The sequence below is a fragment of the Salinisphaera hydrothermalis C41B8 genome, from assembly GCF_000732535.1.
Lineage (GTDB): Bacteria > Pseudomonadota > Gammaproteobacteria > Nevskiales > Salinisphaeraceae > Salinisphaera > Salinisphaera hydrothermalis.
The window spans coordinates 1-57671 of record NZ_APNK01000004.1; the positions used below are offsets into that span (position 1 = coordinate 1).

Annotated in this window: 47 protein-coding genes, 1 tRNA gene and 1 pseudogene (1 of these 49 running past the window's edge); 11 read left to right on the forward strand and 38 right to left on the reverse strand. The window is 65.6% G+C overall.

Going from position 1 to position 57671, the window contains the following annotated elements; all coding sequences use genetic code 11:
- Positions 1 to 89: 89 nt before the first annotated feature.
- The 4 genes from C41B8_RS04215 to C41B8_RS04230 all read right to left on the reverse strand — a co-directional run bounded on the left by C41B8_RS04215 (position 90) and on the right by C41B8_RS04230 (position 4634).
- Positions 90 to 1052, reverse strand: a complete 963-nt coding sequence (locus C41B8_RS04215; protein WP_037334604.1) for a glycine betaine ABC transporter substrate-binding protein — start codon at positions 1050 to 1052, stop codon at positions 90 to 92.
- Positions 1053 to 1345: 293 nt separating this feature from the next.
- Entirely contained in the window at positions 1346 to 2347 is a 1002-nt protein-coding gene (locus C41B8_RS04220; protein WP_051883098.1) for an isopenicillin N synthase family dioxygenase, read from the reverse strand.
- Between the two features lie 71 nt (positions 2348 to 2418).
- The gene (locus tag C41B8_RS04225; RefSeq protein WP_051883038.1) at positions 2419 to 3678 is read right to left on the reverse strand and encodes a M24 family metallopeptidase; all 1260 of its coding nucleotides are present in this window, start codon (positions 3676 to 3678) and stop codon (positions 2419 to 2421) included.
- Positions 3679 to 3740: 62 nt separating this feature from the next.
- Positions 3741 to 4634 (reverse strand): HalD/BesD family halogenase, encoded by an 894-nt coding sequence (locus C41B8_RS04230; RefSeq protein WP_037334606.1) that lies wholly within the window; start codon positions 4632 to 4634, stop codon positions 3741 to 3743.
- A 115-nt stretch (positions 4635 to 4749) separates the two neighbouring features.
- Between C41B8_RS04230 and C41B8_RS04235 the strand changes: the two genes are divergently transcribed.
- On the forward strand, positions 4750 to 5661 hold the full coding sequence (locus C41B8_RS04235) for a LysR family transcriptional regulator (RefSeq protein WP_037334608.1): 912 nt from the start codon (positions 4750 to 4752) through the stop codon (positions 5659 to 5661).
- A 32-nt stretch (positions 5662 to 5693) separates the two neighbouring features.
- On the opposite strand, the gene C41B8_RS04240 is transcribed toward C41B8_RS04235, so the two are convergent.
- From C41B8_RS04240 to C41B8_RS04275, 8 genes and pseudogenes are all read right to left on the reverse strand, one after another.
- Positions 5694 to 7262: a sulfite reductase subunit alpha gene (locus C41B8_RS04240; RefSeq protein WP_037334610.1), complete on the reverse strand. Its 1569-nt coding sequence runs from the start codon at positions 7260 to 7262 to the stop codon at positions 5694 to 5696.
- A 132-nt stretch (positions 7263 to 7394) separates the two neighbouring features.
- Positions 7395 to 9335 carry a NirA family protein gene (locus C41B8_RS04245; RefSeq protein ID WP_037334612.1) on the reverse strand — a complete coding sequence of 647 codons (1941 nt, stop codon included), beginning with the start codon at positions 9333 to 9335 and terminating at the stop codon, positions 7395 to 7397.
- A 231-nt stretch (positions 9336 to 9566) separates the two neighbouring features.
- Entirely contained in the window at positions 9567 to 12245 is a 2679-nt protein-coding gene (locus C41B8_RS04250; RefSeq protein WP_037334614.1) for a nitrate reductase, read from the reverse strand.
- 2 nt (positions 12246 to 12247) lie between these two features.
- A pseudogene (locus C41B8_RS04255) lies at positions 12248 to 13552 on the reverse strand (NAD(P)/FAD-dependent oxidoreductase); the annotation flags it as partial.
- A gap of 2 nt (positions 13553 to 13554) precedes the next feature.
- A complete protein-coding gene (locus C41B8_RS20620; RefSeq protein ID WP_198025045.1) occupies positions 13555 to 13707 on the reverse strand; it encodes a hypothetical protein in 153 nt (50 codons plus the stop codon).
- Positions 13708 to 13957: 250 nt separating this feature from the next.
- Positions 13958 to 15262 carry an MFS transporter gene (locus tag C41B8_RS04265; protein WP_051883041.1) on the reverse strand — a complete coding sequence of 435 codons (1305 nt, stop codon included), beginning with the start codon at positions 15260 to 15262 and terminating at the stop codon, positions 13958 to 13960.
- Positions 15259 to 16542 carry a CmpA/NrtA family ABC transporter substrate-binding protein gene (locus C41B8_RS04270; protein WP_084188482.1) on the reverse strand — a complete coding sequence of 428 codons (1284 nt, stop codon included), beginning with the start codon at positions 16540 to 16542 and terminating at the stop codon, positions 15259 to 15261. The genes C41B8_RS04265 and C41B8_RS04270 overlap by 4 nt, the downstream gene beginning before the upstream one ends.
- A gap of 332 nt (positions 16543 to 16874) precedes the next feature.
- Positions 16875 to 17441 (reverse strand): ANTAR domain-containing response regulator, encoded by a 567-nt coding sequence (locus tag C41B8_RS04275; RefSeq protein WP_037334618.1) that lies wholly within the window; start codon positions 17439 to 17441, stop codon positions 16875 to 16877.
- Between the two features lie 160 nt (positions 17442 to 17601).
- Between C41B8_RS04275 and C41B8_RS04280 the strand changes: the two genes are divergently transcribed.
- Both C41B8_RS04280 and C41B8_RS04285 read left to right on the forward strand, forming a co-directional pair.
- The gene (locus C41B8_RS04280; protein ID WP_037334621.1) at positions 17602 to 19578 is read left to right on the forward strand and encodes a hydantoinase/oxoprolinase family protein; all 1977 of its coding nucleotides are present in this window, start codon (positions 17602 to 17604) and stop codon (positions 19576 to 19578) included.
- Entirely contained in the window at positions 19575 to 21128 is a 1554-nt protein-coding gene (locus tag C41B8_RS04285; protein ID WP_037334623.1) for a hydantoinase B/oxoprolinase family protein, read from the forward strand. Before C41B8_RS04280 ends, C41B8_RS04285 begins: the two co-directional genes overlap by 4 nt.
- Positions 21129 to 21171: 43 nt before the next feature.
- Here the strand turns inward: C41B8_RS04285 and C41B8_RS04290 are convergent, their stop codons facing one another.
- From C41B8_RS04290 to C41B8_RS04315, 6 genes are all read right to left on the reverse strand, one after another.
- Complete coding sequence (locus C41B8_RS04290; RefSeq protein WP_037334626.1) at positions 21172 to 22056, reverse strand: ABC transporter substrate-binding protein; 885 nt, start codon at positions 22054 to 22056, stop codon at positions 21172 to 21174.
- Between the two features lie 77 nt (positions 22057 to 22133).
- Entirely contained in the window at positions 22134 to 22754 is a 621-nt protein-coding gene (locus tag C41B8_RS04295; RefSeq protein WP_051883099.1) for an ABC transporter permease, read from the reverse strand.
- Positions 22755 to 22882: 128 nt separating this feature from the next.
- Entirely contained in the window at positions 22883 to 23524 is a 642-nt protein-coding gene (locus C41B8_RS04300) for an ABC transporter permease (protein ID WP_037334628.1), read from the reverse strand.
- Positions 23521 to 24603, reverse strand: coding sequence for an ABC transporter ATP-binding protein (locus tag C41B8_RS04305; RefSeq protein WP_037334629.1), 1083 nt, complete (start codon positions 24601 to 24603; stop codon positions 23521 to 23523). The genes C41B8_RS04300 and C41B8_RS04305 overlap by 4 nt, the downstream gene beginning before the upstream one ends.
- 97 nt (positions 24604 to 24700) lie before the next feature.
- A complete protein-coding gene (locus tag C41B8_RS04310; protein ID WP_037334631.1) occupies positions 24701 to 25420 on the reverse strand; it encodes a response regulator in 720 nt (239 codons plus the stop codon).
- Positions 25417 to 27039, reverse strand: coding sequence for an ATP-binding protein (locus C41B8_RS04315; RefSeq protein WP_084188484.1), 1623 nt, complete (start codon positions 27037 to 27039; stop codon positions 25417 to 25419). The genes C41B8_RS04310 and C41B8_RS04315 overlap by 4 nt, the downstream gene beginning before the upstream one ends.
- A 176-nt stretch (positions 27040 to 27215) precedes the next feature.
- Between C41B8_RS04315 and C41B8_RS04320 the strand changes: the two genes are divergently transcribed.
- Positions 27216 to 28538, forward strand: coding sequence for a 2-hydroxycarboxylate transporter family protein (locus tag C41B8_RS04320; RefSeq protein WP_037334633.1), 1323 nt, complete (start codon positions 27216 to 27218; stop codon positions 28536 to 28538).
- 102 nt (positions 28539 to 28640) lie between these two features.
- Here C41B8_RS04320 and C41B8_RS04325 read toward each other — a convergent pair whose 3' ends face one another.
- Positions 28641 to 29870, reverse strand: coding sequence for a benzoate/H(+) symporter BenE family transporter (locus tag C41B8_RS04325; RefSeq protein WP_037334636.1), 1230 nt, complete (start codon positions 29868 to 29870; stop codon positions 28641 to 28643).
- Between the two features lie 109 nt (positions 29871 to 29979).
- On the opposite strand from C41B8_RS04325, the gene C41B8_RS04330 reads away from it, so the two are divergent.
- Positions 29980 to 30546: a helix-turn-helix domain-containing protein gene (locus C41B8_RS04330; protein WP_037334639.1), complete on the forward strand. Its 567-nt coding sequence runs from the start codon at positions 29980 to 29982 to the stop codon at positions 30544 to 30546.
- Between the two features lie 1241 nt (positions 30547 to 31787).
- Here the strand turns inward: C41B8_RS04330 and C41B8_RS04335 are convergent.
- From C41B8_RS04335 to C41B8_RS04390, 12 genes are all read right to left on the reverse strand, one after another.
- Positions 31788 to 31861: transfer RNA gene (locus C41B8_RS04335), tRNA-Gln, on the reverse strand.
- 53 nt (positions 31862 to 31914) lie between these two features.
- Positions 31915 to 32307, reverse strand: coding sequence for a 30S ribosomal protein S9 (rpsI, locus tag C41B8_RS04340; RefSeq protein ID WP_037334642.1), 393 nt, complete (start codon positions 32305 to 32307; stop codon positions 31915 to 31917).
- A 3-nt stretch (positions 32308 to 32310) separates the two neighbouring features.
- A complete protein-coding gene (rplM, locus tag C41B8_RS04345) occupies positions 32311 to 32739 on the reverse strand; it encodes a 50S ribosomal protein L13 (protein WP_037334644.1) in 429 nt (142 codons plus the stop codon).
- A gap of 124 nt (positions 32740 to 32863) precedes the next feature.
- Positions 32864 to 33451, reverse strand: a complete 588-nt coding sequence (locus tag C41B8_RS04350; RefSeq protein WP_037334645.1) for a nitroreductase family protein — start codon at positions 33449 to 33451, stop codon at positions 32864 to 32866.
- A 4-nt stretch (positions 33452 to 33455) separates the two neighbouring features.
- On the reverse strand, positions 33456 to 34019 hold the full coding sequence (locus C41B8_RS04355) for an LPS-assembly lipoprotein LptE (RefSeq protein ID WP_037334648.1): 564 nt from the start codon (positions 34017 to 34019) through the stop codon (positions 33456 to 33458).
- A gap of 21 nt (positions 34020 to 34040) precedes the next feature.
- Complete coding sequence (gene leuS / locus C41B8_RS04360) at positions 34041 to 36482, reverse strand: leucine--tRNA ligase (RefSeq protein WP_037334650.1); 2442 nt, start codon at positions 36480 to 36482, stop codon at positions 34041 to 34043.
- Positions 36483 to 36569: 87 nt separating this feature from the next.
- The gene (gene lnt / locus C41B8_RS04365) at positions 36570 to 38126 is read right to left on the reverse strand and encodes an apolipoprotein N-acyltransferase (RefSeq protein WP_051883045.1); all 1557 of its coding nucleotides are present in this window, start codon (positions 38124 to 38126) and stop codon (positions 36570 to 36572) included.
- 63 nt (positions 38127 to 38189) lie between these two features.
- Positions 38190 to 39044 (reverse strand): HlyC/CorC family transporter, encoded by an 855-nt coding sequence (locus tag C41B8_RS04370; RefSeq protein ID WP_037334653.1) that lies wholly within the window; start codon positions 39042 to 39044, stop codon positions 38190 to 38192.
- Between the two features lie 68 nt (positions 39045 to 39112).
- The gene (gene ybeY, locus C41B8_RS04375) at positions 39113 to 39574 is read right to left on the reverse strand and encodes an rRNA maturation RNase YbeY (RefSeq protein ID WP_232225989.1); all 462 of its coding nucleotides are present in this window, start codon (positions 39572 to 39574) and stop codon (positions 39113 to 39115) included.
- Positions 39575 to 39576: 2 nt separating this feature from the next.
- Complete coding sequence (locus tag C41B8_RS04380; protein WP_037334656.1) at positions 39577 to 40578, reverse strand: PhoH family protein; 1002 nt, start codon at positions 40576 to 40578, stop codon at positions 39577 to 39579.
- A 43-nt stretch (positions 40579 to 40621) separates the two neighbouring features.
- Positions 40622 to 42016: a tRNA (N6-isopentenyl adenosine(37)-C2)-methylthiotransferase MiaB gene (miaB, locus tag C41B8_RS04385; protein WP_037334658.1), complete on the reverse strand. Its 1395-nt coding sequence runs from the start codon at positions 42014 to 42016 to the stop codon at positions 40622 to 40624.
- 45 nt (positions 42017 to 42061) lie between these two features.
- Positions 42062 to 43285: an acyltransferase family protein gene (locus tag C41B8_RS04390; RefSeq protein ID WP_037334660.1), complete on the reverse strand. Its 1224-nt coding sequence runs from the start codon at positions 43283 to 43285 to the stop codon at positions 42062 to 42064.
- 164 nt (positions 43286 to 43449) lie between these two features.
- Here C41B8_RS04390 and C41B8_RS04395 point away from each other — a divergent pair, with 164 nt between their 5' ends.
- From C41B8_RS04395 to C41B8_RS04405, 3 genes are all read left to right on the forward strand, one after another.
- Positions 43450 to 43953: an RNA polymerase sigma factor gene (locus tag C41B8_RS04395; RefSeq protein ID WP_037334662.1), complete on the forward strand. Its 504-nt coding sequence runs from the start codon at positions 43450 to 43452 to the stop codon at positions 43951 to 43953.
- Positions 43950 to 44804 (forward strand): anti-sigma factor family protein, encoded by an 855-nt coding sequence (locus tag C41B8_RS04400; protein ID WP_037334664.1) that lies wholly within the window; start codon positions 43950 to 43952, stop codon positions 44802 to 44804. Before C41B8_RS04395 ends, C41B8_RS04400 begins: the two co-directional genes overlap by 4 nt.
- A 100-nt stretch (positions 44805 to 44904) precedes the next feature.
- Positions 44905 to 45789, forward strand: a complete 885-nt coding sequence (locus tag C41B8_RS04405; RefSeq protein ID WP_037334666.1) for an MBL fold metallo-hydrolase — start codon at positions 44905 to 44907, stop codon at positions 45787 to 45789.
- Positions 45790 to 45803: 14 nt separating this feature from the next.
- On the opposite strand, the gene C41B8_RS04410 is transcribed toward C41B8_RS04405, so the two are convergent.
- Both C41B8_RS04410 and C41B8_RS04415 read right to left on the reverse strand, forming a co-directional pair.
- Positions 45804 to 47141 (reverse strand): ATP-binding protein, encoded by a 1338-nt coding sequence (locus C41B8_RS04410; protein ID WP_051883046.1) that lies wholly within the window; start codon positions 47139 to 47141, stop codon positions 45804 to 45806.
- Positions 47138 to 47806, reverse strand: coding sequence for a response regulator (locus C41B8_RS04415; protein ID WP_037334668.1), 669 nt, complete (start codon positions 47804 to 47806; stop codon positions 47138 to 47140). The genes C41B8_RS04410 and C41B8_RS04415 overlap by 4 nt, the downstream gene beginning before the upstream one ends.
- Before the next feature lie 136 nt (positions 47807 to 47942).
- Between C41B8_RS04415 and dsbD the strand changes: the two genes are divergently transcribed.
- Genes dsbD through dsbG form a run of 3 tightly spaced genes read left to right on the forward strand, consistent with a single transcriptional unit; the run spans position 47943 to position 51402 of the window.
- Positions 47943 to 49787 carry a protein-disulfide reductase DsbD gene (gene dsbD / locus C41B8_RS04420; protein WP_051883049.1) on the forward strand — a complete coding sequence of 615 codons (1845 nt, stop codon included), beginning with the start codon at positions 47943 to 47945 and terminating at the stop codon, positions 49785 to 49787.
- A complete protein-coding gene (locus C41B8_RS04425; protein WP_037334670.1) occupies positions 49784 to 50629 on the forward strand; it encodes a TlpA disulfide reductase family protein in 846 nt (281 codons plus the stop codon). Before dsbD ends, C41B8_RS04425 begins: the two co-directional genes overlap by 4 nt.
- Entirely contained in the window at positions 50626 to 51402 is a 777-nt protein-coding gene (dsbG, locus tag C41B8_RS04430; RefSeq protein WP_037334672.1) for a thiol:disulfide interchange protein DsbG, read from the forward strand. The genes C41B8_RS04425 and dsbG overlap by 4 nt, the downstream gene beginning before the upstream one ends.
- A gap of 72 nt (positions 51403 to 51474) precedes the next feature.
- Here the strand turns inward: dsbG and cydC are convergent, their stop codons facing one another.
- The 5 genes in view from cydC to C41B8_RS04455 are tightly spaced (at most 27 nt apart) and all read right to left on the reverse strand, a layout consistent with a single transcriptional unit that may run on beyond the window.
- Positions 51475 to 53199: a thiol reductant ABC exporter subunit CydC gene (gene cydC, locus C41B8_RS04435; protein WP_037334674.1), complete on the reverse strand. Its 1725-nt coding sequence runs from the start codon at positions 53197 to 53199 to the stop codon at positions 51475 to 51477.
- Positions 53196 to 55001, reverse strand: coding sequence for a thiol reductant ABC exporter subunit CydD (cydD, locus tag C41B8_RS04440; RefSeq protein WP_084188490.1), 1806 nt, complete (start codon positions 54999 to 55001; stop codon positions 53196 to 53198). The genes cydC and cydD overlap by 4 nt, the downstream gene beginning before the upstream one ends.
- 27 nt (positions 55002 to 55028) lie before the next feature.
- Positions 55029 to 55262 (reverse strand): hypothetical protein, encoded by a 234-nt coding sequence (locus tag C41B8_RS04445; protein WP_037334676.1) that lies wholly within the window; start codon positions 55260 to 55262, stop codon positions 55029 to 55031.
- Positions 55262 to 56305 carry a cytochrome d ubiquinol oxidase subunit II gene (locus C41B8_RS04450; RefSeq protein WP_037334958.1) on the reverse strand — a complete coding sequence of 348 codons (1044 nt, stop codon included), beginning with the start codon at positions 56303 to 56305 and terminating at the stop codon, positions 55262 to 55264. The genes C41B8_RS04445 and C41B8_RS04450 overlap by 1 nt, the downstream gene beginning before the upstream one ends.
- 10 nt (positions 56306 to 56315) lie before the next feature.
- Positions 56316 to 57671 carry the 3' portion of a cytochrome ubiquinol oxidase subunit I gene (locus C41B8_RS04455; protein WP_037334678.1) on the reverse strand. Its footprint extends 81 nt past the window's final position, so the window shows 1356 of its 1437 coding nt (coding positions 82–1437); its start codon lies off the right edge, out of view — the gene reads right to left on this strand; its stop codon occupies positions 56316 to 56318.

Below are 57671 nucleotides of genomic sequence, written 5' to 3' on the forward strand. Positions count from 1 at the left end.
CTTAAGCCATGCGGTCACCGCCGCCTTTCACGCTTATCTGCGAAGAACCTTTTTTTATGCGCGATTGCCCCACCCGCGGCGGTCGACGATCAGCTGCCGAAATGCTGGCGCAGAAGCTCGGCCGCAGGCTGCCCGTCCGCGGCCTTGACGCCCTTCAGCCAGCCGGCCACTTCGTCGAGATGGGCCGCGATCCACTGGTCGGCGACCTGTTGATGATCCTGTTTCTTGTAGCTCGATTGATACACCCACTGACTCTGGGTGGCTGAATCGACCTGAAACTGGCGGAAAAAGCGCGCCAGATTCGGATCACGCTTGACGAAACCGGCGCTCGCCAGCGTCAGCACCTGACTGTGGCCGCCGTTCGGCCCCCACAGGCTCTTCGGATCCTTGAGGATTGTCATATCCAGCGCGACGTTCATCCAGTGCGGCTGCCAGCCACAGAACACGATCGGCTTGTGCTGATCGATCGCGCGCTTGGCCTCGGCCAGCATGGCCGCCGTGCTGCTGTGCTTCATGTGCCAGTCGCCGAGACCGTACGTGTTGTTCTTGATCGCCTTTTCGACGATGTTGTTCGCGCCGCTGCCCGGCTCAATGCAGTGCACGGTGGCATCCACATCCTTGGCGTGTGCCGCGAGCTGGGTGTCGCTGGTCAGACCCTGCTTGACCATGTAATTCGGCACGGCGAAACCGGATGTCGCGCCGGTGAGATTCTCGCCCAGCTTCACGATCTTGTGCTGCTTCACATAGGGCATGAAGCTCGAAGCCTGCCCCGGAGACCAGGCGGACAGGTTCACGTCGACCTTGTCCTGCGACAGGCTGAGATAGATGATCGGAGCGCTCGCCTTGGTGTACTCGACCGGGTAGCCGAGCGGCTTCAGGATCGCCGCCACGACCTGGCTCTTGATCGTGGCACCCGGCCACGGCGGCATGCCGATATTGACCGTGTCGGCCGACGACGAGTCGGCGGCCAGCGCCAGCGACGAACACCCCAGAGCCGTGGTTGCGGCCAGCAACAGCGCCGCGAACCCACGACAGATCACTTGTTTTCTCATACTCGATTCCCCTTTTGTTATGTCATCAATACGCGCCGCCCTCGACCGATCGACCAGCGGAGTCGCGGCGCAAACCTATCTGCGGGACACGCTAACCATAGCCCAATGATGTGACGCGGATTGGCGCCACTCTGATCGGACCGAGTCCGAGCCAACCGTGTATGACGGCCTTCCCGGTGGCGACCCATTGCGTCGCGCCGGTGATCGGACAGGTCTGTCTCAACCGCTGGGCTCGATATCGTCGGGCCGAGCCCGCCCGCTCCTGGCCCAATCGAGGGCGTCCAGGAACAGGCTCATGCGTCCGCGACTGGCGTCCGCTCCAGCCCCTGGAATTCGACGAACGCCTGCATGCGCTCCCATAACCGATCGCCGTAGATATAGCCGCCGTCGCCAGCCGCATCAGGGGCCGCGATATGCGCATCGACTGCCGGTTCGAAGAAGAACGGGATCGAGTGCCGCGATCGGGTGCCGCCAACAATGCGGTGCTCCGTGGCCTGAATACGATCGCTCGACCAGTCGGCCAGCAGGCGCCCGAAATTCACCACCAGCGCATTATCGCGCGGCGGCACGTCCTCCCAGCCGCCGGCGGGCGTGCGGACCTGCAGCCCGCCGACCTGGTCCTGCCACAGCAGCGTGATGAAGCCGTTGTCACAATGAGGCACGCCGACCAGCCAGCGTCGGGCGTCGCCTTCACCGTCCACCGCGGGCATGGCCTCGAGTGTCTCGACCCGCCGCTCGGGATAATGAATCAGGCGCAGCGTGGAATTACCGTGGTCGAAGGGCCGCAGCAACGTCTCACGATCGACGCCGAGCCCTTCAGCCAGTGCGCCCGCGATGACTCGGCCCAGCGCTTCCATCGCGCGGTAATAAGCCGCGATATCGTCAGCCCAGCCCGGCAGCGCGGCTTCCGGCGGCCGCGGCGTCGGTTCGCGCAGCGGATCGCCGCTGGCGTTGTCCGCGCGCTCGGGATGCGCGATATCCGGGCCCAGGTCGATGCCCTCTTTCCAAGTCGGATCCTCGTCCTGCGGCGGGAAATAGCCGCGATAGACATTGCGGTTGGCGGCCACGAACTTGTGCCGTGCCAACTGCTGCTTGTGGTCCTCGTCGAGTTCGAAGAAGCGCAGCAGCCGGCCGTGGATATCGTCGGCGAGATCCAGCTGGCCCGGCGCGATGCCGATCGTCATGAAGCCGGAATCACAGGCGGCGTCGACGATCGCGGCGACCGTCTCGGCACGCCCGGCGGTATTGGCAAGCAACGGCGTCAGATCGATATGGGGGATCAGGGTCTGGCTCATGGTGTCGCGTCTCGGCTGGATGTCGGACCCGGCGATGGCCCGGGCTGCGATCATGGATTGAGGCGCGCTGGTCAGTCGCCCAGCAGACGCACATCAAAAGGATAGTCGGACAACAATTCGACCTGCCCATCGTCGCGGATATAGACCTGCTCTTCGAGCTTGGCGCCCTCACCGCCGTCTTCGTGACCGATATAACTTTCCACGCAGAGCGTCATGCCCGGCTCCATGACGCCGTCGTAGCCCTTGTCGTCGATATCCTCGCGATGAACGATATAGGGATACTCGCCAGTCATGCCGACGCCGTGGGCCAGCGCGAAATAACGCCGGGCCTTGTAGGCCGGCGGGATCTGCCAGGCTTGCTCGGCGTACTCCTTGAACGACACACCGGGCGCGATCTTCGCCATATTGGTCTGGATCTGATCGAAGGCCATGCGATACAGATCGCGCTGCGTCGCGGTGGCCGGCTGATCGCCGCAGAGGAAGGTGCGCGAGAAATCCGCGTAGTAGCCGTAGCGGCCGACCACATCGGTATCCAGTGCCACCAGTTCGCCGGCCTGCATGACCCGGTCCGAGCATTCCTGGAACCAGGGATTCGTTCTAGGTCCCGAATTCATAAGCCGGGTTTCCACATAATCCGCGTCGGTGGCGATAATGTGCTGGTGCAGGTTCGACCACACCTCGTTTTCGGTCGCCCCCGGCCGGATGGCCGCCTCCAGCTTGTGCACGCCGGTTTCGACCGCCCGTAGCGAGCTGCGGATCATCTTGATTTCGTTGGGCACCTTGATCGCCCGCGCTCGTTCCAGCGGCACCTGGGCATCGCAGATACGCCAGCCGCGCTCGGCCAGCGCAAAGGCCGCGTTCGAGGTCGCGCTTTCAATCGCCACAAAGTCGCCGTCGGTCCCGCCGCAGTCGCGTACCAGCCGGTCGATCTCGTCGGCCCAGGCGTGGGTGGTCTGCTTGAGATGGTCGTCGCAGAAGTAATAAGAGATCGCGGTCGCCGGGCGGATCTCGTCGATCGTGGGTAGATCCGCCGCCAGATGCTCGCAGCCGGAGAACTCGAACAGCACCACCGGCCCTTCCGCCGGCACGAAGGCATAGCGCGCCGGGTTACGCGCCGAATATACCTGCATATTGCGCGAGCCGGTGGCATAGCGCACATGAGTCGGGTCGAACAATACCGCGGCCACGATATTGCGAGCCTTGAGCTGGGCGCGTGTGGCGGCCAGGCGGTCGCACAGGATCTGCTCAATCTCGGCGGACGTGGGCTCGCATAACGCCGGATCGTGGGCCGGGGGCAGGATATCGTCGTACTGAAGGGCCGTGGTCGTCATAACATCTCGTCGGTTTTTGGGCCGTGGCGGGCCGGTTTATTGGCGCTGCAGGCAGTCTCCAGTCAGTCCAGCAGCCCGTCGGCGCGCTCGACGCGCTCGCGCTCGGCCTGGATATGCGCTTCCGAAACCCGCCCGTAGAGCTGACGGGTGCGCTCGAGCCGACCGACCACGCCCGGCTGCTGCGAATAGGCAAAGATGGCGGTGTGCCGCTCGCGCTCGCCACCGACCTCGGTCACGCGGTGCAGCGAATACCGGCCCTTGAACAGCTGCAGGTCGCCGGGCTCCAGGCGCAGCGTCTTGGACGTGGCCATATCCTCACCGCGGATCACCGCGCCCACGCGATCGTAGTTCTCGCCGGCCGCCGAGCGGATGTTCGGGCAGTATTCGAATTCGCCGCCGACCTCCGGCTTCTCGGTCATCATGGTGACGATGTATTCATTAGTGTCGTAGTGCCACGGCTGCGACGTGCCCGGCGGCAACACGTTCTGTACCAGGCCGGCGAAGGGGTCAGCGTATTCAAAGACTTCGTCTTCACCAATGCAGGCCGCGACCAGCCGCTTCATCGCCGGCGAGACATAAATCTGCTGAATGACCATGTCGGCTGGGATCATGTCGCGGGTCACGAAACCGCTGGTGCGATCCATGAATATGCGCCGCGGGTCGTCGTCCCCCAGACTCGGATCGTCGCGGGTGAACCAGGCGTTGACCCGGGCACTGGAAAAAAACGTCTTCCTCGCGAGCTCGCGGCCCTCGGCGCTGGCACGCTGCAATGCAGCGGGGCGCATGAAACCGCGCAACACGGCACAGCCATCCTCGGCCAGATCGTCCTGCACCCGACCGATGACGTCCTGCATCCGCGGACCGTTGAAATCCTCGAGCGGATAGCACTCGGTATCCACCAGATCGCTCAGATCCGTGCGCTCGGCATCGGCCAGCGCCAGGGCTGTCTCGCTCATCTCATCCTCTTTCGATCGCCTGCGTTGGAACATATCGGCCGAACCGCGATGGCCCGATGCGCCGACGTCCCTTATGCTGCGTTCGAGCGATCGATTTGATAAACGAGTTATTCCAATGGAATCCATCGGCATCACTCATGGATCAACGGCCGGTGGGCTGGATGGCGACCTGCTGGCCGCTTTTGTGGCGGTCGCCGAGACCGGCGGCTTCACCGCAGCGGCGCAATATCTGCACAAAACCCAGTCCACCATCAGCCTGCGCATTCGCACGCTGGAAACCCGGCTGAACGCGCGGCTACTGCACCGCACCAGCCGCCAGCTGTCGTTGACCGCCGACGGCCGGACGTTTCTGGTCTATGCCCGCCGCCTGTTGCAGCTCCAGCGCGAGGCCATGAGCGCCGTGGGACCGTCGGCCCAGCCGACGACGCTGCGCTTCGGCCTGCCCGAGGATTACGCCGAAACCTGGCTGCCCGAGATGCTGCGGGCCTTCGCCGCTTCGCATCCCTCGGTGCGCCCGCATATCCATTGCCGCATGTCGACCGAACTGGTCGAACAACTCGAGGCCGGCGCACTGGATCTGGTCCTCACGGTCCGCCACTCGGCGGCCAGCAACGCGCAGCGCGTAGCCACCGAGTCGCTGGTCTGGGCCGCACATCGCGATTTCGAACTGGCGCCCGACCAACCCGTGCCGCTGGCTGTCTTTCCGGAACAATGCATCTATCGCCGCCGCGCGCTGGAAGCGCTGACCGGCATCGATCGCGCTTGGCAGATCGATTACACGAGCCAGAGCCCCACCGGACTGCGTGTGGCCGTGGATCAGTGCCGGGCAATCACCATCACCGGCCGACGCACGCTGCCGGAAGCGTGGCGTGTTCTGGGCGAAGACACCGGCCTGCCACCGCTACCAGAGGCTGTGCTGGAAATTCATCGGTCGCCGAGTGTTCAACACCCGGCGTTCGATGCTTTCACGACGCTGGTCGAACAAACCCTCAACGAGGGCATAACAGGTTCAGCCCTGCCCGGCTGAATATCCGGAACGAGAAAAGCCGGACCGCGACCTCAATAGACATCGCGCAGGTATCGACGCTCGGCGGTCAGTCGCTCAACGTAGCGCGTAGCACCAGCCGCGTCGAAGCCGCCCTGCTCGGCCACGATTCGGTGCAGGGCATGGTCGACGTCGTTGGCCATGCGCGACGCATCGCCGCAGATATAGATCACCGCCCCCGCCTGCAGCCAGACCCAGAACTCGCGCGCCTGTTCGAGCATCCGCGTCTGGACGTACACCTTTTCTTCCTGATCGCGCGAAAACGCCAGCGTCAGCCGGCTGAGCAGCCCCTGCTTGCGCCAGGCCTCGAGTTCGCGGCGATAGATATGGTCCTTGGCCGACTCCGGATTGCCGAAGAACAGCCAGTTGCGGCCGGCGTCGCCGCGTGCCTCGCGTTCCTGCAGAAACGCCATGAATGGGGCAATGCCCGTGCCCGGGCCGATCATGATGGCCGGATGGTCGGGATCGGCATGGACCCGGAATTCTTCCGAACGCTGGATGTAGATTGGTACCTCGCCGTGCAGCGACAGCCGCTTGGCCAGAAACGTCGAGGCCACGCCCTTGTAGCCGCGGCCGTAGACCGCCGTTTTCACCACCGCGACCGTGGTATGGATTTCGGTCGGGTATCGCTTCGATGACGACGCGATCGAATACAGCCGCGGCTGCAGCGGACCGAGTGCGTCGACCAGTGCCTGCAGCGGCGGCCGCGCGCTCGGATAGACCCGCAGCAATTCGAGCAGCGTCTGGCCTTCGGCCGCGCCCTGGCCGGACAGCATCCGCAGGTCTTCAGCTTCGTCGGCATCACCGGCGTGCTCGGCCAGCAGCGCGATCGCTTCGTCGGACGGCTTGGTGACGTCCAGATCCTTGAGCAGCGCCTGGCGCAACCGTTTACTTTCGCCGGCAGCTGTCGTGACCATCTCGCCGCCCGACACCTCGAGATCAGCCAGGATCGCGTCCACTGTGCGCGGATCGTTCTCGGGATAGATGCCCATCGAATCCCCGGCTTCGTATTCGATCCCGGAATCGCCCAGATCGATCACCACGTGGCGGGTGTCCTTGGTCGATCCTTCGGCATTGAGCGGCGTGCTCGACTTGAGCCGGGCCATATAGGGATTATCGCGGCTGCCCAACGGGGCAGCCTTTTTCGGCTTCGCAGCCGGCTTCTCGGCTGGCTCTTCTGCAGCGGGCCCGGCGTTGGCGGCCTGGTGCGCGGCCCCCAATTCCTTGAGTGTGCGTTCGGTTTCCTTACCCCCTGGCACACAGCGATTGAGCGCTTCGCCCTCGAAGGCAATGGCCTCAGCGTAGGTCTTGCACAAATAGCCGCACTGGCCGCAGTCGAGCTGGGCCATGGCCGCCATCAACTGGCGCTCGTAAGGTTTGCCCTCAGCGAGCGCCATGCGTTCGTCCATCTCCAGCGCCGGATCGTGCCAGGGGAAACTCTCTTTCGCCTCGCCGCTGTCCTGGGCGGCACCGCCGAGCGACCCTTCCCAGCCCGCCAACGCCGACAGCAGGCCATTGAGCCATTCGCGCTGCCCCTCCTCGAACGGCGCGTCTTCGGGGATCAGATTGACTTGTGTGGGCATGGTTCAAACCTCGTTTTTGCGGACGCGATGGGTCTCGTTGAGTCCGCAAATAAACGCTAATACGCGCAAATGAGAACAGATAATTCTTCTTCACCATTTGCGACTTTTGCGTTCATTTGCGGACTTTTCTTCTTACGCCGCGTTCGTCTGATCTTCATCCCGCTTGGCCTCCGCCTCGTCGTGATCCTCCAGCGGCTCGGCTTCGGATTCCACGCTCGAGTCAAGCGCGGTCTTCGCACATTCCGGGGTGTCGGCATCGGTGGCCGGTCCCGCCGCGCTCGCCGCCTGAGCGTCGGCAGCCGCAGCCGAGCGTGCCGCCAGACGCTCGCGAAATGCGTCGAGGTCTTGCCGGCGGGCATAGCGCACGAAACGCTCGCCGTTCTTTCGTTCTTCCAGGTACAACCCGAGCACGTTCTCGATATAGGCCGGAATCTGCGACGCCGGCACGCTGGCAGCGAGTTCGCGGGCGATGCCCTGCTCGTCGTCGTAGCCACCGCCGATGAAGACGTGAAATCCATCGACCTGATCGGCGTCCTCGGGGTCTTCCGCGTCGGGGTCGTCGACCCGGGCGCCCAGCAGGCCGATGTCGCCGATGTAATGCTGGGCACATGAATTCGGGCAGCCGGTGACGTTGAGATTGATCGGCGTATCGAGTTCGATCTTTGCTTCCAGATGCTCAACCAGTTTCATCGCATTGCCCTTGGTTTCGGCATTGCCGAACTTGCAGCCGAAGCTGCCAGTGCAAGCCACCATGCCGGTCCGGGCCGGGCTGGCTTCGACATGCAGGCCGGTCGCTTCGATCGCTTTTATCGCCGGTTCGAGGTCGGCCTCGGCGATGTAGCCGAGCACGAAGTTCTGCCAGACCGTCGTGCGGATCTTGCCGTCGCCATAGCGATCGGCGATATCGGCGATCTGCTGCATCTGCTTCACGCTCAGCCGACCTACCGGGCAGATCACCCCGATGTAGTGATAGCCGGCCTGCGCCTGATCGTGCACACCCATGTGCCCGTCTCGTACCGCCGGCCCGCGGGCCTCGCAGCGTTTGAGATCGAACCAGCGCAGCGTGAACGGCAGCTCTTTCTGTACCTCACGCATGAACTTGTCGAAGCCCCAGCGATCGAGCACGTATTTCAGCCGCGCCTTGTCGCGATCGGTGCGATCGCCGTTCATCAGGAAAACCTTGAGCACGGCATGCGCCACCGGCACGCATTCCTCGGGCTTGAGCATGACGCCCGTATCACGGGCGAAATCCTGGTGTCCCGTAATACCACCCAGGCCCATCCGGAAGTACGGCCTGCGCGGGAGTGGGCCACCCGCCTTGGGTAGCACAGCCGAAAAGCCGATATCGTTTGTGCCTTCCAGGGCGCTGATACGGCCGCCACCATCGAAGGCGATATTGAATTTGCGCGGCAGGCCGTACAGTTCGCGGTGGTTGATGATGTGGTGATGCATCTGCCGCGCCAGCGGGGTGACGTCGATGATCTCCTGCGGGTCGATGCCGGCCAGAGGCGAACCGGTGATGTTACGAATATTGTCGCCGCCGGCGCCGTTGTTGAGGATGCCGAGATCGGCCAGGCCCATCTTCACGTTAACGGGATCGGCCGCGCCGATTTCCCGGATCTGCAGATTGGCGCGGGTCGTGACGTGGGTATAGCCACCGCCGTAAGTTGCGGCCAGACCCGCCACGCCACGGAACTGGTGGCTCGAGAATATGCCGCCCGGCATGCGTAACCGGCACATGTAACTGTCCTGATTGGGCGCGACATAAAACAGGCCGTTCCCTTTCATCAGGAATACGTCGTCGCCCTTGGGATACTCGCCGCGGGCCGCGAGGTCACCCATATGCGACCACATATCCAGTGGGTTCAGATCAGCCTTGGCCTGCTCCTGGCTGGTCAGTTCGCCCCCGGCAGCCTGGGCCCGGATACGGGCCTGGGCGTGCCAGTCGTCCGGGCGCAGGTGCTTGGCTCCGGTCAGCCCGGTCATCCCCGGCACGCCGCGGGCGATATGCAGCCCGGCCGTCACGCCTTTGAGATAGCGCTGCTGTTCGTCGTTGAAGCTGTTATCGGTCATTTTGTACTCCGATCTCTTCGATCATGAGTCTTGGTTGATCCGCAGATTTCGCAGATGACGCAGATTTGAAGACAGCAAGTTTCAGATTGCGCCTCAGTACCGCGAAGCGCTCGCCTCAGGGCACAGCAGTGTTTGGGCCGGAAATGGCAAAGAATCGCGCCACGCATAAACAAGCCATAAAACCACTGCGCTCCATCTGTACAATCTGCGAAATCTGCGGATGAAAATGTCTTAGTCCTTGCTCGCTTCGGCCAGGATCTCGGCGATCTCCGGCTTGCATGAACCGCAATTGGTGCCGGCCTCGACCGCCCGCCCGACGGCCTCGACGCTGTCCAGTCCTTCGGCCTCGATGGCGCGACGGATCGTCTTGCGGCCGACGCCGAAACAGGAACAGACCAGCGGGCCGGTATCCGCACTGGCATCCGCCGGCCGACCGGCGAGCACGGCCATGCGTTCGGCCTCTTGCATCGGCTCGCCCGTGAACAGGCCGGCCAGCCAGCTGCGATCGGGCAGCCGCTCGGGCGTGGGTGCGATGAAAACCGCGGCTTCCAACGTGCCGCCGTCGATATGGGCCGCCCGATACAAGCCGCTCGCCGGGTCGCTCGCGTCCAGCCAGTCGACGTCGCGGCCCTCAACGCTGAGCCAGCGTCCGACTCGGTCCGTCCAGTCGCCCGGCCTATCGATGCCGGCGATTTCATAGCGGTTGAAACGCGCGCCCGGTACTCGCGTCCAGTGATCGATGCCGGGCTGTGCTTGCATGCGCAGCGGCCGCGCGGCGTAGACGAAGCCATACCAGACCGCCTCATACGGCGCGATCGACGCCGGCGTGTGCTTGAATTCCGGTTCGCCGGCAATCGGACAGACGGCGGGATTCGCCGCAGCGCCCACGCGGGCTGCGGAGGCAAACTGTCGATTCCAGTGGATGGGCGCAAACAGGCTGCCCTGGCGCTGTCGGTCGGTCACCACCGCGCGCATCGTGACCTGGCCCCAGTCGGTGGTGACGGTGGCCAGTCGCCCGTCGACAATCGCGTGGGTCTGGGCGTCCTCGGGATGAATCTCCACGAACGGCTCGGCGATGTGAGCGGCCAGCCGCTCGGACTTGGCGGTCCGTGTCATCGTATGCCAGTGATCGCGCACCCGGCCGGTGTTGAGCGCCAGCGGCCGCGACGTGCTCGGCCGATTCGCCGGGCCGCGCGGCGCTACGGGCACCAAATGGGCACGCCCGTCGGCATGCGGATATGCGTCGTCGGTGAACAGCCGATCCGCGTCCGCCCTTGCCGGCATGGCGCCGGCCGCCCGCATCGCCTCGGGCGACGACAACGGCCAGCGGATGGGCGACAGCGTCTCGTATTCGGCGTCGGTGATGCTGGCCAGCGCGCCGAGATCGAGCACGCGCTCGCCGTTGTTTTCAAATGCCGTCAGGGCCGCGTGTTCACGAAAGATATCGGCCGCCGATTCATAGGCGAAATCGTCGCCGAAGCCCATGCGTCGGGCGACCTCGCTAATGATCCGCCAGTCGGCGCGGGCCTCGCCCGGCAGCGGCAGAAAAGCGCGCTGGCGCGAGATCATGCGTTCGGAATTGGTCACCGTGCCGGATTTCTCGGCCCAGGCCGCGGCCGGCAACAGTACGTCGGCACAATCGACGGTGTCGGTATGACGCATCACGTCCGACACCACCACCAGCGGGCAGGCGGCCAGCGCCCGCCGGGCGCGATCCGCATCCGGCAGGCTCACGACCGGATTGGTCGCCATGATCCAGATCGCCTTGATGCGCCCGGCCTCGATCGCCTCGAACAGCTCGACCGCCTTCAATCCCGGTTTGCGCGCAATGGTCGGCGAACCCCAGAAGCGCTGCACGGTATCGGCTCGATCGAAGCCCATGTGCGCGGCCAGCGTGCTGGCCAGCCCGCCGACCTCACGCCCGCCCATGGCGTTCGGCTGCCCGGTGATCGAGAACGGGCAGGCGCCGGGCTTGCCGATGCGATCGGTCAGCAGATGGCAGTTGATGATGGCGTTGACCTTGTCGGTACCGGCCGATGACTGATTCACGCCCTGCGAGAACACGGTCACCGCGCGCTCGGTGGCCGCGAACCAAGTGAAGAACTTGGCCAGATCGTCGATGTCGACACCGACGGCTTGTGCGACCGAGGCCGCATCGCCCATCCTCTGGGCTGCCTCGATCGCCGCATCGGCCCCGGGCAGCTCGGAGGTGATGCCCTGCCCGGCAAGATACGCCAGCAAGCCATTGAACAACGCGACATCGCTGCCAGGCGCGATCGGCAGATGCAGATCGGCGCTGTCGGCCGTCGCGGTACGCCGTGGATCGATCACCACCAGCGTCTTTTTCGGGTCGGGCTCGCGGGCTGCCATCAGACGCTGATAGACCACCGGATGACACCACGCCAGATTGGAGCCCACCAGCACCACCAGATCGGCGATCTCCAGATCGTCGTAACAGCCGGGCACGGCGTCCTCGCCGAACGCCCGCTTGTGGCCGGCCACGGCCGAGGACATGCACAGCCGCGAATTGGTATCGATGTTCGCCGAGCCGATGTAGCCCTTCATCAACTTGTTGGCGACGTAGTAATCCTCGGTGAGCAACTGGCCGGAGACATAGAAGGCGACCGCATCCGGGCCGTGCTCGGCAATGATCTCGGCAAAACCACCGGCGACCCGGTCGAGCGCACTGTTCCAGTCGGCGCGATGGCCGTCGACGCGCGGATGCAGCAGGCGATCGGCCAGCCCGACCGTATCGGCCAAGGCCGTGCCCTTCGAACACAGACGGCCACGATTGGACGGATGGCCTTCGTCGCCGGTAACGGCCACCGTGCCGGCATCGTCCACCGAAGCCGCCACGCCGCAGCCGACGCCGCAATACGGGCACGTGGTACGCGTGGTCTGCCCTGTCATCACGCCGCCTCTCGATTCGGTTCGACATGGTCGTCGGTGTCGACGAAAGCCCGGCCGAAGATCAACGCATCGCGAAACCACGACACATCCGTGCCGGCCCGCATATGCTTGAAATACCAGGACCCATCGGCCGTGTCGCCGTACAGCACGACGCCGGCGATACAACCGTCTCGCAGTACAATGCGCTTGTAGACACCACGGCGTATGTCGGAAAAAGTCAGCGTTTCGGTGTGCTCGTCCTCGGCGAAATCGCCGGCCGAGTACATATCGATACCGGTGACCTTGAGCTGGGTCGCGGTGACCGAGCCGCCGTACTGACTGTGCCCGCGCCAGGCCAGATGATTGGCGCAGACCCGCGCCTGATCCCACAGCGGCGCCACCAGCCCGTACACTGCCTTGCGATGCTCGACGCACTCACCGACCGCATAAATGCGCGGGTCGAAAGTCTGCATGGTGTCGTTGACCACAATGCCCTTGTCGCAATGCAGCCCGGCCGATCGGGCCAGCTCGATGTTCGGCCGGATGCCCACGGCCATCACCACCAGATCGACATCCAGCGTCGACGCGTCATCGTCCTTGAAACGCAGCCCGGCCACGCGTCCCGCCCCGTCGGAGACGATCGCCGCGGTTTCCGCGCCCATACGGAACGACAGGCCGCGCTGGGCCAGCGAATGCTGCAACAACGCAGCCGCGGTGGCATCGAGCTGGCGCTCCATCAATTGCGACTGGAGATGCACGACGGTCACCTCCATGCCGCGCCGATGCAGCCCGTACGCCGCTTCCAGACCCAGCAGCCCGCCGCCGATCACGGCCGCTCGGCCGCCGCGGGCACTCGCCTCGACCATGCGCTCGACATCGCCGATGGCACGGAAACTGATCACACCGTCCAGATCGTGTCCCGGCACCGGAATTACGAACGCCGTGGAGCCGGTGGCAAGCACGAGCCGGTCGTAGGGCACTTCCCGGCCGCTGTCCGAGATGACCATGCGCCGACGACGGTCTATGTCGACCACCGATTCGCCGGTATACAAGGCGATACCGTGCTGGGCATACCAGGCGCGATCGCGACTCTGGATCTCATCGAACGTCTTGTCGCCGGCCAGCACCGGCGACAGCATGATCCGGTTGTAGCTGGCCTGGGGTTCGGCGCCGAACACGGTGACGTTGTAGCGCTCCGGCGCGAGTTCGAGCAGATCCTCGATCACCCGCAGTCCGGCCATACCGTTACCGATGACCACCAGATCCAGCCGCGGTTGCACCGCGTCGGTCCGATCGGCGTGTCGACGAAGCGTGTGGTAGGCGGGCATGGCTACTTGCCGGGAAACCCGCCGAGGCCGGCAAAGGCCATGTACAGCGAATAGCCGCACACACAAAGGGCAATGCCCATCTCAGCGAACAATACGCCGACGCCGTACTTGTACCAGCCGTCGCGTTCGGTCTTCTCGATTGCTTGTTGTGCCATGACTTACTCCTTGCGTTATTCCGGATCGTGGCTGCCCGTTTCCTGGTTTATCCGCAGATTTCGCAGATGAAACAGATGGGCGGTCAGCCAGGAGTCATTGTTGTCGCCGGGCGCCCACAGCCCCCCGCGCTCCGTGTCTTTGAGCTCAGCCGGAAAGCCGATGGCGCCCGCAGGCAAACCAACAGCCCGGCCGCCCAACCGCCCTCTGCGTCATCTGTGTGGATCTGCGGATCCATGCCTTTCCATACCTTCACTCCGAAACCGGCTTGAACTCGCCGATGCCGTGCTCGGCCGGGCTGCGCTCGTAGCGCGCGGCCCAGAAGAAAAACAGCACGAAGGGAATGAACAGGAATATGGCGGTATAGGCATAGCCCATATGGATGTTGGCCCCGCCGGAGAAGATGAGCGGATAGACGATGCCACCGGCGCAGGACACGCCGCCGATGAAGCCGGCCGCCACGCCGGGGCGTTCCGGGAACAGCAGCGGCACGAGCGCGAATGTGCCGCCGGTACCGAAGCTGATGAACAGCCCCAGAGCGACAAGCGCGACGATCGAGCCCGGCAGGAAACCGGCGAGGCCGGCGAGCGTGAGCGCGAGCATCGCGACCACGATCAGGATCAGCGCAATACCGAGCCAGTGCAGACGCGGCGCATAGGGCAGGGTCTTGGCCACGATCGGCAGCGGCGTCCAGTTCTTGCGCTGGAAAGTATCGGACATGAAGCCCGAGAACGGCCGGAACAGCGAGGCCATGAACGACTGCACCGCGGCGAACGTGCCGGCCGCGACCTGAACGCCCGCGACCGAGGTAAAGCCGAGCGCGGCGATCTGGGCATGGAAGCCCTTGTCGAAATAGCCCGGCAGCCAGGAGTTCATCGCGATCTCCAGGCCGAACGACATGGCATAAGCCAGCATCAGCGCAATGGCGATATACCGGCTCCAGACGAACACGGCCCCGCGCCAGTCGCCGGCCTCTTTCGCCGTACCGGCGCTGGTGGCCGCGTCGCGGGCGGCTTCGCCGCGTATCAGATACCAGGCCGCAAGCCCGAGCGCGACCACGCCGAGCAGAATGAACGCGGTCTGGTAGTCGACGCCAAAGATCCGCGGCAGTAGCAGCGCACCCACGCCGGCCCCCACATTGCCAGTACCGGCATACAGGCCTTCGGCGGTGCCGATCTCGTCGGCATCGAACCACTGGGCTACGTGCTGGATGCCCACCACGAACGAGATGCCGGCGATAGCCACGATCACGCGCTCGATGAACAGCTCCGTGTAATCGGTGGTGAAGCCCGAGGCGATCGAAACCGCGCCGCAGACCGCGAGAATCACGGCGAAGGTCCGCGGGGCCCCGAAGCGATCGGCAGCCCAGCCGGCGATGATGCGCCCGATCGGTGCCATCCACAGCGCCGAGCTGGCGAGCAGTCCGAGCGCGGCGATCGACAAGCCGTAATGGTCCGCGATGCTTGGCGAGAACGCCGCCGTCGAGAACCACATCAGGAAACACCAGAAAAAGCCGACCGTGGCGATGATCAGCTGTTCGACCTTGTGTGTTGTCACTGCAAACCTCCTTCCAGAATATGCGCGCGCGATGGCCCGGCGCCGTGTACCCTCGGGGCGGCGACCATCGGGTCGAACGTCCCGCCGTCAAAGAATCGATCCGGGCCGAGGGTGATATCAGCGCCGAGCGTGACGTCCGACCAGGCCTGGCCATGTCGGCCTTCGGTCTTGTAGTCAACAACCGGAGCGGGACGCTCGAGCTCGGCGCAAACCTCGCGATAGAGCTCGGGGCGATAGACCGCCGCGGCGACCGCGTGGACGTCCGTGGCCGGATGCAGCTGACCCCAGCGCTGCATCTGACGCAGAAACCAGACCGCGTGCGAGCGCCATGGAAAATTGCTCTGGTGGCGGGCAAAAACGAGATGATCGGGATGCCACTCGATCGCGGCCTCTCGCTGGCGTCGAATATGCCCGGCGTAGACCGCTGCCAGCTGCGCGGCATCGCAATCGACAAACCCCGCGCCGGCCACGTGCGGCGCGATGCGTTCGCGATGCTTGGGCTCATCGAGCCAGATACAGGCTTCGAGCAGCGCGCACAGCACGGCGCGATGCGTATTGGGATAGACTTCCGCCCAGTCGCGGGCCACGCCGAATACTTTCTCCGGCGCGTTATTCCAGAGTTCGTGGCCGGTAATCGCCACATGGCCGATGCCCTCGGCGACCGCGGCCTCGCTCCAGGGCGCGCCCACGCAGTAGCCGGCGATACGGCCCGCACGCAGATTGGCCAGCATGCGCGCCGGCGGCACCACGATCAGACGGACATCGCGATCGGGATCCAAGCCGCCCGAGGCGAGCCAGTAACGCAACTGATAGTGATGCGACGACACGGGATGAACCATGGCGAACGTCATCGGCGCGAGGCCGGCGTCACGATCGGCCGCCACGACCCGGGCCAGCGTCTCGGCGCTGGCCGGCGCGCTCCCGGGCCGGCCAACATCGAGCTCGGCCATGCGCTGCGACAGCCCCGCATCGAGCGTGATCGAGTTGCCGTTCGCGCCCAGCGCAAGCCCGGTAAGCATCGGCACCGGCGCTGTGCCGTGACCGAGCGTGGCCGCCAGCGGCAGGCCCGCCAGCATCTGCGCCCCGTCCAGCCGGCCGATCGCCACGTTATCGCGAATGGCGGCCCAGGACGCCTGGCGTTGGAGCCGGACATCCAGCCCCTGCTTGGCAAACAGTCCGAGCTCGACCGCCGCCACCAGCGGCGCGCAGTCGGCCAGCGCGACGAAGCCGAGGGTCAGCCGGGTCTTTTCCAGCGCGCGAGCGCTCGTTATATGCCGCATCCGTTATCGATCCTGTCGGGCTCCGGACACAAAAAAAGCCCGACAGCACTCGCGCGGTGGTTGCGCGGTGCCGCCGGACTTCGGTGTCCCTGAGCGAATTGTCGTTCAGCCCCGGCTCGATGTTTCGATGGCCCCCGTTGACCGCATCGAACCGTGACGGAGATTAACCAGCAGAAACCGTGCCAAATGGCTTTCCAATCGATTTTTCAAGCGCAATCAGAGGATTGGCTAATCGTTCGAATATCACCGCAGCCACCAGGACGAGCGTCATGCACTCCGGCTGTGCATCGGCACGGCTGCGACCTCGGGCAGCCTCGTCCTGGTGCAATACCTCAATCGACGGCCCGCTGCATGATCTGGCGCGCAATCTCGACCATAGGCTGGGCTTGATCCATGGACACCCGCCGCATCGCGCGATAGGCGTCCTGCTCGCTCAGCGATTCGTGCTCCATCAACAGGCATTTGGCGCGATGAATGACCTGGCGATCGGCCAGCGTCTCGCGGGCGGCGGTGAGTTCGGCGCGCAGGTTCTGCACCTGCTGGAACTGGCGCACGGCCACATCCACCAGCGAGCGCACCAGCGCCGGCGACAGCCCTTCCATGACATAGGCCGCAATCCCGGCATCCGATGCCTCGGCCATCAGTCGCCGGTCGTCCTGCGAGGACAGCATGAGCAAGGGCTTGGGATAAGAGCGACCCAGCGTCGCGACGTCGTCGAGCACGTCGCGCGAGGGCGAATCGGCGCCGACGATGATGGCATCCGGCGCCAGACGCTCGACGGCGGCATACAGATCGTCCTGGTCGCTGACGACGGCGGCCACGTCGAACCCTGCGTCCTCGATGACGGCGCGCAGGGTCGACAGGCGGGCGGAATGGCGATCGACGAGAAGCACACGCATACGGGCATGCCGGCTGAAGACATCGACTCCAACCTTGCAATGCACGTGCCGTATCGGCGCGACAAGACGCCCGGCCGGCTGGCGCTCCCCTGGCGAAACGCACTAACGTGTGCGGCGTCGATGGGGCCAGCTGCGGCGCCCCGATAACTCGGAGTACTGCATGAGTGAATTTCGTCTGGGCGTGGATGTGGGCGGCACGTTCACCGATCTGGTGGCGATCGGCGGCGGCCGCGTCATCACCGCCAAGGTGCCCTCCACGCCGGCCGATCAATCGAAAGGGGTGGTCGATGCGATCGAGGCCAGCGGCCTCGACGCCGACGCCATCAGCGCCCTGGCCCACGGCATGACCGTGGCCACCAATGCCCTGCTGGAACGCGCCGGCGCGAAAATCGCGCTGATCACCACCGAAGGCTTTCGCGACATCCTCGAGATCGGCCGCCAGAACCGCCCGGCCCTGTACGACCTCACGCAGCGCCCGCCGGAGCCGCTGGTCGCACGCGAACATCGCTTCACCGTGCGCGAGCGCACCGGCCGCGACGGCGTGATTACGCCGCTGGACGAGGCCAGCGTCGATGTCGCGATCGAGGCGATCCGTGCGGCCGGCGATATCGAGGCCGTCGCCATCTGTCTGTTGTTCTCGTTCGAATACCCCGAGCACGAGATCGCGGTCGCCGAGCGCGTCGCCGCTGCCCTGCCCGATCTGCATATCTCGCGCTCGTCGGCGGTGCTGCCGGAATTCCGCGAATACGAACGCTTTGCCACCACCACCGCGAACGCCTATCTCTCGCCGCGGCTGAATCGTTATCTCGACAATCTAGCCCGGCATCTGGAATCCGCCGGCCTGCCCGAGCCGACGGTCATGCAATCCTCCGGCGGCGTCATCGATATCGCGAGCGCGGCAGCCAACGCGGCGAAATGCGTGTTGTCCGGCCCGGCCGGCGGCGTGGTCGGCGCGGCCTGGCTGGGCCAGCTGTCCGGCGAGGCCGACATGCTCACCTTCGACATGGGCGGCACCAGCACGGACGTCGCCCCGATCGCGAACGGCGAAGCGCCGACCACCACCGACAGCATCGTGGCCGGCGTGCCGATCAAGCTGCCGATGGTGAACGTGCATACCGTCAGCGCCGGCGGCGGCTCGATCGCCTGGGCCGATGCCGGCGGCGCGCTGCGCGTCGGACCGGCATCGGCTGGCGCCGAGCCGGGGCCGGCGGCCTATGATCTGGGCGGCGAGCGCGCGACCGTCACCGACGCCAACGTTTTCATGGGCCATATCGCCAACGGCACCGAACTCGGCGGGCGCGTGGTCATCTCGCGCGAACGCGCTGCCGAAGCGCTCGAACACCTGGGCAGCGAACTGTCGCTCGACGCGGAAGCCACCGCTCGCGGCATCATCGATGTCGCCAACACCGAAATGGCCAACGCCCTGCGCGTGATCAGCGTCGCCCGCGGCGTCGACCCGCGCGACAACGCACTCATGGCCTACGGCGGCGCCGGGCCGCTGCATGCCTGTGCGCTCGCCGAGCAGCTCGGCATGACCAAAATCCTGGTGCCGCGGGCCTCGGGCGTGCTGAGCGCGCTCGGCCTGGCGGTTTCCGATGTACGCCGCGATCTGACCCGGCCGGTGCTCAGCGGGCTCGACGCGGCCAATTCGGCTACGGCCGAAGCGCTGTACGACGATATGATCGCCGAGGCGTGCGCTGAGCTGGATCAGCCCGACATCGAGCGCACCGCCGATCTGCGCTATCGCGGGCAGTCCTTCGAGCTGGGTGTCGCCGCCGACGACTGGGACGCGCTGGCCGAGCGCTTCCACGACGCCCACGAAACCCGCTACGGCTATGCCATGCGCGACGACCCGATCGAACTGGTCAACCTGCGTGTGACCGCGCGCGTGGCGGTCGACAAACCCGAACTGTCCGAGGCCGCGCCGGAACACGAACCCGAGGCCGACACGCGTGCGGTGCTGGTCGACGGCGACTGGCGCGACATCCCGGTCTACGCGCGCGAAGAGCTCGGCCGCGGCAGCCGTGTCGTCGGCCCCGCGATCGTGGAATTCGCCGAAACCACCTGCATGGTACGGCCGAACTGGCATGGCGAAATCGACGCCGCCGGCACCCTGATCCTGGAGCACAGCGCATGAGCGATTCCCAGCCGACTCTCGATGCCATCACCCTGTCGATCATGGCGCGCGCCCTGGCCGGCATCGCCGAGGAAATGGGCGCGGTGCTCATCCGCGGGGCCTACTCGTCCAACATCAAGGAACGCCGCGATTGCTCGGCCGCGCTCACCGACGCCAACGGCCGGATGATCTGCCAGGCCGAGCACATCCCGGTACATCTCGGCGCGATGCAGGATTCAGTGCTGGCCGTGATCGAGAAGAACCCGGTACCCGGCGACGTGTTCATGCTCAACGACCCGTTCGCGGGCGGCAATCACCTGCCGGACATCACGCTGGTCTCGCCGATCACGTTGGGCGACGACGATGAGATCCTCGCCTATGCCGTCACCCGTGCGCATCATTCGGATATCGGCGGCATGCGCCCCGGCTCCATGCCGGCCGACTCGCGCGAGATTTATCAGGAAGGGCTGGTGATCCCACCCGTGCGGCTGGTGGCGGCCGGCCTCGACAATGACGAGATCATGTCGATCGTGCTCGCCAACGTCCGCACGCCGGATGTCCGGCGCGGCGATCTACGCGCCCAGCTCGCGGCCAATCATCGGGCCGGCGTGCGCCTGCGCGAACTGGCCGAGCAGCGCGGCGAACCAACGCTGCGCGCGGCCTTTACGGACGTGCTGGCCTATACCGAACGTTGGACGCGCCACGTGATCGCCGAGCTGCCGGACGGCGTCTATCGCGCCGAGTCGGAAATCGAAGGCGACGGCGTGACCCTGGACGACATCCCGATCCGGGTGGCGGTGACGGTCGAGGGCGATGCGCTGCATGTCGACTTCACCGGCACCGCCGACGCCGTGGCCGGCAACGTCAACTGCCCACTCACCGTCACCCGAGCGGCCTGTTATTTCGCCCTGCGCACGCTTCTACCCGCCGACGTGCCGGGTAATGCCGGCGCCTACGCGCCAGTCTCGCTGCATGCGCCGGAAGGCTCGTTCGTCAACGCCCGGCGCCCGTCGGCCGTGGTCGCCGGCAACGTCGAAACCAGCCAGCGCCTGACCGATACCGTCCTGCTCGCGCTCGGCCAGGCCACCGAGGTGCCCGCACAGGGTCAGGGCACGATGAACAACCTCATTATCGGCGGCGCCGACTGGAGCTACTACGAAACGCTGGGTGGCGGTCAGGGTGCCTCGCGCGCCGGCCCCGGCGCCTCCGGCCGCCACGTCGGCATGACCAACACGCTCAACACGCCGGTCGAAGCCTTCGAGCTGGAATACCCGATGCGCGTGGCGCGCTACGAACTGGCTTACGACACCGGCGGCGCCGGCCAGCACCGTGGCGGCGACGGCTTCTATCGCGATATCGAAGTCCTCGCCCCGGCCACGCTGTCGCTGATCAGCGATCGCCGCCGCCATGGCCCAGCCGGCCGTAACGGCGGCGGTAACGGCCAGCCCGGCGAGAATCGTCTCAACGACGAATTGCTGCCCGCGAAGGCCAGCCGACAGCTCGAGCCTGGCGATGTCATCTCCGTTCGTACGCCGGGCGGTGGCGGTTGGGGCGAAGCCGACAAGCGTTAAACGCCGCGGCGGCCTTATCGGCCGCCGCCATTACTTGGGCCTGCTACTTGCCGAGGTGGTGCTGCTTGACCCAGTCCTCGGCGACCGCTTCCGGGTCGTCGTGCTTGACGCTCACGCGCTGGTTCATGCGCTGGAGGTCTTCGGTCGTAAGCTGGGCGGAGATGGCGTCCAGCGCCTTGCGGATCTTCGGCGTCAGAATCGCCTTGCGCGCGACCGGCAGAATGTTCTGCGCCGGCACGAGGTTCTTGTTGTCCTTGAGCAGCACCCAGCCGCGATCGGGAATCACGCCCTGGGTGGTAAACATGCGCGCCGCATCGATCGCACCGCTCGCCAGCGCGCTCTGGGTGAGCGGGCCGCCGGCGTCGAGCGAGCGGAAGTTCTTGAACTGCACGCCGTAGACCTGTTTCAGCCCGGGTACGCCGACATAGCGCGTCTTGGTTTCCGGCGGGCCGCCAAGGGTCAGTTTGCCGGCCACCGGCTTGAGATCGGCGATGGTCTTGAGATGGTATTTCTTGGCCGTCGCGGCGGTGACCACGATGCCGTCCTTGTCCTGTGCCGAGGAGGCCTTGAGCGCGACCAGCCCTTTCGGCAATTTCTGACGCAGTTCCTTGAGCACGGCCTGTTGCGTATGGGCCTTGGATTTGCCGTTGGTCAGAAAGCCGAGCAAGGCGCCGGAATATTCCGGCAGCACGTCCAGTTCCCCGGCTTTCAGTGCCGGAAACACGACTTCGCGTGAGCCGAGATTCAGGCGTTTCTTCACGTCGACGCCGCGTGCTTCCAGCACGTCGGCGTAAATGTTGGCGAGGATCAGCTGCTCGGTGAAGTTGGTCGAGCCGACCACGACCGGCTTGCCGTCGGCGGCCAGGGCCGGCGCGGCGATCGCACCCGCCAGTACGGCGGCGGCAACGAGAAGAGAAAATTTGCGCATGCGTTGTTATCCGTTCGTCCGATTGAACTCGATGAAATGATGATGACAGAAACTGCCCGGACGGTCTGTCCGGGGCGTCAGCGGGCGAGCCCGGGGGATTGCACCAGTTTCTGGACGCCGGCCAGCCCGATCTCGGTGCACACCGCCAGGATCGCGACCACGATGGCGCCGCCGACCACCTGCGCCAGCTGCTGCTGGGCCAGGCCGTCGATCAGATAGCGCCCCAGCCCGCCGAGACCGACGTAGGCGGCGAGCGTGGCCGTCGACATCACCTGCACGGCCGACGTCCGCACGCCGGCCATGATGAGCGGCAGCGCGATGGGCAACTCCACCTGCCAGAGCCGTTGCCAGCGCGTGAGCCCGAGCGCCGCCGCCGACTGACGCACGGCCGGATCGACCGACTGCATGCCGACATAGCTGTTGGTGACCATCGGCGGGATGGCAAGGGCCACCAGCGCGACCAGCACCGGCACCACGCCAAAACCCACCAGCAAAAACATGAGGATGATCAGCCCGAACGACGGGATCGCGCGGCCGATATTGGCGATATTGATCGCGAGCAGCCCGCCGCGCCCGTAGTGGCCGAGCCCGATGCCGACCGGCAACGCGATGGCAGCCGCGATCGCGGTCGACACCGCCACGTAATAGATATGCTGGCCGATGCGATGCGGCAGACCGTCCGGGCCTTGCCAATGCATCGGATCGACGAACCAGTGCCAGACCTGGGCCACGGTATTCGCGCCGTCGGATTCCAGGCCGAGCGCATAGGCCGAGCCGGCCGCCAGCCACCAGAGCGCCACGAACAGCGCAACACGCGTCATGACGCTCATGTCCGCCGCCCCCGATTCCACGGGGTGGCCAGCCAGAGGACCCCGGCCAACGACAGATCGACGGCCACCGCGAGCGCGATCGACAACACGAACCCCACCAGCAGCGGCGTGGTGAAATGCAGGGTGAAACCGGTGATGAACAATCGCCCCAGCCCGCCCTGGCCGATCAGCGCGGTGACCGTAACCAGCCCGATGGTGGTGATCGCCGCGATACGCAGCCCGGCCATGATCACCGGCAGCGCAATCGGCAGCTCGACCGTCAGCAATTGACGCGATTTGGAATAACCCAGCGCGCGCGAGGCCTCGCGCACCTCGAACGGCACGCCGCGCAGCCCTTCCACGATATTGCGGAACAGAATCAGCAACGTGTAGATCGTCAGACCGATCAACGAAGTGGCCATCGACAGCCCGGTGAACGGAATCAGCAGGATGAACAAGGCCAGCGACGGCACCGTGAACAACACACCGGTGGCCGCCAGCGACGGCCCGTAAAGCCGCGGCCAGCGAATCGCCGCCAGCGCCAACGGGAAAGCGATCGCGAAACCGAACAGCAGCGCGAATCCGGTCAGCTCCACGTGTTGCAGAAGCTGGGCGAGAATGTCGTCGGCATGCCGGCCGATCCAGTCCCAGCGAATCAAGACAGCGCCCGATGCAGGCTGGACTGGGCCAGCAGGCCGCCAAAACGGCCGTCGGCATCGACACGCGCCACCACGCCCAGCGGCGAGATCACGAGCGCGCCGAGCGCGGCGCGCAGCGTATCGCCGGCGCCGACCACGGCATCGAAGGATTCCGGCGCGCGCGCCGTATCGGCCGCGTAGTCGGCGACGCGATGCCAGCCCAGAATCCGGCGCTCGCCGTCGACGACCAGCACCCAGTCGGTAGCGGCCGTATCGGCGGCGGATGTGGCCTCGGCAGCGGTCGCGCCCGTCGCGATCAGCGGCGCCTCGATCGTGGCCGCGGCGCTCACCGGCAACAGCGACAGTCGCTTCAACTGGGGCTCCGCGCCGAGAAAATCGACCACGAAATCGCTCTTGGGCGCGGCCAGCAATTCGTTCGGCGTGGCGAACTGGGCGAGCCGCCCGCCTTCGCCGAACACGGCAATCCGGTCGCCGAGACGAATCGCTTCGTCGATGTCGTGAGTGACGAACACAATGGTCTTGCCGAGACGTGCCTGCAGCGCGAGGAACTCGTCCTGCAGGCGCTTGCGCACGATCGGGTCGACCGCGGCGAACGGCTCGTCCATAAGCATGATCGGCGGATCGGCCGCGAGCGCACGAGCCACGCCCACACGCTGTTGCTGGCCGCCGGACAGCTGATGCGGATAGCGCTTGGCCATGTCGCGTTCCAGCCCGACCGTCTCGATCAGCTCGTCCACCCGGGCGGCCACGCGTTTTTTGTCCCAACCGAGCAGACGCGGCACCGTGGCGATGTTGTCGCCGATGGTGCGATGCGGGAACAGGCCGGAGTGCTGCATGACATAGCCGATGCCGCGCCGCAGCTCGGTCACCGGATGCTGACGGATGTCCACGCCGTCGATGGCGATGGTGCCGGCGCTGGCTTCGTCGAGGCGGTTGATCATGCGCAGCGACGTGGTCTTGCCGCAGCCCGACGGGCCGACCAGCACGGTCAGCTCGCCCGTCGCCAGAGTCAGGTCAAGCGCATCGACCGCGACCGTGCCATCGGGAAAACGTTTGGTCACCGAGGAGAACTCAATCAAGACGGGATCCGGTCGACAACAGAGAAAAATAAAACAAAGGAGTCGCACACAAGGCGGCGCCTATCGACATACGGGGCTTCATAGTCGCGGGATGCAATCAATCGTCGCCGATTCCGGCCAGGCGTTCCAGTGCACGCCGATCCAGACATCGATACGCGAACGCCGGCCGGCCGATCTGACCATAGGCAAAGGTCTCGTCAAGGATGTCGCAAGACACGAGATACCGCAGATACTTGCGCACCGAAACCCGGGACATCCCGGTACGCTCGGTGACCGTTTCCGTGGCAAAGGTTTCGTCGGGCGCCGCCAGCAGCGCCGACGCCACCTGCGCGAGCGTGCGCGCAGTCAGCCCCTTGGGCAGCTCGTCGGACCGCAGGCTCGGACGCGAGCGCGTGCGGAACAGAGCATCGAGCGCGCGCTGATCGACCGGGCCCGCCAGATCGGCCAGCGCATGACGACGCCGGCGCGCGGCATCGATGGCATCCGCGAAACGCTCGAATGTGAACGGCTTGATCAGATAGTCGGTCACGCCCAACCGGCGGGCCGCACGCACGGTCTCAGGCTCGCCGGCGGCCGTGATCAGCACGATATCCACCTCCGGCCGATGCGCATACAGCCATTCGGCGATTTCCAGCCCGCTGCGCCGGCCGAGATAGACGTCCAGCAGCACCAGATCGATGGCTTCGCGCTCGAGCACGGCGAGCGCGCTCACCACGTCGCTGCAGCGGCTGATCAGATGCATGCCGGCGACCCGCGCCAGATAGGCCGCGTTGAGCTGGCCGACCATCGGGTCATCTTCGACGATCAGCACATTCATGGCGCCGTCCTGTAGCTGCAGGTGATTTCAACCAGCGTGCCGCGCTCCGGCTCGGAATAGATGGCCAGCGTACCGCCCGCCTCGGCCAGCCGCGTCTCGACCAGATGCAGCCCGAGCCCGCGCTGCTCGCCCTTGGAGGAGATGCCGGCCTCGCGCACGCGTTCCAGCCACTCGGCGGTCATGCCGTGGCCGTTGTCCTGCACCGCGATCGCGAGCGTATCGGCCTCGAGCGCGAGCGTCAGCGCCACCACGGGGCGGTCATAGTCGGCGGTGGCCTCGAAGGCGTTATCGAGCACGTTGCCCAGAACGCTGACGAGCCCGTGCACGTCGTAATTGCCCGCGGCCGGCGGGATGACCGTCTCGGCCTCGATGCGCAGCTCGATGGCCTGCTCGCGGGCTTCGTTCTGCTTGTCGATCAGAAAACCGGCGAGAATCGGTTCGGCGACGCGCTCGACCAGCGATTCGGTCGCCGCCTCGCGTAGATCCACGAGTTCGCGCACATAGGTCGACAGCGTCGGAATATCGCCGTTCTGGGTCAAACCGAGAATGACATGCAGCTTGTTCTTGAAGTCGTGCGTGGTGGCCCGTAGCGCCTGGGCATAGCGGCGCACGCCGGTCAGTTCCTCGCCGAGGCGCTGAAGTTCGCGGCTGTCACGGAAGGTGATGACCGTACCGGCGGCCGGCGACGTCGCCCCCATCGGCCGGACCGTCCCCAGGAATCGCCGCCCGCCAATTTCCAGATCGAGATCCACATCCTGGCGGCCGCGGCCGGCATCGCGACGCGGATCGGCCATGCGGGCGCCGACATCCGGGGCGTGCGCACCGGCCGCTTCCAGCAGGTGCCGCGCCGCCGGGTTAACAAGACGCACGCGATGCGCGGCGTCGCGCACGATCACGCCCTCGTGCATGGCATCGAGCACTGCGCGATGCTCGGCCACCAGATGGGCGATGTCGTCCGGCTCCATGCCCATGAGCCGTCGCTTGATCGTGGCTGCTAGCCACGCCGCCCCACCGCCGCCGAGCAACAACACCAGTCCGAGCCAGGCCAGCAGCCGCAGCCGGGAATCCCCTCGCAGCGGCGCCAGGCGCGATTGCGTCACGCCGACCGATACCGCCCCAATGACGTCGCCTGCCGTATTTTTCACCGGCGCGAACCCACGCACGCTCTGGCCGAGCGTTCCTTTCGCCACCGACACATAATGCTGCCCCGCCAATGCCGGGCCTTCGTCGCCGCCGCGGAAATGGTGCCCAATGCGTGACGGGTTCGGATGCGTGAGCCGCCGCGCCCGACGGTCCATGACCACGATGAAATCCACGCCGAGCCGTTGGCGCAGGCCGTCGAGATGCTGCTGGATCGGCGCCGCCGGATCGTAACCGTGCGGGCCGGACAAGGCGTTTACCACCAGGGGCAGGCTCGCCACGGTCATGGCGATATTCTCGACCCGCTCGCCCTGTACCCGGTCGACCGTCTGCGACAGCTGGCTGCTGAAGAGAAACCAGGCCAGCAGCAGCGACGACAGGATCATCGCAAAAGCCAGACACGCGGTCAGCGCCCCCAGGCTGATTCCGCGCCGGCGCGTCGTCCCCGGCCTCGCCGCACCGTGCGACGAAGGTGTCATTTCCACCGGCTCGTTCTTGCGTCCGCCGTGACCGGTTCACTTTTTAAAGTTTCAAAACGATTGCTCAACTTGCGAAACCCTTCCCCCGCGCCGGTCTTCTCATAGGCTGACGTCACGGCCGGTCAGCAGCCACATCGCGGCGCCGGCGCGACACAACCATAAACGAGGAGATAACAATGAGCGACACCACATCGTCAACGTCGGCGCCCGCCGTGCCACGGTTCATCGAGAATCTGTCCGAAACCCGAATCTTCGGACTCGGCCTGCCGATCTTCGGACTGTTCTTCGCCATCATGCTCCTGGCCATCGCGACCGATACGCTCCCCAAGAGCATGATTGGCGCCTTCATCGTGATCATGCTGTTCGGCGAGCTTTTTGGGCATATCGGCGACCGGTTGCCGATCGTACGCACTTATCTCGGCGGCGGCGCGATTCTGGCGATCTTCTCAGCCGCGACGCTGGTGTATCTACATTGGCTGCCTGCCGATGTAGCAGCTAACGTGACGACGTTCATGAAAAGCGGCGGCTTTCTCAATTTCTATATCGCGGCGCTGATCACCGGCAGCATCCTCGGCATGGATTCGCATATTCTGGTGAAGGTTGGCGCGCGCTTTGCGTTGCCGCTGATCAGTGCGGTGGCTTTTGCCGCCCTGTTCGCGGTCATCGTGGGCTGGTGCCTCGGGTTTTCGGCGCAGGATGCGATCGTGGTGATCACCCTGCCGATCATGGGCGGCGGCATGGGCGCCGGCGCGGTGCCGATGAGCCAGATCTACCAACAACTCCTCGGTCAGCCGGCGAGCTACTACATCTCGATTCTCGTACCGGCCCTGGCGCTCGGCAACGTCTTCGCGATCATCATCGCCGGCCTGCTGGATGGCGTCGGCAAACGCTTCCCGTCGCTGACCGGCGGCGGGCAGATGATGCCCGGGGTCGAAATCACCGAAAACCAATCCAAGCCGACGCTGGAATTGCTGGGCATTGGCCTTGTCGCCGCCCTGTCGTTTTATGTGGCCGGCCAGATCCTCGGCGCCGTGGTTCCCCTGCATCCGTACGCGCTGATGATCATCCTGGTCGCAGCGGTCAAGATCAGTGGCCTCATGCCGGGTCGGATCAACGACGCCGCCGCGCAATGGTTCCAGTTCGTGGCGCGCAACTGGACGTTCGCCCTTCTGTTCGGCATCGGCATCGCCTACACCGATCTCGGTCAGGTCATCGATGCGATCTCGATCACCTATGTGCTGATCGTACTCGCGGTAGTCGCCGGGGCCGCGGTCGGCGCGGGCGTAGTCGGCAAGTTCATGGGCTTCTACCCGATCGAGTCGGCCATCACTGCCGGGCTGTGCATGGCCAACATGGGCGGCACCGGCGACGTGGCCGTGCTGTCGGCCGCCAATCGGATGCAGCTCATGCCGTTTGCGCAGATTTCCTCGCGCCTGGGCGGCGCACTGATCCTGCTGCTCGCGAGCCTGCTCGTGCCGCTTTTGTTCGGCGGTCAATAAGTCGGCGCGGGCCGCGGGCACCCAATACGGTGCCCGCGGCTCATGGCTTTGCTCTGCCCTGATTCCACGCGCCCGCGGCAGGGCCCGATGTCGGCCGCGATATCAGACGCTCTTGGCTCTGCGCTGCATCCGGCGTAAAGCCGAGCGCCCGACCGCACCCGAGCGCCGAGGCGACCGCCAGATCCACAAGGCCAGCGCGCCCACCACCAGGCCCCAAAACGGCGCGCCGATACCAGCGATATGCAAGCCGGACCCGGTGACGAGAAATGTCAGGGTCGCCGCATCGCGTTCATCTGCCGTATTCATCGCCGACGCGAGCGAGCTCGCAATGGCCGGCAGCAGCGCCAGGCCGGCGAGCATGGCGATCAAGGCATCGGGCAAAGCCTGCAGCCCGGTCACGATCGATCCGCCGAACACGCCGGCGACGGTATAGGCCAGGCTTGCAAAAACCGTGGCCAGATAGCGTCGTTCCGGATCCTCGTGTGCTTCGTCGGTCAGGCAGATACCGGCGGTGATCGCGGCCAGACAAATCACGAAACCGCCGACGGGCGCGAGCAATAGTGTCATGGCGCCCGTGACCACCAGCGCCATGGAAACCGGCGGGCGATAGCCGGCGTTTTCCAGCATGGCCACCCCGGGCGCGTTCTGAGACGCCATGGTGACCACGAACAACGGCACCCCGATGCCAAGCAGCGCTGAAACCGAGAATACGGGCGCTACGGCTTTCGGCGTTGCCATGACGCCATGAAAGCCGACCGCACCGAGTTGTCCGTCGAAAAAAGCGGCCATGGCGCCGGCGACGAGCATCCCGAGCATCGCATAGCGAGGGATCAGGCGACGGCCCAGCAACCAGGCCGTCAGCGCCGCTGCCATGATCCACCCGTCGTGCTGACCGGTCGTGAAGGCGTCGAGCCCGAATTCCAGCAACACCCCGGCCAGCATAGCGGAGGCCAGCGAACGCGGAACATGCGCCATCAAACGAGCGAACGCGCCGGTCAAACCGCAGATCAGCGTCAGTACGCCGCAGAGCATGAACGCGGTGACGGCTTCGCCGAGCGAATGACCATGCAGTCCCACCACAAGAAGCGCCGCGCCCGGCGTCGACCATGCTGTGAGAATCGGTTGCCGATACGTCAGAGATAGCGCGAGCGTGCTGGCCGCCATGCTCCATCCGAGCACGGTCATCCAGCTGCCGACGACGCTGGGCGAAGCGCCCGCCGCTTCGAAGGCTTTGACTACAATGATCGCCGCGCCGGTATAACCGACCAGGACGGCGACAAAACCGGCAACGGTTGGCGGGAGAACATCCGTTAATGAGAAACGCGGGCGCATGCGGAGTCGTTGGCTCGAGATTTTGTGCGTTATAACGCACAACGCTCGTCGAATCCACCTCCGGCGCGTGACTTAGTATCATGCGGCCAGAGCAAACAAAGGTCGCTTCATGCGTGCCAATTCGTCTGCCGAGCCATCAATCGGCGATCGGCTTCGACAGCTGCGCCGCCACGCGGAGCTGAGCCTCGACGCCTGCGCCCAGCGCACCGGTATCAGCAAGGCCATGCTCGGGCAGGTCGAACGCGGCGAGTCGAGCCCGACCATCGCGACGCTCTGGAAGATCGCGACCGGTCTCGACGTCTCGCTATCCTATTTTCTATCCGCGGCGAGCGAAGGCGGCGCCGATCGGATTCATTACGCCGCGGCCGATGGCGGGCACGCCGACAGCGCCGGGATGCGCACAGAGACGTTATGGCCCTACGATGCTGCGCTCGGCTTCGAGATGTTCGCGGTCGAATTCGCGCCGGGCTCATCCAGCGCATCGAGCCCGCACGCCGCCGGCACGGTCGAACACGTTGTGATGCTCGAGGGCGAACTCACCATCGAGGTCGGCGGACAGATACATGAGCTTACCGCAGGCGACGTGCTCCAATTCGCCGCCGATCGCACGCATCGCTATCACAATCCGGGCTCACACCCGGCACGCGCCCACGATCTGATTCACTATGCGCGTTGATCATCGATACAACGCGACCACGAATCACGCGCAAATTATCAAAATCGAGCCGAAATCTGCATAAATTCGGTACTTCTACTGAATGACACAGCAATCTCTGGTGATACAGTGACCTCGGTGCTTGAGACACGCTGAGCCTGCGGGAAACCAGAGGCACTCCCAACCCGCCTTCCGTTACTGCGCGCAGGATTTGCGACCTTCGCCGGGCGCCACCAATTTTCGCTGCTTTGACCGAGCCCACGAATCGCTGGCTCGGTCAAAGTAACGCGGCGACCCAGACGGAAATCTCCACGATAAAACCGGCTTTATACTGGCAATACATCGCGGGATCGCGTTTCTGGCTCATTTTTCATATCCGGACCTCGTAATTTAACGTAGTGGGCACTCGCCTGCCCGATTACTTCAGTGCCCGCAGACAAAGCCCGACAGGTCGCTCGCTTGGCTCCTCCCAGCACAAAAGCGCACGGGGGCTGCATTCTTCAGAACCCTCCACGACATTCGGCATGCCCCCGAATACTCATGATCCGGCCGGCGATCGGCAGGTTGGCGACGGCCACAATGGCGTTCGAAAGCAACGCGATCGCAGCATATGGTCGCGGGGCCCGGTTCCGAGCCGCGAGGCTCACCTCGGGCACACGATAAATTTCGACAGACAGCACGACGACCTCTCGGGCGTGCTTTTCATGGCTTAACCGGGCTCGTCGTCGACGGCCCGCCAATCATCAGGCTCTTGTTTGGCTCAAAGACGGGTTACCTGCGGCTGCCCCGCCCGACCATCGTCATCGACTAGGTGGGCGCATCCCGCCGGCAGTACGCCTCGCCGTGAACCGGCGAAGCCGGCGCCGTGCCGCGTGCTCTTCTCTTGGTTACATCTGCCGAGCAAGCAAGAGACGTGACTCGCGCTGCAGCGCGAAACCAAGGGTTGGCGAAAACGCGAAGGGGTTTCCGAGTCCTTGGTCGGCGATGCTGACCCGGTGCATGACTTAGTCGTGTCTACCCATGCCTGACGCCCCGGGACTCATGGCCCCGCTAATCCGCGATGAACCAAAAAAGCCCGCGCGAGGCGGGCTTTTGTTTGGCTGGGGATGAGGGATTGCTCGCGGCTTCGCCGCTCGGCCCTTCGGGCCCAGTCGAGCACGCTCGACTGTCCTCACGCGCTGCGCGCGCTCGTCGAACCGAGGGCTTCTCATCAGGACCGCAACGCCAGCCAAAAAAAAGCCCGCGCGAGGCGGGCTTTTGTTTGGCTGGGGATGAGGGATTCGAACCCCCACTGACGGAGTCAGAGTCCGTAGTCCTACCATTAGACGAATCCCCAGTAACCTGAGTTGATGGACGGGCAGGACCAGACCCGTCCATCGACAAGTCGCTTTAGCGCTTGGAGTACTGCGGCGACTTGCGGGCCTTGTGCAGGCCGACCTTTTTCCGTTCCACTTTACGGGCATCGCGGGTCAAATAACCGGCGGCGCGCAGAGCGGGACGCATGCCTTCATCATAATCGACCAGCGCACGCGCCAGACCGTGGCGGATGGCGCCGGCTTGGCCGTTCGGGCCACCACCGTTAACGGTGACGGTGATATCGAAACGATCAACCGACTCGGTGGCTTCCAACGCCTGACGCACGATCATGCGCGATGTGGGACGACCGAAGTACTCGTCCAGCGTCTTCTTGTTGACCGTGATCTGGCCGGAGCCCGGCTTGATGAACACGCGGGCGGAAGCGGTCTTGCGACGGCCGGTGCCGTACGACTGTTCGGTAGCCATGCTTTAAATCTCCAGCGTCTGAGGCTGTTGAGCGGTATGCGGATGATCGGCGCTCGGGTAAACGCGCAGTTTGCGAAACATCTGGCGACCCAGCGGGCCCTTCGGCAGCATGCCCTTGACCGCATGCTCGATGACGCGCTCCGGATGCGTTTCCATCTGCTTCTCGAGCGTGATTTCCTTCAGGTTACCGACGTAGCCGGTGAACCGATAGTACTTCTTCTGCTCGGCTTTCTTGCCCGTCGTCTTCACATTCGAGGCGTTGATCACCACGATGTGATCGCCGACATCCATATGCGGCGTATATTCGGGCTTGTGCTTGCCGCGCAGGCGAAAAGCGATCTCGGAGGCCAGTCGACCGAGCGTCTTGTCGGTCGCATCCACGACGTACCAGTCGCCGGGCACCTCGTCTTTCTTCGCGGAAAACGTCTTCATTGCAATACTCGTAAGCCGTAGCGGGAGGCAGCGACCCGGGCTGCGAAAGCGCGCAATTCTATATCCGTCGCAGGGGTTTTGCAATGCCCTGTTGGAACAGAATTCGAATTGCCGGATTCGAGCGTCAGTCCAGCGTGCGGACGATGTTCTCGACCGCCTGGCGCTGGGACCTCGGACGCCGCTGGGCGTAACCATACCAGATCAGGCCGACGCAGTATTCCCCCGGCCCGGCATCCAGCAGTTCCAGGAACTCGGGCTCGCGCGTCACCGCCCCGCTCGCCCACTTGGTGCCGACCCCGGCGCTATGCAGATACAGCATGAGATTCTCGATCGCACAGGCGCAGGCGGCGTAGTCCTCGCGTGCGGTGATCGGGTCGTCGTTCGGGGTACAAGTGACGGCCAGCCAGCCGGGCATGCTCTGCCAGCGCTCGCGCTTGGCCTCGGCCACTTGCGCACCTTTGCTCGCCGTCAGCAAGCGCGTATTGAGTTCGATGATGCCGGCCTTCGTGCGCTCGCCGATGAGACAGAAGCGCCAGGGTTCGGTGGTGTGATGGTTGGGCGCCCAGCGCGCCAGCTCGATCGCTTCGTGCACGAGTGCCATATCCGGCACCTCGTCCGTTTTGAAGCGATCGATCGTGCGACGCCCGCGGATGAGCGCCGCAGCCTCGGCCGGCGATACCGGACTGTCCGTCAAAGCCGCGCGATCCGTCATGGCTCTAGCCTCCAGCCTGGCTCGAAGTGTCGAGTTTCTGGTTGGCCTGGGCGATACGTTCCAGAATCAGGTTGGCCAGATCCTGTTGCATACCCTTGAGTAGCTCGTCGCGCTCGCCCTCGGAGGACAGACGCTGGTTGGCCGACACGCTGTAATTACGCGTCGTCGACAGCGTCGCACCCGAGAGCTGCTCGGCCCCATTGACACTGTAATTGAACACGACCTGGGTGGTGACCGCATATTCGGCGGCATTGCCATCGACGGGGCTCACCGAGACCACGCGCTGGCTGTTCTCGACATTGACGATGTCGAGCTGCGCCGGCGCATCCGCATCGCCCAGCAGATGCTGACGCCGCAGACGCTGCTTGAGCGCGGCCACCACCGGCGGATCGCCGACGCGGTAGTTGTCGTGATACGACACGTACATCGACGAAATGCCTTTCGGCAACGGCGAAGCGCCCTGCAGGTGGAAACCGCAGCCGGCCAACGCGCACAGCGCCAGCACGGCGAGGACCCACACGGCGTGACGCGCGGCGGCGGCGGCGGAAAACGAAGCGTGACCGGTCATGTGTTGTCCCTGTCCGGGTGTTCAGACCACCAGATTGACCAGCTTGCCCGGCACGACAATGGTCTTCTTGAGGTCCTTGCCCTCGATATGACGCACCACGTTGGGCTCGGCCAGCGCGGTCTGCGCCACTGTATCGCGATCGGCGTCGGCCGGCACATCGATGCGCGCACGCACCTTGCCGTTGACCTGTACCACCAGCGTGAGCGTATCGCGCACCAGCGCGGCCTCGTCGGCGACCGGCCATTCGGCGTCGAGCAGCAGGCCCTCGCGGCCCAGAGCGCGCCACAGCTGATCGCCAACATGCGGCGTAATCGGCGCCAGCATGCGCACGATCGCTTCGAGCGCTTCCTGGCGTACCGCCTGCCATTCGGCCGACGGCGTATCGTCGATCCGGCCCAGCGCGTTGACCAGCTCCATGATCGCGGCAATCGCCGTGTTGAAGGTATAGCGCCGGCCGACGTCGTCACCGACCTTGGCGATGGTTTCGTGCAGCTTGCGCCGCAGCTCGGCGGCCTCGCCCTCGGCGGTGGCCGCCGGCGCCACGATGCCGGCCTCGACGTGGGTGGCCACCAGCCGCCACAGCCGATGCAGGAAGCGATGCGCGCCTTCCACGCCGGCATCCGACCACTCCAGCGACTGGTCCGGCGGCGCGGCGAACATGGAGAACAGGCGCACCGTGTCGGCGCCATAGGTTTCGATCAGCGCCTGTGGGTCGACCGTGTTGCCCTTGGACTTGGACATCTTGGCGCCGTCCTTGAGCACCATGCCCTGGGTGAGCAGCGCCTTGAACGGCTCGTCGGCCTGGGCCAGTCCGACATCGCGCATCAGCTTCTGGAAGAAGCGGGCATACAACAAATGCAGGATCGCGTGCTCGATGCCACCGATGTACTGATCGACCGGCATCCAGTAGTGCGCACGGTCGTCGATCATGGCGTCGGCGTCCGGGCAGGTGAAACGCGCGAAATACCAGGACGATTCCATGAAGGTATCGAAGGTATCGGTCTCGCGCTTCGCGTCCTTGCCGCATTTCGGGCAACTGCAGTTCACGAATTCCGGCATGTCCGGCAGCGGCGAGCCGGCGCCTTCGGGCGTGACGTCTTCCGGCAGCACCACGGGCAGGTCTGCTTCCGGCACCGGCACCGCGCCGCACTCGTCGCAGTGGATGATGGGGATTGGCGCGCCCCAGTAGCGCTGACGCGACAGGCCCCAGTCGCGCAGCCGATACTGGGTCTTGCGGCGCGCCACGCCGCGGGCTTCCAGTCGGTCGGCGATGTCGTTGAAGGCCGTGTCGAAATCCTTGCCGTCGTCTTCGCCCGAGTTGACCAGCGGCCCCTTGGCAACGAACGCGGCTTCGCTCACGTCACCGGGCACGCCATTATCGTCGGCGATGACCGAGACGATCGGCAGATCATAGGCCTTGGCGAACTCCCAATCGCGCTGGTCGTGCGCCGGCACGCTCATCACGGCACCGGTGCCGTAGCCCATCAACACGAAGTTGGCCGCGAACACCGGCAGCTTATCGCCGGACAACGGATGAATCGCGTCGACCGGCAGGCGATAGCCTTTTTTCTCGCGCGTGGTGAGTTCGGATTCGGCGGTGCCGCCGGCCCGGCATTCCTCGACGAACGCCGCCAGTGCGGAATCGGCGTCGGCCGCCGCGGCGACCAGCGGATGATCGGCCGCCAGCGCCATGTAGGTTGCGCCGTGCAGCGTATCCGGGCGCGTGGTGTAGACGGTCAGCGGTGCATCGTGACCGGCCACGGCAAAATCGATTTCCAGGCCGGTCGACCGCCCGATCCAGTTGGCCTGCATGGTCTTGACCGCGTCCGGCCAGCCGTCGAGCTTGTCCAGATCGTCCAGCAGCTCGTCGGCGTAATCGGTGATGCGGGCGAACCACTGCGGGATCGCGCGCTGCTCGACGATCGCGCCCGAGCGCCAGCCGCGCCCGTCGACGACCTGCTCGTTGGCGAGCACGGTCTGATCGACCGGGTCCCAGTTGACGACCGATTCCTTGCGATAGACCAGCCCTTTCTCGAACAGCTTCGTGAACAGCCACTGTTCCCAGCGATAGTAGGACGGGTCGCAGGTTGCGATCTCGCGCGACCAGTCGTAGGCGAAGCCGAGTTGCTTGAGCTGATCGCGCATGGCGGCGATGTTCTCGCGCGTCCATTTCGCCGGCGGCACGCCGTTCTTGATCGCCGCGTTCTCGGCCGGCAGACCGAACGCATCCCAGCCCATCGGCTGCAGCACGTTGAGGCCGCACATGCGCTTGTAGCGCGAGATGACGTCACCGATGGTGTAATTGCGCACGTGCCCCATATGCAGCTTGCCGCTGGGATACGGGAACATCGAAAGACAATAGAACTTCTCGCGGTCGTCGCGGGCCACGCGAAAAGCGTCGGCCTCGGCCCAGCGCTGCTGGACGTCGGCTTCGATGTCGGCGAAACGGTAGCTGCGGTCCATCGGTCCTACATGAGTCGGTTGCAAGGCAGCGCAAGTGTAATGTCTTGGCCGGCGACTGTCCGCCCCGCCGATATTATCGGCACGCGCTCAGATGCGTTCGCGCAGCGTTCGACGACGATCATCGCGCCGGCGCTGACGCCGTGTTTGCCAAGCCAGGGCCCCGCTGCCGAGCAGTGCCAGCAGCACGACGGCCGCACTTGCCCACCACAGCGGCCGGTTGCCATAAGCGACATACGGTGTCGCGCCGGCGCGTGGCACCAGCGCGCCGAGCAGACGGGCGCGCTGGCCGGCCGGCGCGACATGCAGCAGTCGGCCATCGAAGCCGATCATCGCGCTGATGCCCGCATTCGCCGCCCGTACCAGCGGCCGACCGCTCTCCAGCGCGCGCATGCGGGCGATTTCCAGATGCTGGGCAAGCGCGGTCGTGCCGGCGAACCAGCCGTCGTTAGTGATGTTGACCAGCAATTGCGCCGCCGGCAGATCGCGGCGGACCTCGTCGCCGAACACGTCCTCGAAGCCGATGGAGACGCCAAGCGCCGTCCCCTGCGCATGAATCAACGGCTGCGCCGACGCGCCGGCAACCGCATGGCCGTCGTCCCCGCCGATCAGGCGTTCCAACCAGGACGGCCCCGGCACGATTTCGCCGAACGGCACGAGATGGCGCTTGTCGTAGCGCCCGCGATCCGCACCCAGCGCCAGTACGCTGTTATATAGATGACGATGATCGCGCGTGGGCCAGAACAAGCCGGCTAATACCGTCTGGCCGCGCCGTGTCGCTTCGGCGTTCAATGGCGCCAGATCACCGTCGACCCGCGTGGCCGAGACCGGCATTGCCAGCTCCGGCCAGACCACCAGCGCGGCGTCGGTGCGCTGCGTCATGTCGCGGTATCGGCGTAGCGTGGGCGCAAACAGCGCCGGGCGCCACTGGTTCGCCGGCGCGATATCGCCCTGGAGTACCGCCACCTGCAACGTCTTGTGCAGCGGTCGGGTCCAGTGAGCCGGCGACGGCACCGACCAGACCAGCAGCGGCAAAAGCGCGATCAGGACCAGCGCGACGAGCCGTGCCCATAGCGTTCCGGCATACAACAGCCAGAGCGTACCGGCCGCCATCATGAGCGCCAGGCTCAGCCCGTGCACGCCGACCAGCGGCGCCAGCCCGTTGAGTGGCGCTGCGATCGTGACATAGCCCAGCGACAACCAGGGGAACCCGGTGAACGCCCAGCCACGCAGCAGCTCGGCCAGACACCAGGCTCCGGGGACCACGACGAGCGCCCAGAGCGTCGGCGCGAACCGATTCGTGGCTCCCGCGATCGCCCCGGTCAGCGCCGGAAAACAGGCGAGATAAACCACCAGCGCCCCTGTGGCCAGGCCGGCCAGCACGACATGGGCACCGGCATGGTCGTGAACGGCGACATAGACCCAGTAAAGCCCGGTGCCGAAATGCGCGGCACCGAATACGAAGCCGCGCCAGGCCGCACGCCCGGGCCCCACCGAGCGCCAGAGCGCCAGCACGCCGATCAGCGCGGCGATGGTGGCGGGATAGATATTCCAAGGCGCGAAGCCGAGCGTGACCAGAGCGCCGAGCGCACCCGGCACCAGCAGGTCGGCGAACAGACGCCGCATCGGCGCGAATCGCGTCGTCATGGCCGAACCGGGCCGGGCATCAGCGCCGGCCCGTACGCTAGTGCCATCACCGGCGGCCCGAGCCTACTCCGGGGCCTCGGGCAACACGGTCATCTGGAACAGATGAATCCGGCGCGAGTCAGCACGCTGCACATTGAATTGAAAGCGATCGATGATGGTCGTTTCGCCGCGCTTGGGCATATGACCGAACTCGTGCATCACCAGGCCGCCCAGCGTATCGAATTCGTCGTCCGAGAAATCGGTGCCGAAGTAGCGATTGAATTCGTCGATCGGCGTCAATGCGTTGAGCTGATAACGATTCTTTTCCTGGCGCAGGATATTGGCGCCCTCGTCCTGGTCGTACTCGTCGTCGATCTCGCCGACGATCTGTTCCAGGGCATCCTCGATTGTGACCAGTCCGGCCACCCCGCCGTATTCGTCCACGACCACCGCCATGTGGTTGCGCGAGGCCTTGAATTCCTTGAGCAGCACGTTGACGCGCTTGGCCTCGGGAACATAGACCGCTGGACGCAGTACGGTGGCCAGGTCGAACGCCTTATCCTCGCCGTCCGACTCGGTCAGGCTGAGCATATCCTTGGCCAGCAGGATGCCGATGACCTCGTCGCGCGATTCACCGATCACCGGGAACCGCGAATGGCCGGATTCGGTGGCTACGGCCAGAATCTGCGCGGCATCGGCATCGGAATCGATGACCACCATCTGGGAGCGCGGCACCATAATGTCGCGGACCTGGAGTTCGGACACCTTGAGCACGCCCTGCATCATCCACAGGGCATCGACATCGAGCAGCGCGTTCTCCTGGGCTTCGCGCAGCACCTCGATCAGTTCATCGCGATCGCGTGGCGGACCCGCCAGACTCATGCCGATCTGGCGCAGCCAGCCCCGACTAGACTGATCGCTGTCGTCGTCGTCGCTCATGGTTCACGCGGCGCGAGCCGCCTCCTCTCCACTGATGTTGTCGTCGGCGCGGTGCCCGCGCATGGGTTCTACTGCGCGTAGGGGTCCGCGTAGCCGAGCCGCGCCATGACGCGGCGCTCGGCCGCTTCCATGATCTCGGCTTCATCGTCGCCGATATGGTCGAAGCCCAGCAAGTGGAACCCCCCGTGCACGACCATGTGCAGCAGATGTGCCACGACGGTCTTGCCCTGCACGGCCGCTTCTTTCTCGACCACCGGCATGCAGATGACCAGATCGCCGAGCGCAAAGAAACCCGGCAGCCGGGCATCGGCCGGAAACGATAGCACGTTGGTGGCATAGGGCTTGTCGCGGAACCGGCCGTTGAGATCGGCGGATTCGGCCTCGTCGACCAGGCGAACGTCCACGCTGACGTCGTCGCTCTCGCGCTCGATGCCGGCGTCGTCCAGCACCGCGGCCAGGGCTTCGATGAGCTGTTGTTCGTCGCAGTCGACTGTCACGCCGGGCGCGGCGACGAGATTGAAATCGATCACCGTCAGCCGGCTCCTCCGCCGTCGCCCTCGGTATCCTGCTCGTAGGCCGCCACGATGCGCTGCACCAGCGGATGACGCACCACGTCGCGCCCGGCAAACCGGGTCACGCTGATGTTGTCGATCCCCGACAGCAACTTCACGGCATGCGACAACCCCGACTGCTTGGACGGCGGCAGATCGATCTGCGTCATATCGCCCGTCACGACCGCCGTGGAGCCGAAGCCGATGCGCGTCAGAAACATCTTCATCTGTGCAACGGTGGTGTTCTGGGCTTCGTCGAGGATGATGAAGGCCTCGTTGAGCGTCCGCCCGCGCATGTAGGCCAGCGGCGCGACCTCGATCACCTGACGCTCGATCAGACGGCTGACCCGGTCGAAGCCAAGCATTTCGTAGAGCGCGTCGTACAGCGGGCGCAGATAGGGATCGATCTTCTGCGCCAGATCGCCCGGCAGAAAGCCGAGATTCTCCCCCGCCTCGACCGCCGGCCGCACCAGCATGAGCCGGCGCACGCGCTCGGATTCCAACGCATCCACCGCGGCCGCCACGGCCAGATACGTCTTGCCGGTGCCGGCTGGCCCGATGCCGAAGTTGAGATCGTTGTCGGCCATCCGCGCCAGATAACGGCGCTGGTTCGGGCCGCGCCCGCGCACAAGCCCCGTGCGCGTCTTGATCACGACTTCTCGCGGGGACTTATCGTCGGCGCCGGCGGAAGCCGCGGCGTCCTCACGCTCCTGCTCCGCGGTACGCGCGACCACATGAACGCGATCGGTCGCGATCGGGCCACTGGCCGTCGCCGCATACAATTCGTTGAGCGTGTCGATCGCGGCGTCGGCGGCCGCGTCCGAGCCATCGACCTGGAACAGATGGCCGCGGTTATGCACCGCCACGTTCAAGGTCTTCTCGATCAGGCGCAGATGCTCGTCCTGCGGTCCACACAAATGCGCGAGCCGCGCCATGTCGGGCGGCTCGAGCTCCAATGTCTTTCTAACGGTGTTGTCGGCCAAATTGCCTCGGCGTGGTTAGTGCACGTATGTCGCGATCTTCTCGTCAGCCGATCGCGGCCATGTCCGGCGCCTCGGCGACCGGCTCTGTCGTCTTTATGCGGCCGCGTAGCGAATTATCCAAGGCCTCGGTGATCTCGATCTCGACGAAATGACCGGCCATCCGCGGATGGCCCTCGAAATTCACCCAACGATTGGAATCGGTCCGACCGGCCATCTGGCCGCCGCCGCGCTTGGATTCGCGCTCGACCAGCACGCGCTGGGTGGTACCGACCATGTTCGCCATGTACTGACGATTGAAATCGGCAATGCGGTCCTGCAGGCGTTTGAGCCGCGCTTTCTTGACGTCGCGCGGTTCGTCGTCGGCCATCTCCGCGGCCGGCGTGCCCGGGCGCTTGCTGTAGACAAACGAAAACGCCGCATCGAAACCGATGGCCTCGACCAGATCCATGGTCGCCTCGAATTCGGGCTCACCCTCGCCCGGATGACCAACGATGATGTCCGTCGACAGGCTGATGTCGGGGCGTACCGCGCGCAGTTTCTCGATGCGCTCGATGAAATGCTCGACCGTGTAGCCGCGATTCATCGCCTCCAGCACCGCGTTGGAGCCGGACTGCACCGGCAGGTGCAGATAGTTGGCCAGCTTCGGCACGCGGGCATAGGCCTCGATCAGCGCATCCGAGAATTCCAGCGGATGGCTGGTGGTATAGCGGATGCGTTCGATGCCCTCGATTTCGGCCACGAACTCGACCAGCATCGCCAGATCGCAGATCGAGCCGTCTTCCATCGGCCCGCGATAGCCGTTGACGTTCTGGCCCAGCAGCGTGATTTCCTTCACGCCCTGCTCCGCCAGCTCGGCGACTTCCAGAATCACGTCATCAAATGGCCGCGAGATTTCCTCGCCGCGCGTATACGGCACCACGCAGAAGCTGCAGTATTTGGAGCAGCCTTCCATGATCGACACGAACGCGGTCGCCCCCTCGGCGCGGGCCGGCGGCATGTGATCGAACTTGTCGATCTCGGGAAAGGCGATATCGACGATGCCGGCGCCGTTGTCGTTGATGTCGTCGAGCAGCTGCGGCAGCCGATGCAGCGTCTGCGGGCCGAACACCATGTCCACGAACGGCGCACGCTCGCGAATCGCGTGGCCTTCCTGGGACGCCACGCAACCGCCTACACCGATCACCAGGCTGGGGTTGGCGTCCTTGAGCGGTTTCCAGCGACCGAGCTGCGAGAACACCTTCTCCTGTGCCTTCTCGCGGATCGAGCAGGTGTTGAGCAGGATGATGTCGGCCTCTTCGGGCGTGCCCACGCGGGTCGCACCGCGATCCTTGGCCAGCACGTCGACCATCTTGGCCGAGTCGTACTCGTTCATCTGGCAACCCCAGGTCGCCACGAATACCTTGGGCGCATTGACGCTGTGTTCCACCGTTTCGGACATCGCGTGAACCGTCGGGGTCGGAAATTGACCCGCCAGTTTAACGCATTAAGAGCCGTAGCGGCGCGCAGTGCCGGCCGATCTATGTTGCGTCATCGCCTGGTAAAGCGCGCCGACGCGTTCGGCCGCGATCCGGGACAATTCCACGGCCGGCTGCTCGATCGTACGATACGCGAGATCGCTGACCACGAAACACAGCCCGAAGGTCACCACCAGCAGCCAGCCGAGCGGCATCCGACCAGCAAAACCATGCAGCATCGCCAGCAGCACGAGCGGGTGAAACAGATACAGGCTGTAGGAAATCCGGCCCAGATACTGGCAGACCGGCGCCTCGAGCGCGCGCCGGAATCCCGGCTCGGCTGCCGCGGTGACCAGCAGCAACGCGGCCGCGGCCATCATCGGCCAGTCGTAGGGCATCATCGTGGCGAGGCCCGTGATATGCAGCGCCCGGCCGCCATAGACATAGAGCATGAAGGTGAGCACCCCCAGCAGAATTCGCGTACGCCCCGGCAGACGGCCGTACGCCGCGAATAACGTGTCGCGATGATGGGCCAGGCTCGCGCCGATGGCGAAGGCCAGCATGTAGTGCACGGTCAGCACGTACGCCGTCAGCCCGCCATGCGCGGCAAAACCGGCGATGTTCATGGACTCGCGTATCGCCGGCTGGCGCAGCACCACCATGGTCGCGCTGGCGACCACGAACGGCATGAGCGCGGCCCACCAGCGCATCCGCCGCACCATGAAAAAGATCAGCGGAAACACGAGGGAGATGCGCATCTCGTGTACCAGTGTCCAGATCGTGAAGTCGTAGCGATCGGAGTTGAACTGGCCGACGAACAACAGATGCTCGCCGATCGAGGGCCAGGTCACCGGCCATGACCAGAACTTGTTGATCCAGCTGTTGAAACCGGCCAGCGTGTCGCCGGTTACCGCATGTGCGCCGATGATGCCGAGCACGATCGCCGCCAGATACGGCACGTACAGCCGCACCACCCGCTTGGCCACATAGGCCGGCATCGACAGCTTGGCCCGCGCCAAAAGCAGATACAGCACGAAGCCGCTCAGCACGAAGAACAGCACCACCGCGGCATGCCCCTGGAAGAGCACGTCCAGCGGAGTCTGTTTGGCCACGCGTGTCCATTGGAAGAACCGATCGTAGACCGCCGCCTGCTGGCCCCGCATGACGATGAAAAAATGGCCGACGATCACGCTGCAGGCCGCCAGACCGCGCAACGAGTCGAATGCGTGGATACGTGCCGAGGAACCGGACATGGGCAAATCTCGCGTTCGAAGCTTGCCGGATGTAACGACGTCCACGGCCGCGCGGTTCCACAATGAATCGTCATGGAACCGATCGCGTTTTTCGTCGTTATTGGACTACGGAACCGACGAACGACCGAGCGCGCTATGAGCGAGGCCCTGTGATCGAGCCCGGCATGATCGAAGCCGAAATCCCGCATCTGCGGCGCTATGCGCGTGCCTTGCTGCGGGACCGCGAAGCCGCCGACGATCTGGTGCAGGACACGCTGGAGCGCGCGTGGCGCAAACGTCATCTCTGGCGTCCGCACGGCCGACTGCGAGGCTGGTTGTTCCGCGTGTTGTACCGGCTGTATCTGGACGGCCACCCGGCCCCCACGCGGGATCGGGACAAGCTGATCGCGCTGGATGCCATCGCGCTCGATCCGCGCGACCGCGCGGCCTCGAACGGCCTGCAGCTGCATTGCCGGGATGTACTGGCCGCCATGGACCGGCTATCGCCGGAGCATCGGGCGATCCTGATGCTGGCGGCTCTGGAACAGCCGAGCTACCGCGACGGCGCGCGCATGCTCGGCATTCGCGTCGGCACATTCCGCTCGCGGCTGTCGCGGGCACGCCAACAGCTCAACGAGCTGATGGAAACCGACGACTACACGAGCGCATCGGCGGAGGCCCGGGGATGAGATCGAAAAACAGAGCGACAATCGACTACGAACAGTGTGTCGCCTACTACCGGGCCGGCCGTCGTATTGCCGGCGCGGCGGCCATCGAACGCTATCTGACCGCCAATCCGCGAACGGCCGAGCGCGCCGAGCGCGACGCCCAACATGACCTGGCCCTGGCCCATCGTTACGACCCGGTGCTGAACGAACCGATCCCGCCGCGGCTGTTGCACGGTCACGACAGCTCGCCCGCGAGCTGGCTGGCGGGCGCCGGCCTGGTTGCCATGATCGGCCTGTCCGCGGCCGGCGGCTGGTGGCTACGGGGACTGGAATTCGGCGCCGCGTCGCCGACTGCGCAGACGAACACCTTCGGCCAGCAGGTTGCGCGCCTGTCGGACCGCCAGCCCGCGGTCGACGCGGCAGCGCGGGTCGCGGCCCGGCCGACGCCGCCGGATCTATCGCGCGCCGGCTACCGATTCAGCGGCCGGCGCGTGGTACCGACCGCCGGCGGCCAGCCGCTAACCGCCTACGATTATCGCAACAACGCCGGCAAGCACGTCACGATCTATGCCCGGCCGGAGCCCGGTGCCGGCCGACGGACGCCGGATGTCATCTCACCGTCCGGCGTGTCGCTGGCCCGCTGGCAAGCGCACGGGCACGATTACGCGCTTACGGGCGATCTGCCGCCGGCCACGCTCAACGAACTCGCCGAAATCGCCGCCCAACCGACAAGCCAGGACCCGGCCGACCAACAGACCCCGGCCGCCCCGTCGGTCAAAATGCCGCAGCAAACCCAGGCTCCGGCGGCGACCGTCGGACAGCCGGTCGAGCGCACGGTCACGCCACGACAACAGCCCGCCAGCGGGCTCTGATCCGGCAAGGTGCACGGTTGATTCAGATCAACCCGTGCCCGCGGGCCCGGCCTACAGTGAAGCAATGGCGCGTCCATCCGCGTAGGCCAGGAGAGCTGTCATGGCGACGTCCGATCTCATCGAGGAAGTCCGGGTTCAATCCTTCTTCGACCCGGCGACCAACACCGTCAGCTATATCGTCAGTGATCCGGCCACGCGCCACTGCGCCGTGATCGATTCCGTGCTGGATTACGATCCCAGCGCCGGGCGCACGAGTACCGAAAGCGCCCAGCGCATCGTCGATGCCATACGCGAACAGCACCTGACCGTGGACTGGCTGCTGGAAACACATGCCCATGCCGATCATCTATCGGCTGCACCGTGGATTCAGGATCAGGTCGGCGGCAAACTCGCCATCGGCGAACACATCAAGACGGTGCAGGAAGTCTTCGGCAAAATCTTCAACGCCGGCACCGAATTCGCACGTGACGGCAGCCAGTTCGACCAGTTGTTTGCCGACGGCGTGGAATACAGCGTCGGCTCGATCGCCGCTCGCGCTATTCATACGCCGGGCCATACCCCCGCCTGTATGAGTCATATCATCGGCGACGCGGTGTTCGTCGGCGACACGCTGTTCATGCCGGACTACGGCACCGCACGCTGCGATTTCCCCGGCGGCGACGCGCGGACGCTGTATCGCTCGATCCAGAAGCTCATGGCCCTGCCGGACGAAACCCGCATGTTTCTCTGCCACGACTATCTGCCCGAGGGGCGGACCGAATATCGCTGGGAAACCACTGTGGGCGAGCAGCGCCGCCACAATATTCATGTGCACGAAGGGATCACGGAAGACGAATTCGTCGCCATGCGCGAAGCCCGCGACGCGACGCTTGGCATGCCTCGGCTGATTCTGCCGTCAGTGCAGGTCAACATGCGCGCCGGCCATTTGCCGGAACCGGAAGCCAACGGCACGCGTTACCTGAAGATCCCGGTAAACGCACTTTAGGCGAAAGCGTTTCTTTAATCGGCCCGGCGGCGCTGATCGGTGTCTGTCGCCAGTAACGATAGTTCGGTCTGCAATCCACCGCCCGGGCGTGCCTGCAAAACAAGCCCGCCGCCGAAACGCTCGGCCACGGCCGCGGCAATGGCCAACCCGAGGCCACTGCCGCCCTGCGCGCGGCCGGTGCCCTGGCGTGCAAAGCGTGGAATCAACACATCGGGGTCCACATCGGCCGGCCAGTCGCCGCGGTCACGCACGATGAATACGATATTTCGACCCCGTCGTTCGACGTCGAGTGTGATCGGCTGACCGGCCGGCGTATGTCGACAGGCGTTTTCCAACAGATTGCGCAACGCGCCTGCGGTCAGTGCCAAGGGCGCAACCACCTCGGCCGCCGCATCGAACGGGCCGACTTGAACCCGCGTCTGTTCGCCTAGATCGGCCAATGCGGCCGCAATCACGTCCGATACGGCCGCTGTCGACACGGGCCGATCGCTTTGATCGTTTTCGATCCGCGCCAACAGCAGTAGTTGCTCCAGCGTATGCTGCAAGCGCGCGATGCCGGCCTCGGCATCGACCAGTGCCTGGCGCGCGCGCTGTCCATCGGCACGAGCGGCCAGCTGGACGTGGGTCTTAATCGCCGTCAGCGGTGTGCGCAGCTCGTGCGCGGCATCGCTGGTGAAACGCTGCTCCCGGGTCAGCGCCTGGGCGGTGCGATCGAGCAGATGATTGAGCGTGGCGATGGCCGGCTGCAGTTCGGCCGGTGCGGATTCGACCACGATCGGCACCAGCGTCTCCGGGTTACGCCGCGCCAGCTCCCGCCGCAGACGCTCCAGCGGCGCCAGCCCGCGCGAAATACTCCACCACACCGCAATCAGGCTGCCGAGCAACGCCAGCACGAACGGTACCGCCGCTGCGAGCACGATGCCCCATTGCAGATGCCGTCGCTCGTCGACCCGGTCGGCAACGGTGATCACCAACCCGTGGTCGAACTCGGTATAGAGCCGCCAGCGTTGACCGTTGCGGCTGCGCTCGGAAAAGCCCGGCGGCGCGCGATTGAGTACGCTCGCCAGATCGCCCCGCGTGCGCAGCAGCACATCGCCCCGCATCGAGCGGATCTGACAGGCCACCCCGGCACCCGGCGGCGATGACAGCTGCGGCCCAACGGTCTGCTGCCAGGTCGACTCCGGCACCTGCGACAACAGACCTGCGACCATATGCGCGGAGGCGACCAGCCGCTGATCGAGTGTATCCCGAACGCGTCGATCAAGGTCGAACAGCATCCAGGCCGAGGCCGCGAACCACAGCAGGCACAGCGAGGCCACCAGCGTGATCAGCAGCCGGCGGCGCAGGCTCATGCCCCACCCGCCGGGCCAAGCCGGTAACCGACGCCGCGCACCGTCTCCACAACATCGCGCCCTAGCTTGCGACGGAGATTATGGATGTGCACCGACAAGGCATTGCCCTCGATCTCGGCGTCGAAGCCGTAGAGGCTGTCCTTGAGCTGATCGGCCGAAACGATGCGCGGACCGGCATGCAGCAGTCGCTCGAGCAGCGCGGTTTCGCGGCGCGTCAGCGTGATCGGCCGGCCGGCGACCGTGGTCTGGCGGCTGGCCGTATTGAAACACAGCGCGCCATGTTCGAGCACGGGCGTGGCGAACCCGGCCGCACGACGCAGCAGAGCCCGAACCCGCGCGAGCAGTTCGTCCAGATCGAATGGCTTAAGCAGATAATCGTCGCCGCCGGCCGATAGACCGGCCACACGATCGGCCACCGCATCGCGCGCCGTGAGCACCAGCACCGGCTCGCGCCGTCCGGCGGCACGCCAGTCGCGCAGCAACGACAGGCCGTCGCGATCCGTCAAGCCGATATCCAGGATCACCAGATCGGTGGTCAGCGCGATCAGCGTCGCGTCGGCCTCGGCCGCCGTCGCCACGCGATCGACCGCAAACCCTTCGATTTCCAGCGCCGAGCCGATCCCCGACGCAACGAGATCATCGTCTTCGACCAGCAGAACGTGCACTTCTCGACCTCGATGAATACATCGCCATGATCCGTGCGCCACATTAAGTGGGGATTAGCCCATCTGCCAGCGCGCATCGAGTCCCGGCTCTGCGCAGCTAATACGGACTTAATCCGGCACGCCGACTCTGTGCGCCATGATCGAGAACGCGTCCACTTTTCGATATCCGCGCCGGTGGCTTCTAGCCGCCGTTGTATTCATGTTGTTGTGCGGTTCCGGGGCGGCCGCCGCCGGTGCGGATACCCAGCAATCATTCCTCGCGCCCGGCAAGGCCTTCTCCTATACCGCCTCGGCTGGCCCGAACGGCAACGTCAGGCTGCACTGGCATGTGGCCGCCGGCTATTACCTCTATCGATCGCGGCTCAACATCCAGGGCGTCGAGGGCGCGGTTGGCCACGTCGACAAACCGGCCGGCCAACTCATCCACGATCCCTACTTCGGCGACGAACACGTCTATCGACACGATGTCACGATCACCGTCGCCCCCGGCCACGCGCGCCGCCTGAAACTCACCTGGCAGGGCTGCGCAAAGGCCGGCCTGTGCTACCCGCCTCAGCATGCCACCATCGACGTGCCCACGAGCGAGAGCGCTGCTGCCGCGCCGGGCGATAACCGCGCCAGCGCCAGACCGACCGCTGATGCTGCAGCCAAGACACCGCCGGCCGCCGACTCAGACCAGGCGTTCGCGACTAGGCTCGCCGACGGCGCGCTCGGCTGGACGCTGGCCGCGTTCTTCGGCATGGGCTTGCTGCTGGCGTTCACGCCCTGCGTGCTGCCGATGGTCCCGATTCTGTCCGGCGTCATCGTCGGCGCCGGCGCACGCGGCCTGCGCGGTGCCGCGCTCTCGCTCGCCTTCGTGCTGCCGATGGCCATGACCTATGCCCTGCTCGGCGTCGCGGCCGCGCTCGCCGGCGCCAATCTGCAGGTCGCGCTGCAGACACCGGCCGTACTCGGTGCCTTCGCGGCCGTCTTCGGCGTGCTGGCGCTGGCTATGTTCGGTGTGTTCGAGCTGCAGCTGCCGGCGCCGCTGCGTGATCGTTTGCATCGGGCCAGCGCCAACCGGCGTGGCGGGCACCTCGCAGGCGCGGCCGCCATGGGCGTGATTTCCGCGGTTCTGGTCGGTCCGTGCATGACCGCTCCGCTGGCCGGCGCACTGCTGTATATCGCCGACAGCGGCCGCGTGGCGACCGGCGGCTTGGCGCTGTTCGCGCTCGGTCTCGGCATGGGCGCGCCGCTGATGGTGGTCGGCACGCTGGGCGCCCGGTTCATGCCCCGCCCGGGGCCATGGATGAATGCCGTGAAAACGGTGTTCGGCTTCGTGCTACTGGCGACCGCCATCTGGATGATCGCACGGGTGCTGCCGGGCGCCGCCACGCTCATGCTCTGGGGCACCCTTGCCATCGCAGCCGGCCTTGCCCTCGGCTTCGCCGCTCGCTCGAGCCCTGGCGCCAAGAGCGGCCGTATTGCCGCTGCTACCGCCGCCATACTGCTCATGCTCTGGGGTGGCGTGCTTGTGATCGGCGCGGCGGGCGGTGCGCGCGATCCCTTTCAACCACTGGCGTTCGCCGGCGCCTCGAAGCCACGAGCCGACGGCCTGAACGAGCGGTTCCAGACGGTTTCCGATCCCCGAGCGCTCAGGGCCGCGCTTGCCGACGCCCGAGAGAACCACCAATGGGCCGTGGTGGATTTCTATGCCGATTGGTGCGTGTCGTGCCAGGTGATCGATCGCACCGTGTTCGGCAACACCCGAGTTGCCAATGCCTTGAACAACGCCGCCCTGATCCGCCCGGACGTGACCGACGACAACGCCGCCACGCGCCGGCTGATGAAGCACTTCAACGTCGTCGGCCCGCCCACGATTATCTTCATTGCCCCGGACGGCCGAGAACAGCGCAGCGCGCGCGTCGTCGGCGAACTGGGGGCCGATGCATTTCTCCGCCACTGGCGCCGGGCCCACCAGAGCGCGGGCGACGCCTCATGAATACGCTGAGCGTCGGCCCCTTCACGCTTGCCGTCGATCATGCGCTGATGATCCTTTCGCTGATCGCGGCCATGATCGCCGGGCGCTTGGCAGCACGCGATCGCAACGTTCCAATTATCGATACGCTGATATCGCTCGCGCTGGCCGGCATACTCGCCGCCCGCCTGATCTTCGTGCTGCGTTACTGGAACCCGTACAGCCTTTCGCCTGTTTCGATCATCGATATCCGCGACGGGGGCTTCGATGCCGTCGGCGGTCTGGTCGGCATGGCGGCTTATGCCAGCTTTGCGGTATGGCGACGGCCACGACTGCGTCGTCCGCTGGGCCTAGCGATTCTCGCCGGCAGCCTGGTCTGGGGCGCGACCGGCGGTGCGCTGCAGCTGATCGGATCGAGCCGCATGATGCGGCCCGACGTGCCCTTGCAGACCCTGACCGGCCGGACCACAACGCTCGACGCTCTGGCCCGCGCCCACCCCGGCGCGCCCATGGTGGTCAATCTCTGGGCAAGCTGGTGCCCGCCCTGCCGCGCCGAAATGCCAATGCTGGCCGCCGCCCAGCGTGCACACCCGGGCGTGCTGTTCATCTTTGCCAACCAAGGCGAATCGCCCGCGAAGATCGAGGCATTTCTCCGGCGCGAGTCGCTCAGCCCAAATCATGTCCTGGTCGACGCTGGGCAGCGCCTGGCGCGCGCTGCTGACGCCCGGGCTTTTCCGACCACCTTGTTCTTCGATGGCACGGGTCACCTGGTCGAGCGCCATCTTGGCCTGTTATCGCGCGCCACTTTGGCCCGCGGCCTCGACCGCCTGTCTGTTCATGCCCCAACCAAGGATTCCGGCTCATGATCAAATGCCTCACATGTCTGGGCACCCTGCTGCTCATCTTCGCCGCCAGCACCAACGCCGCTATCGCAGCAGACCATACCCCCGCCCCCATTCAGGCCCTGAAAAAACAAGGGCTGACGATGCACGGCACGTTCAAGGCGCCGGACGGCCTCACCGGCTATGCCGCGAGCTACCAGGGCAGCCCGGTGGCGATCTATCTCACGCCGGGCGGACAACACGCGATCGTGGGCACCCTGGTCGATGGCCAGGGCGAGGATATGAGCGCCGACCCGTTATCGCGCCTGGTCGCCAATCCCGGCCATCAGAAAGCCTGGAAAAAGCTGGAGAACGCGACCTGGGTGCGCGATGGCGACAAGAACGCGCCGCGTACGATCTATATGTTCACCGACGCCAACTGCCCGTACTGCCACAAGTTCTGGCAGGCGGCCCGGCCGTGGGTGAAAGCCGGCAAGGTCCAGATCCGGCATGTGCTGGTGGGCCTGCTCAAGCCATCGAGCCTGCCCAAGGCAGCAACCATCCTGGCCGCGAAGAATCCGTCCGCAACGCTCGACCGATCGGCGCGACACTACGACAGCGGCGGCGTAACGCCGATGGCCCACGTCCCGGCCGGCCTGGTGCGCAAGGTCGGCGACAACACCAACTTGATGAAGTCGCTGGGGCTGTACGCCACGCCCACGATCTTCTATCGGACCCCGAACGGGCACGTCGCAGTAAAACAAGGATTGCCGCAGGGCCAGGCTCTGATCGACGTGATGGGCTCGCCGAAGCCCTGATCGTGTCGAGACGCGAGCGGGGCTAGGGTCTGTCGAGGTTTCGTGCGCGTCCGCGCCAAACTTCAACAGACCCTAGGCCAGACGCAGATGCGCCCAGAAACGAGCGTCGGCCGCATCGGCACCACGTGGATTGATCTGCTCGATCACCCGCCCGTCTTCGATCACAGCGATTTCATCGACATAGCGCAGCACCGAGGGCCGATGCGTGATGACGAGCGTGGTCGCGCGCCTCATCAGGGGCGCCAATGCCGCGAGCACCTCGGCCTCCGAGGCCGGATCGAGGCCCTCGGTGGGCTCGTCGAGAATCAGAATCGGGGCGTTCTTGAGCACGGCGCGCGCGATCGCCAGCCGGCGCGCTTCGCCGCCGGACAGCTGCAGCCCGGCCTCGCCGACGAACGTATCCAGTCCGCGTGGCATGCGGGCAACACGCTCGGCCAGCCCGGCGCGGGCCAACGCGGCGTGAAGCTGTTCGTCGTTGGCCTCGGGGGCCGCGATACGCAGGTTGTCCGCGATGGTCGCGTTGAATAGATGCGTGTGCTGGGCCACAACCGCAAACCATTGTCGCAGCGTGGCCGTCGTATAGCGCTCGATGGGCACGCCACCGATTTCGATCGCGCCCGCCTGATAAGGCCAGAATCGCAGCAGCAGGTTCACGACGCTCGTCTTGCCCGCCCCGCTCGGCCCCACCAGACCGATCGCGCGGCCGGGCGACAGCGTCAGATCCGCCCCCGCGAGCGCCCAGGGCGCGGCGTCTTCGTAACGGAAATACACGTCGCGGAGCACGATATCGAACGTCGCAGGCGGCGCCGACTCGCTGGCCGGCTCGGCCACCGCGGGCTCGGCGTCCATGATTTCGAACACGCGCCGCGCGGCCGCTTTGGTTTCCGCCAGCGCGCGCAGCGCCGCAGGCAGCGGCGCCACGGCCTCGAAGCTGGCCATGACCAGAAACACGAGCATGGCCAGCTCGGGACCACCGATCACCCCGCGCGCGACCAGCGGAATCGCGAGTATTAGCGCGCCCCAGAGCGCGAGCCGCGACACCGTGGCCGAGGCTGCGTTGACGACGGCGTCGGCCCAGGCATCCCGACGCTGGGCCGCAATCAGCCCGCGCGAGAGCCGACGAATCCGCTGCGCCTGACGGCCGGTGACCTGGAAGGCCCACAGCTCGCCCATGCCGCCCACACTATCGGCCACCGTGGCGCGAAGATCGGCCAGCGCCTGGCGACGCTCGACGCCGCGCGCCCGGCTGGTTCGATACGAGATCCAGGGCAACAAGATGCCGGCCACGAGCAACGCGGCCACGTTGACCATTGCCACGGCCGGGCTGAATACGGCCGCAAACGCGTTGACCACGACGACACACAGCGCGGCGGCAATCGTGGGGGCGATGACGCGCAAATAGAAGTTGTCCAGCGTATCGATATCCGCGCGCATGCGGCTGAGCAGATCTCCGCCGCGGTATCGCTGCAAGCCGGCCGGCGCCAACGGCTCCAGGCGCGCATAGAATGTGACCCGCAGCGTACTCAGCACGCGCAGCGTGGCGTCGTGGGTGATCAGACGTTCCAGATAGCGCCCGCCGGTGCGCACGATCGCCAGCCCCCGGATGCCGGCCGCCGGCGCGAAATAATTGATCGTGCCGAGGCCGAGCCCGGCCAGCGCCATGCCGGTGATGAACCAGCCGGCCAGCGCCATCAGCGCGACATTGGCCACAATCACGAGCGTGGCCAACCCGATGCCGAGCGCCAGCACGCCTCGATACGGGCGCAGCAGGCCGAACAGACGCCGCCAGTCGCTCATCGCGCACCGCCAAAGACATCGTCCGCCCGATACAACGACCACAGCCGGGCATAATCCGCGCCGGCCGCCATCAGGGTCTCGTGATCGCCCCGCTCGGCCACGCGGCCCTGATCGAGCAGCAGAATTTCATGCGCCCGCCGTACCGTATCCAGCCGATGGGCGATCATCAGCACCAGCCGATCCGCCGCCAGGCGTTCCACCGCCTCAGTGACGGCCGCTTCGCTGGCCGGATCCAACGCCGCGCTGGGCTCATCCAGTACCACGAGATCGGCCTCCTTGAGAAACGCCCGGGCGAGCGCGACACGCTGGCGTTGCCCGCCGGACAGACCCTGGCCGTGGTCGCCGATCTGGGTGTCGTAGCCGGCCGGCAGCGCGTCGATGAAGGCGTCCGCATTGGCCTGGCGCGCGGCCTGACGCACCGCGGCGTCATCCGCATCCGGTCGGCCGAGCCGGATATTGTCGGCGATGGTGCCGTGAAACAGCGTGGGCTCCTGCGGCACCCAGGCGACGCGCTGCAGCCAGACCTCCGGCGAGATCGCGGCCAGATCGATACCGTCAACTTCGATCGAACCCGCCTGCGGCCGCAGAAAACCCAGCAGCAGATACGACAACGTGGTCTTCCCTGCCCCGCTCGGCCCGACCAGCGCCACCGGCCGGCCACGGCGCAACGTGAGATCGACGCCCTCCACCACCGGCGCGGCGCCGTCGTAAGCAAACGAAAGACCACGACAGGCCAGTTGCTGCGGCGGCTCGGTCAAGCCGCTCCGATCATCGCCTGCGCCGCGATCGACCGGCTCGAGCGCGGCTGTTTCAATCAACCCCTCGGCGGCGCCGATCGCTTCCATGCGGGCGTGATACTGCGCGCCCATATCACGCAACGGCCGATAGAATTCCGGCGCCAACAGCAACACGAACAAGCCGGGCCAGAACGCCATCTCGCCGTAGTACAGCCGGAAGCCGATATACACGGCGACCATGGCGATACCCAGCGTGGTGAGAAATTCCAGCACCAGCGAGGACACGAACGCCAGCCGCAGCACGGCCAGCGTGTCGCGCCGGTAGCCTTCGGCCATCGCGGCCACGGCCTCGAGTTCGCGCCGGCTGGCGCCGAACAGCTTGAGCGTGGTCAGGCCCTCGATGGCATCGAAGAAATGCGCGCTCATCCGGGCCAGCCGTCGCCACTGGCGCTGGTTGAGCGTTTCCGTGCCTTTGCCGATCAGCACCATGAAGAACGGCGCCAGCGGCGCGGTGATCAAGAGTATGACCCCGGACACCCAATCGCTGGGAAAGATCACCAGCAACAGCACGATCGGCAGCATCGCCGCCAGCAGCATCTGCGGCAGATAATCGCGATAGTAGCGATCCATGGCTTCGACCGCGTCGGCGAGTCCGTGGGCGACGGCCCCGCTACGCTGCTTGCCGGCCGCGGCCGGACCGGCCGCGACGAGGCGCGCAAACAGGTCATCGCGCAGTCGTTGCTTGATCCGCGCCGCGCTCTCGAACGCCAGCCCGTCCTTGAACACCGAGATCGCGGCACGCGCTGCGAACAGCCCGAGCAACCCCCAGAGCCACGGCATGACGGCGGCCAGCCCGTGCTGTTCGATCGCCACGGCATTGACGATCAGTGCCAGCAGCCAGGCTTGGCCGATCATGAGCGGCGCATCGAGCACCCCCACCGCGAACACCACGGCCAGCCCGCCGCGCTCCCCGGCCAGCCGAGCCCGCAGCCAGGCTTCGATACCACGGCGCTGGCGACTGGCCTGGCGGCTTGTCTTGCCCTGCGTGCGCGATTCGTCGCTCATGATCGTGGGCGGCCCGAGCCTGGCGCGTCAGCGCGGGCGCCCCGCCGGCGCGCGGGCCAGCCGCGCGAACCCGACGATCAGCACGACCGCAAACAAGAACACGCCGCCGGCCAGCCACCACAGGCCGGCGCTCATGCCGCCGAAGAAATGCGCGATCATGGCCAGACCGGCCAGCGGCGGCACTAAAAATGCTGCCGTCATCGCCAGCATGGACCAGCGCAGCGCCGGAACGCGCGACTCGTTTCGGGGCTCGTGGGGCATCAGTGGCCGTAGCCGGTAAGCTTGGAAATCCGCGCCCGGAACACCCAGATCTGATACCAGTTATAGACCAGCATCACCGGCAGGAAGCCGCCCATCGCCATGGTGAACGTCACCAGCGACACCGATGGGCTGGCCGCGGCATAGATCGTCCAGGTGTTCGGCACCAGCCACGGCAGCATGGTGACCATCATTGCCAACCACATGATCGCGATGGCGGCGTTGAGCCAGAGGATGGCGAACAGATCGCGGCCGAGCCGCGAGGAACGGCGCATGCGAAACACCGTATAAACCACGGCGACCGCCACCAGCGCCCAGGCCCAGACATACGGCCCGAGCCATTTCTCGGCCGCCCAGGGAAACTTGAGCAGACTCCAGACGACGGTCACTACAACCGCCACCAGCGAGGCATAGAACGAGCGATCGACCCAGACCGCGGCCTGCTTGCGGATGTCCTCGGTGCGCTCGAAGCGCGCCCGCACAAACAGGCTGCCGGCCAGCGACGCGGCGATCACAGCGCCAATACCGGTCCAGACGGAAAACGGCGATACGAAGCGCCACATGCCACCGGCATATGTCGGCACCGGGCCGCTGGTCAGCGGATAGCCTTCGAGCACCGCGCCCATCGCCATGCCGGCAAAGAACAGGGTGGTGAGGCTGGCGACGCCGAACAGGCCATCCCAGAGCTGGGTCGAGCGGTTCGCGTGATGCCGGAACTCGAGTGCGATGGCCCGCATCATGATGCTCCACAGCACGATGACGAGCGGCACCAGCAGATAGTGGAACGCCGAGCCGTAAACCAGCGGGAAGGTACCGAACAGCACGCCGCCGGCCACCACCAGCCAGGTTTCGTTGGCGTCCCAGGTACCCGCCATGGCCGCCATCACACCGCCGCGCGCGTCCGGATCGCGCACGAACAGCGAGAAGACGCCGGCGCCCAGGTCGGCGCCATCGAGCATGATATAGAGCAGTAGACTGAACCCCAGCGCGAACCACCAGGCATAGATCACGAACAGCCGCAGATCGGAGATATCGGTAGGCATCATCGGCGCCACCTCAGGGTCGTTCGTAGGCCGGATGGGCCCGGTCGTCTTCGGGTTCGGCCTCAAGATGACCGAGCGATTCGTGGCCGCCGCGCAGCACCGGCGCTTCCAGATCCGGGCCGTGGCGGATCACCTTGGCCATGAAGTACCAGGTGAAGTACCAGACCACCAGCTCGAAGATCATGAAACCCACCAGCCAGATCGTGGCTTCGAGCACGGTCATCCGGCTCACCCCGTCCTCGACGCGCATCATGCCGTCGACCAGCCACGGCTGGCGTGCGACCTCACGCGTCCACCAGCCGGTCCAGATCGCCAGAAACGGGAGAAACCCACTGAACACGGCCACGCGCAGGAACCATCGCGACGCGCCGGTATAGGGCGCGGTCAACCGCCGCTTGTAGATCAGCCACGCGCCGTAGAACGCGACCAGCATCAGGAAGAAGCCGATCGCTACCATGACGCGGAAGCCATAGAACGGCACCCAGACCGGCGGCCGGTTTTCGGCCGGCAACTGATCCAGCCCCATCACCTTGCCGTCGAGGGTATGGGTCTCGATCAGGCTCAGCGCATGCGGGATGGTGATGGCCCAGCGATTATCACCCGCGGCGGCGTCCGGCCAGGCCACGATGTGCCAGCCGGTATTCACGCTGCCGTCCTTGTTATAGGTGTGGTAATGCCCTTCCATCGCGGCCAGCGCCGCCGGCTGGTGTTCGCCGATCACCTGGCCCAGATCGTCGCCCAGATAGACCTGTAGCGGCGCGACCACGGCGGCTGCCACCAGCGCATACTTCAGCGGCTTGGCAAAGATGCCCTCGTGCCGCCGCTTGAGCAGCTGCCAGGCACACACGCCGATGACGAAGAACAATGCCAGCTCCACCGCCGCGACCCACATGTGGGCGAACGACGACAGAAAGCTGGGGTTGAAGATCGCCTTGCTCCAGTCGGTGACGTGAAAGATGCCGTTGCGCAATTCGACGCCGGAGGGCGTCTGCATCCACGAGTTGGCGTTCATGATCCAGAACGCCGACAGCGTCGACGACAGCATGACGTTGAACGTCGCGAACAAGTGCATGCCGCGGCTGATCTTGCCCCAGCCGAATATCATCAGGCCGATGAAGCCGGCCTCGTACATGAATGCGGTGATCGTCTCGTAGCCCAGCACGTTGCCGAAATACGGCCCGGCCGCCTGGGAGAACGGCCCATAGAGAATGCCGAAGGCCATCTCCATGGTGACGCCAGTCGCCACGCCGGCGCCGAAGTTGATGATGAACAGCTTTTCGAAGAACCGGGTCAGCCGATACCAGGCCTCATCGTCGGTTCGCATCCAGCGCCATTCGGCAAAGAACAACAGCAGCGCCAGCCCAATGGT

What these genes read in the sequence shown, in the direction of transcription:
- C41B8_RS04410 (WP_051883046.1), bottom strand. Translation starts at nt 47,141, where the DNA reads ATGAGCCTGCGCCGCCGGCTGCTGATCACGCTGGTGGCCTCGCTGTGC.
- miaB (WP_037334658.1), bottom strand. Translation starts at nt 42,016, where the DNA reads ATGTCCGAAACGGTGGAACACAGCGTCAATGCGCCCAAGGTATTCGTG.
- cydD (WP_084188490.1), bottom strand. Translation starts at nt 55,001, where the DNA reads ATGAGCGACGAATCGCGCACGCAGGGCAAGACAAGCCGCCAGGCCAGT.
- rpsI (WP_037334642.1), bottom strand. Translation starts at nt 32,307, where the DNA reads ATGGCTACCGAACAGTCGTACGGCACCGGCCGTCGCAAGACCGCTTCC.
- C41B8_RS04295 (WP_051883099.1), bottom strand. Translation starts at nt 22,754, where the DNA reads ATGCATTGGCAAGGCCCGGACGGTCTGCCGCATCGCATCGGCCAGCAT.
- C41B8_RS04395 (WP_037334662.1), top strand. Translation starts at nt 43,450, where the DNA reads ATGATCGAAGCCGAAATCCCGCATCTGCGGCGCTATGCGCGTGCCTTG.
- dsbD (WP_051883049.1), top strand. Translation starts at nt 47,943, where the DNA reads ATGATCGAGAACGCGTCCACTTTTCGATATCCGCGCCGGTGGCTTCTA.
- C41B8_RS04355 (WP_037334648.1), bottom strand. Translation starts at nt 34,019, where the DNA reads ATGACCGGTCACGCTTCGTTTTCCGCCGCCGCCGCCGCGCGTCACGCC.
- rplM (WP_037334644.1), bottom strand. Translation starts at nt 32,739, where the DNA reads ATGAAGACGTTTTCCGCGAAGAAAGACGAGGTGCCCGGCGACTGGTAC.
- C41B8_RS04225 (WP_051883038.1), bottom strand. Translation starts at nt 3,678, where the DNA reads ATGACGACCACGGCCCTTCAGTACGACGATATCCTGCCCCCGGCCCAC.
- C41B8_RS04315 (WP_084188484.1), bottom strand. Translation starts at nt 27,039, where the DNA reads ATGACACCTTCGTCGCACGGTGCGGCGAGGCCGGGGACGACGCGCCGG.
- C41B8_RS04250 (WP_037334614.1), bottom strand. Translation starts at nt 12,245, where the DNA reads ATGACAGGGCAGACCACGCGTACCACGTGCCCGTATTGCGGCGTCGGC.
- C41B8_RS04330 (WP_037334639.1), top strand. Translation starts at nt 29,980, where the DNA reads ATGCGTGCCAATTCGTCTGCCGAGCCATCAATCGGCGATCGGCTTCGA.
- C41B8_RS04285 (WP_037334623.1), top strand. Translation starts at nt 19,575, where the DNA reads ATGAGCGATTCCCAGCCGACTCTCGATGCCATCACCCTGTCGATCATG.
- C41B8_RS20620 (WP_198025045.1), bottom strand. Translation starts at nt 13,707, where the DNA reads ATGGCACAACAAGCAATCGAGAAGACCGAACGCGACGGCTGGTACAAG.
- C41B8_RS04370 (WP_037334653.1), bottom strand. Translation starts at nt 39,044, where the DNA reads ATGAGCGACGACGACGACAGCGATCAGTCTAGTCGGGGCTGGCTGCGC.
- leuS (WP_037334650.1), bottom strand. Translation starts at nt 36,482, where the DNA reads ATGGACCGCAGCTACCGTTTCGCCGACATCGAAGCCGACGTCCAGCAG.
- C41B8_RS04220 (WP_051883098.1), bottom strand. Translation starts at nt 2,347, where the DNA reads ATGAGCCAGACCCTGATCCCCCATATCGATCTGACGCCGTTGCTTGCC.
- C41B8_RS04275 (WP_037334618.1), bottom strand. Translation starts at nt 17,441, where the DNA reads ATGCGTGTGCTTCTCGTCGATCGCCATTCCGCCCGCCTGTCGACCCTG.
- C41B8_RS04390 (WP_037334660.1), bottom strand. Translation starts at nt 43,285, where the DNA reads ATGTCCGGTTCCTCGGCACGTATCCACGCATTCGACTCGTTGCGCGGT.
- C41B8_RS04325 (WP_037334636.1), bottom strand. Translation starts at nt 29,870, where the DNA reads ATGCGCCCGCGTTTCTCATTAACGGATGTTCTCCCGCCAACCGTTGCC.
- C41B8_RS04245 (WP_037334612.1), bottom strand. Translation starts at nt 9,335, where the DNA reads ATGACCGATAACAGCTTCAACGACGAACAGCAGCGCTATCTCAAAGGC.
- dsbG (WP_037334672.1), top strand. Translation starts at nt 50,626, where the DNA reads ATGATCAAATGCCTCACATGTCTGGGCACCCTGCTGCTCATCTTCGCC.
- C41B8_RS04425 (WP_037334670.1), top strand. Translation starts at nt 49,784, where the DNA reads ATGAATACGCTGAGCGTCGGCCCCTTCACGCTTGCCGTCGATCATGCG.
- C41B8_RS04310 (WP_037334631.1), bottom strand. Translation starts at nt 25,420, where the DNA reads ATGAATGTGCTGATCGTCGAAGATGACCCGATGGTCGGCCAGCTCAAC.
- C41B8_RS04230 (WP_037334606.1), bottom strand. Translation starts at nt 4,634, where the DNA reads ATGAGCGAGACAGCCCTGGCGCTGGCCGATGCCGAGCGCACGGATCTG.
- C41B8_RS04290 (WP_037334626.1), bottom strand. Translation starts at nt 22,056, where the DNA reads ATGCGCAAATTTTCTCTTCTCGTTGCCGCCGCCGTACTGGCGGGTGCG.
- C41B8_RS04280 (WP_037334621.1), top strand. Translation starts at nt 17,602, where the DNA reads ATGAGTGAATTTCGTCTGGGCGTGGATGTGGGCGGCACGTTCACCGAT.
- C41B8_RS04405 (WP_037334666.1), top strand. Translation starts at nt 44,905, where the DNA reads ATGGCGACGTCCGATCTCATCGAGGAAGTCCGGGTTCAATCCTTCTTC.
- C41B8_RS04270 (WP_084188482.1), bottom strand. Translation starts at nt 16,542, where the DNA reads ATGCGGCATATAACGAGCGCTCGCGCGCTGGAAAAGACCCGGCTGACC.
- C41B8_RS04400 (WP_037334664.1), top strand. Translation starts at nt 43,950, where the DNA reads ATGAGATCGAAAAACAGAGCGACAATCGACTACGAACAGTGTGTCGCC.
- C41B8_RS04240 (WP_037334610.1), bottom strand. Translation starts at nt 7,262, where the DNA reads ATGCCCACACAAGTCAATCTGATCCCCGAAGACGCGCCGTTCGAGGAG.
- cydC (WP_037334674.1), bottom strand. Translation starts at nt 53,199, where the DNA reads ATGAGCGACTGGCGGCGTCTGTTCGGCCTGCTGCGCCCGTATCGAGGC.
- lnt (WP_051883045.1), bottom strand. Translation starts at nt 38,126, where the DNA reads ATGACGACGCGATTCGCGCCGATGCGGCGTCTGTTCGCCGACCTGCTG.
- C41B8_RS04215 (WP_037334604.1), bottom strand. Translation starts at nt 1,052, where the DNA reads ATGAGAAAACAAGTGATCTGTCGTGGGTTCGCGGCGCTGTTGCTGGCC.
- C41B8_RS04350 (WP_037334645.1), bottom strand. Translation starts at nt 33,451, where the DNA reads ATGACGGATCGCGCGGCTTTGACGGACAGTCCGGTATCGCCGGCCGAG.
- C41B8_RS04445 (WP_037334676.1), bottom strand. Translation starts at nt 55,262, where the DNA reads ATGCCCCACGAGCCCCGAAACGAGTCGCGCGTTCCGGCGCTGCGCTGG.
- C41B8_RS04235 (WP_037334608.1), top strand. Translation starts at nt 4,750, where the DNA reads ATGGAATCCATCGGCATCACTCATGGATCAACGGCCGGTGGGCTGGAT.
- C41B8_RS04320 (WP_037334633.1), top strand. Translation starts at nt 27,216, where the DNA reads ATGAGCGACACCACATCGTCAACGTCGGCGCCCGCCGTGCCACGGTTC.
- C41B8_RS04450 (WP_037334958.1), bottom strand. Translation starts at nt 56,305, where the DNA reads ATGATGCCTACCGATATCTCCGATCTGCGGCTGTTCGTGATCTATGCC.